41 protein-coding genes and 1 tRNA gene are annotated in these 42,802 nt (G+C 69.2%); 21 read left to right on the top strand and 21 right to left on the bottom strand.

All coding sequences use genetic code 11. The features are described from left to right. Positions 1 to 241 precede the first annotated feature (241 nt). From LQZ85_RS17190 to LQZ85_RS17165, 6 genes are all read left to right on the top strand, one after another. Positions 242 to 1,405, top strand: coding sequence for a Gfo/Idh/MocA family oxidoreductase (locus LQZ85_RS17190; protein ID WP_056279281.1), 1,164 nt, complete (start codon positions 242 to 244; stop codon positions 1,403 to 1,405). Between the two features lie 2 nt (positions 1,406 to 1,407). Continuing rightward, positions 1,408 to 2,580 (top strand): dihydrodipicolinate synthase family protein, encoded by a 1,173-nt coding sequence (locus LQZ85_RS17185; RefSeq protein WP_230101254.1) that lies wholly within the window; start codon positions 1,408 to 1,410, stop codon positions 2,578 to 2,580. Then, entirely contained in the window at positions 2,577 to 3,440 is an 864-nt protein-coding gene (locus LQZ85_RS17180) for a sugar phosphate isomerase/epimerase family protein (protein ID WP_056279285.1), read from the top strand. Before LQZ85_RS17185 ends, LQZ85_RS17180 begins: the two co-directional genes overlap by 4 nt. 569 nt (positions 3,441 to 4,009) lie before the next feature. Then, entirely contained in the window at positions 4,010 to 4,768 is a 759-nt protein-coding gene (locus tag LQZ85_RS17175; protein ID WP_056279287.1) for a sugar phosphate isomerase/epimerase, read from the top strand. A gap of 71 nt (positions 4,769 to 4,839) precedes the next feature. Continuing rightward, positions 4,840 to 5,898 (top strand): LacI family DNA-binding transcriptional regulator, encoded by a 1,059-nt coding sequence (locus tag LQZ85_RS17170; RefSeq protein ID WP_082586640.1) that lies wholly within the window; start codon positions 4,840 to 4,842, stop codon positions 5,896 to 5,898. Continuing rightward, entirely contained in the window at positions 5,895 to 6,995 is a 1,101-nt protein-coding gene (locus LQZ85_RS17165) for a glycerate kinase (protein WP_056279295.1), read from the top strand. Before LQZ85_RS17170 ends, LQZ85_RS17165 begins: the two co-directional genes overlap by 4 nt. 486 nt (positions 6,996 to 7,481) lie before the next feature. Here the strand turns inward: LQZ85_RS17165 and pgm are convergent, their stop codons facing one another. Next, on the bottom strand, positions 7,482 to 9,125 hold the full coding sequence (gene pgm / locus LQZ85_RS17160; RefSeq protein ID WP_056279296.1) for a phosphoglucomutase (alpha-D-glucose-1,6-bisphosphate-dependent): 1,644 nt from the start codon (positions 9,123 to 9,125) through the stop codon (positions 7,482 to 7,484). Positions 9,126 to 9,187: 62 nt separating this feature from the next. On the opposite strand from pgm, the gene pheA reads away from it, so the two are divergent. Next, entirely contained in the window at positions 9,188 to 10,138 is a 951-nt protein-coding gene (gene pheA / locus LQZ85_RS17155) for a prephenate dehydratase (RefSeq protein ID WP_056279298.1), read from the top strand. On the opposite strand, the gene LQZ85_RS17150 is transcribed toward pheA, so the two are convergent. From LQZ85_RS17150 to LQZ85_RS17105, 10 genes are all read right to left on the bottom strand, one after another. Then, positions 10,116 to 12,212 carry a molybdopterin oxidoreductase family protein gene (locus tag LQZ85_RS17150; protein WP_056279300.1) on the bottom strand — a complete coding sequence of 699 codons (2,097 nt, stop codon included), beginning with the start codon at positions 12,210 to 12,212 and terminating at the stop codon, positions 10,116 to 10,118. The genes pheA and LQZ85_RS17150 overlap by 23 nt on opposite strands. Continuing rightward, positions 12,209 to 13,753 carry an FAD-dependent oxidoreductase gene (locus LQZ85_RS17145; RefSeq protein WP_056279303.1) on the bottom strand — a complete coding sequence of 515 codons (1,545 nt, stop codon included), beginning with the start codon at positions 13,751 to 13,753 and terminating at the stop codon, positions 12,209 to 12,211. The genes LQZ85_RS17150 and LQZ85_RS17145 overlap by 4 nt, the downstream gene beginning before the upstream one ends. Positions 13,754 to 13,755: 2 nt before the next feature. Beyond that, a complete protein-coding gene (locus LQZ85_RS17140) occupies positions 13,756 to 15,147 on the bottom strand; it encodes an MFS transporter (protein ID WP_056279305.1) in 1,392 nt (463 codons plus the stop codon). A gap of 124 nt (positions 15,148 to 15,271) precedes the next feature. After that, positions 15,272 to 15,556: a DUF6457 domain-containing protein gene (locus tag LQZ85_RS17135; protein WP_056279307.1), complete on the bottom strand. Its 285-nt coding sequence runs from the start codon at positions 15,554 to 15,556 to the stop codon at positions 15,272 to 15,274. Then, a complete protein-coding gene (locus LQZ85_RS17130) occupies positions 15,553 to 16,290 on the bottom strand; it encodes an NTP transferase domain-containing protein (protein ID WP_230101253.1) in 738 nt (245 codons plus the stop codon). The genes LQZ85_RS17135 and LQZ85_RS17130 overlap by 4 nt, the downstream gene beginning before the upstream one ends. Beyond that, on the bottom strand, positions 16,287 to 17,519 hold the full coding sequence (gene glp, locus LQZ85_RS17125; protein ID WP_056279309.1) for a gephyrin-like molybdotransferase Glp: 1,233 nt from the start codon (positions 17,517 to 17,519) through the stop codon (positions 16,287 to 16,289). The genes LQZ85_RS17130 and glp overlap by 4 nt, the downstream gene beginning before the upstream one ends. Before the next feature lie 108 nt (positions 17,520 to 17,627). Beyond that, complete coding sequence (locus tag LQZ85_RS17120; protein ID WP_053099248.1) at positions 17,628 to 17,837, bottom strand: hypothetical protein; 210 nt, start codon at positions 17,835 to 17,837, stop codon at positions 17,628 to 17,630. A gap of 176 nt (positions 17,838 to 18,013) precedes the next feature. After that, positions 18,014 to 19,054 (bottom strand): LLM class flavin-dependent oxidoreductase, encoded by a 1,041-nt coding sequence (locus tag LQZ85_RS17115; protein WP_157538247.1) that lies wholly within the window; start codon positions 19,052 to 19,054, stop codon positions 18,014 to 18,016. 63 nt (positions 19,055 to 19,117) lie between these two features. After that, positions 19,118 to 19,354, bottom strand: coding sequence for a DUF2795 domain-containing protein (locus LQZ85_RS17110; protein WP_157538249.1), 237 nt, complete (start codon positions 19,352 to 19,354; stop codon positions 19,118 to 19,120). 65 nt (positions 19,355 to 19,419) lie between these two features. Next, positions 19,420 to 19,842 (bottom strand): Hsp20/alpha crystallin family protein, encoded by a 423-nt coding sequence (locus LQZ85_RS17105; protein ID WP_053097741.1) that lies wholly within the window; start codon positions 19,840 to 19,842, stop codon positions 19,420 to 19,422. Between the two features lie 123 nt (positions 19,843 to 19,965). Here LQZ85_RS17105 and LQZ85_RS17100 point away from each other — a divergent pair, with 123 nt between their 5' ends. Beyond that, the gene (locus tag LQZ85_RS17100; protein WP_053097740.1) at positions 19,966 to 20,250 is read left to right on the top strand and encodes a MerR family transcriptional regulator; all 285 of its coding nucleotides are present in this window, start codon (positions 19,966 to 19,968) and stop codon (positions 20,248 to 20,250) included. A 75-nt stretch (positions 20,251 to 20,325) separates the two neighbouring features. After that, the gene (locus tag LQZ85_RS17095) at positions 20,326 to 22,056 is read left to right on the top strand and encodes a sodium:proton antiporter (RefSeq protein WP_056279316.1); all 1,731 of its coding nucleotides are present in this window, start codon (positions 20,326 to 20,328) and stop codon (positions 22,054 to 22,056) included. A 63-nt stretch (positions 22,057 to 22,119) separates the two neighbouring features. On the opposite strand, the gene LQZ85_RS17090 is transcribed toward LQZ85_RS17095, so the two are convergent. From LQZ85_RS17090 to LQZ85_RS17070, 5 genes are all read right to left on the bottom strand, one after another. Further along, a complete protein-coding gene (locus tag LQZ85_RS17090) occupies positions 22,120 to 23,547 on the bottom strand; it encodes a dicarboxylate/amino acid:cation symporter (protein WP_056279319.1) in 1,428 nt (475 codons plus the stop codon). Between the two features lie 141 nt (positions 23,548 to 23,688). Next, positions 23,689 to 24,027: a hypothetical protein gene (locus tag LQZ85_RS17085; RefSeq protein ID WP_053097737.1), complete on the bottom strand. Its 339-nt coding sequence runs from the start codon at positions 24,025 to 24,027 to the stop codon at positions 23,689 to 23,691. 128 nt (positions 24,028 to 24,155) lie between these two features. Continuing rightward, a complete protein-coding gene (locus LQZ85_RS17080) occupies positions 24,156 to 24,386 on the bottom strand; it encodes a helix-turn-helix transcriptional regulator (protein ID WP_053097736.1) in 231 nt (76 codons plus the stop codon). Beyond that, a complete protein-coding gene (locus LQZ85_RS17075) occupies positions 24,383 to 25,018 on the bottom strand; it encodes a hypothetical protein (RefSeq protein ID WP_056279321.1) in 636 nt (211 codons plus the stop codon). Before LQZ85_RS17075 ends, LQZ85_RS17080 begins: the two co-directional genes overlap by 4 nt. A 2-nt stretch (positions 25,019 to 25,020) precedes the next feature. Then, complete coding sequence (locus LQZ85_RS17070) at positions 25,021 to 25,641, bottom strand: DUF2975 domain-containing protein (protein WP_056279323.1); 621 nt, start codon at positions 25,639 to 25,641, stop codon at positions 25,021 to 25,023. A 226-nt stretch (positions 25,642 to 25,867) separates the two neighbouring features. On the opposite strand from LQZ85_RS17070, the gene LQZ85_RS17065 reads away from it, so the two are divergent. The 4 genes from LQZ85_RS17065 (at position 25,868) to LQZ85_RS17050 (ending at position 30,380) form a co-directional block, all read left to right on the top strand. Further along, complete coding sequence (locus LQZ85_RS17065) at positions 25,868 to 28,393, top strand: ATP-dependent Clp protease ATP-binding subunit (protein ID WP_053097733.1); 2,526 nt, start codon at positions 25,868 to 25,870, stop codon at positions 28,391 to 28,393. Positions 28,394 to 28,517: 124 nt separating this feature from the next. After that, entirely contained in the window at positions 28,518 to 29,021 is a 504-nt protein-coding gene (locus LQZ85_RS17060) for an amino-acid N-acetyltransferase (RefSeq protein WP_042539928.1), read from the top strand. 9 nt (positions 29,022 to 29,030) lie between these two features. Continuing rightward, positions 29,031 to 29,690 carry a hypothetical protein gene (locus tag LQZ85_RS17055; RefSeq protein WP_056279324.1) on the top strand — a complete coding sequence of 220 codons (660 nt, stop codon included), beginning with the start codon at positions 29,031 to 29,033 and terminating at the stop codon, positions 29,688 to 29,690. Positions 29,691 to 29,969: 279 nt separating this feature from the next. Next, positions 29,970 to 30,380, top strand: a complete 411-nt coding sequence (locus LQZ85_RS17050) for a hypothetical protein (protein WP_053097730.1) — start codon at positions 29,970 to 29,972, stop codon at positions 30,378 to 30,380. Between the two features lie 313 nt (positions 30,381 to 30,693). Here LQZ85_RS17050 and radA read toward each other — a convergent pair whose 3' ends face one another. Next, positions 30,694 to 32,061, bottom strand: a complete 1,368-nt coding sequence (radA, locus tag LQZ85_RS17045; protein ID WP_056279326.1) for a DNA repair protein RadA — start codon at positions 32,059 to 32,061, stop codon at positions 30,694 to 30,696. A 100-nt stretch (positions 32,062 to 32,161) separates the two neighbouring features. Between radA and LQZ85_RS17040 the strand changes: the two genes are divergently transcribed. From LQZ85_RS17040 to cydC, 5 genes are all read left to right on the top strand, one after another. Beyond that, positions 32,162 to 32,842, top strand: a complete 681-nt coding sequence (locus LQZ85_RS17040) for an ArsR family transcriptional regulator (RefSeq protein WP_056279328.1) — start codon at positions 32,162 to 32,164, stop codon at positions 32,840 to 32,842. 93 nt (positions 32,843 to 32,935) lie between these two features. After that, positions 32,936 to 34,351, top strand: coding sequence for a cytochrome ubiquinol oxidase subunit I (locus LQZ85_RS17035; RefSeq protein WP_053097727.1), 1,416 nt, complete (start codon positions 32,936 to 32,938; stop codon positions 34,349 to 34,351). A 14-nt stretch (positions 34,352 to 34,365) separates the two neighbouring features. Then, complete coding sequence (gene cydB, locus LQZ85_RS17030) at positions 34,366 to 35,388, top strand: cytochrome d ubiquinol oxidase subunit II (protein WP_056279330.1); 1,023 nt, start codon at positions 34,366 to 34,368, stop codon at positions 35,386 to 35,388. Between the two features lie 106 nt (positions 35,389 to 35,494). After that, complete coding sequence (gene cydD / locus LQZ85_RS17025) at positions 35,495 to 37,162, top strand: thiol reductant ABC exporter subunit CydD (protein ID WP_056279332.1); 1,668 nt, start codon at positions 35,495 to 35,497, stop codon at positions 37,160 to 37,162. Next, positions 37,159 to 38,832, top strand: coding sequence for a thiol reductant ABC exporter subunit CydC (gene cydC, locus LQZ85_RS17020; protein ID WP_082586641.1), 1,674 nt, complete (start codon positions 37,159 to 37,161; stop codon positions 38,830 to 38,832). The genes cydD and cydC overlap by 4 nt, the downstream gene beginning before the upstream one ends. Positions 38,833 to 39,124: 292 nt before the next feature. Here the strand turns inward: cydC and LQZ85_RS17015 are convergent, their stop codons facing one another. Next, positions 39,125 to 39,901 carry a hypothetical protein gene (locus LQZ85_RS17015; protein WP_056279334.1) on the bottom strand — a complete coding sequence of 259 codons (777 nt, stop codon included), beginning with the start codon at positions 39,899 to 39,901 and terminating at the stop codon, positions 39,125 to 39,127. 147 nt (positions 39,902 to 40,048) lie between these two features. Here LQZ85_RS17015 and LQZ85_RS17010 point away from each other — a divergent pair. Continuing rightward, positions 40,049 to 40,138 (top strand) — tRNA-Ser (locus LQZ85_RS17010). A 76-nt stretch (positions 40,139 to 40,214) separates the two neighbouring features. Here the strand turns inward: LQZ85_RS17010 and LQZ85_RS17005 are convergent. The 3 genes from LQZ85_RS17005 to LQZ85_RS16995 form a co-directional block, all read right to left on the bottom strand. Next, the gene (locus LQZ85_RS17005; protein ID WP_230101252.1) at positions 40,215 to 40,592 is read right to left on the bottom strand and encodes an EthD family reductase; all 378 of its coding nucleotides are present in this window, start codon (positions 40,590 to 40,592) and stop codon (positions 40,215 to 40,217) included. A 78-nt stretch (positions 40,593 to 40,670) separates the two neighbouring features. Then, entirely contained in the window at positions 40,671 to 41,342 is a 672-nt protein-coding gene (locus tag LQZ85_RS17000; RefSeq protein ID WP_230101251.1) for an SDR family oxidoreductase, read from the bottom strand. After that, positions 41,314 to 41,628, bottom strand: a complete 315-nt coding sequence (locus LQZ85_RS16995; RefSeq protein ID WP_230101250.1) for a hypothetical protein — start codon at positions 41,626 to 41,628, stop codon at positions 41,314 to 41,316. Before LQZ85_RS16995 ends, LQZ85_RS17000 begins: the two co-directional genes overlap by 29 nt. A 225-nt stretch (positions 41,629 to 41,853) precedes the next feature. Here LQZ85_RS16995 and LQZ85_RS16990 point away from each other — a divergent pair, with 225 nt between their 5' ends. Next, a complete protein-coding gene (locus LQZ85_RS16990) occupies positions 41,854 to 42,567 on the top strand; it encodes a hypothetical protein (RefSeq protein WP_230101249.1) in 714 nt (237 codons plus the stop codon). Then, positions 42,545 to 42,802 (top strand): phage holin family protein (locus LQZ85_RS16985; protein WP_230101248.1); only part of this gene is annotated, 258 nt, incomplete at its 3' end. The genes LQZ85_RS16990 and LQZ85_RS16985, both read left to right, overlap by 23 nt.

Genomic DNA, 42,802 nt, shown 5'->3' with positions numbered 1-42,802 from the left:
ATTCAGGTGCGTTTCTGGCCCCGCCCCCTACGGTGCGTGGCCAGAAACGCACCTGAATCGCGCCTTTCGGATGCGTTTGTGACCACGCACGCGGCAGGGGCGGCCACGCCACCGCCCCGCGAACCCGGATAGCGGTTTCCACCCGCCGCTTGCGCGCCCGACGGAGTCGTGGCATGCTGACGGAAAGCGCTTACCCATATCGGGCGACCGGCGCACCGGCTTCCCACAGAACGGACCAGCAATGTCGCAGACGACAACCCGCGAGATCGGGATCATCATGAACGGCGTCTCCGGGCGCATGGGCTACCGGCAGCACCTCGTGCGGTCGATCCTCGCGATCCGCGACCAGGGCGGCATCGAGCTGCCCGACGGATCCCGCATCACGGTCAAGCCGCTGCTTGTCGGCCGCAACGAGGCCAAGCTCGCCGAGCTCGCCGCGAAGCACGGCATCGACGACTACACGACCGACCTCGACGCGGCTCTGGCCGACCCGAAGTGGGAGATCTACGCCGATTTCCTCGTGACCAAGGCCCGCGCCTCGGCCCTTCGCAAGGCGATCGCGGCCGGCAAGGCGATCTACACCGAGAAGCCGACCGCCGAGTCGCTCGACGAGGCTCTCGAGCTCGCGCGTCTCGCGGACGAGGCCGGCGTCAAGACCGGCGTCGTACACGACAAGCTCTACCTGCCGGGTCTGCAGAAGCTCAAGCGCCTCATCGACTCCGGTTTCTTCGGCCGCATCCTCTCGGTGCGCGGCGAGTTCGGCTACTGGGTCTTCGAGGGTGACTGGCAGCCCGCGCAGCGCCCCAGCTGGAACTACCGCACCGAAGACGGCGGCGGCATCATCGTCGACATGTTCCCGCACTGGAACTACGTGCTCGAGAACCTGTTCGGCGAGGTCAAGAGCGTCTACGCGCAGGCCGCCGTGCACATCGCGGACCGCTGGGACGAGAACGGCGAGCACTACACCGCCACCGCCGAGGACGCCGCGTACGGCATCTTCGAGATCGAGGGCGGCATCGTCGCCGAGATCAACTCCAGCTGGACGGTGCGCGTCAACCGCGACGAGCTCGTCGAGTTCCAGGTCGACGGCACCCACGGATCCGCGGTCGTCGGACTCTTCGGCGCGAAGATCCAGCCCCGCAACGCGACTCCGAAGCCGGTCTGGAACCCCGACCTCGAAGACAGCCACGACTACGACGCCGACTGGCAGAACGTCCCGACCAACGATGTGTTCCTCAACGGCTTCCGTCAGCAGTGGGAGGAATACCTGGTCTCGTTCGTCGAGGGCACGAAGTACCCGTTCGACCTGCTCTCGGGCGCCCGCGGCGTGCAGTTCGCCGAGGCGGGGCTGACCTCCAGCGCCGAAGGCCGCAAGGTCGCACTCACCCCGCTGACGCTGGGCTGAGCATGACCACTCTCCGACTTCTCGACGCCGCGGGCGCGGTGACGGATGCCGAGCTGCGCGAGGGCGGCGGGTATACGCGTCCGGCCTCTCCGCTGCAGAGCCGCGTCGCGTACGCCGCAGCCCACGTCGTGCCGAAGGTGCACGCCGACAACACCCCGGGGCAGCCCGCCGACATCGACTGGGACTCGACTCTGGCGTTCCGCCGCAACGTGTACTCGTGGGGTCTGGGCGTCGCCGACGCCATGGACACCGCTCAGCGGAACATGGGGCTGGATGCCGCGGCGACGCGCGAGCTCATCGCGCGCAGCGCCGAGGTCGCCCGCGAGGAGGGCGGCTCGGTCGTGGTCGGCGTCAACACCGATCACGTCGCCGAGTCGCACATCTCGCTCGACCAGGTGATCGACGCCTACAAGGAGCAGCTGCACTTCACCGAGGAGCAGGGGGCGGGCCCGGTGCTCATGGCCTCTCGCCACCTCGCCCGTGTCGCTGAGAACGCCGACGACTACCGTCGCGTCTATCGCGAGGTGCTCTCGGCGGCCACCGTCCCGGTCGTGCTGCACTGGCTCGGCACGGCTTTCGACCCCGAGCTCGCCGGGTACTTCGGAGCGGACGACTGGCAGACGGCATCCGCTGTGCTGCTCGACGTGATCGCCGAGAACCCCGACAAGGTCGCCGGCGTGAAGATGAGCCTCCTGAACGCCGAGTCGGAGATCTCGGTGCGCGAGCGACTGCCGCAGGGTGTGCGCATGTTCACCGGCGACGACTTCAACTACGTCGGCCTCATCGGCGGAGACACCGTGGGGCAGGGTGACGGGCGCTCCGACGCGCTGCTCGGCGCGTTCGCGGCCATCACTCCGGTCGCCTCCGCGGCGATCCAGGCGCTCGATGCCGGGGACCCCGAGCTCTACCTCGAGATCCTCGGCCCGACCGAAGAGCTCAGCCGCCAGGTGTTCGCCGCGCCGACCTTCTATTACAAGACCGGTGTCGCCTTCCTCGCCTGGCTCAACGGGCACCAGCCCGCGTTCCAGATGGTCGGCGGACTGCACTCGGCGCGCAGCCTTCCGCACCTCAGCCGCATCGTCGAGCTGGCGAACGCGTCGCTCGCCCTCGAGAATCCCGAACTCGCACGCGAGCGCTGGCACGGGATGCTCCGCCTGAACGGAGTGGACCTGTGACCGTCGACCCGCGCCTGTCGATCAACCAGGCCACGATCAAGCACGCAGACCTCGCGACGGCGCTGCGGGTGACGGCGGATGCCGGCATCCAGGCGATCGGCCTGTGGCGCGAGCCCGTGAACGAGGTCGGGCTCGACGTCGCCGCGCAGATGCTCGCCGATTCGGGGCTGCGCGTCACGACCCACTGCCGCGGTGGTTTCTTCACCCTTCCGGAGGGGCCGGATCGCATCGCTGCGCTCGACGACAACCGCCGAGCGATCGAGGAGACCGCGACCCTCGCCGCCGCGGGCGCCGACGGATCGACGGCCGTGCTCGTGCTCGTGGCCGGCGGCATCCCGGTGGGATCGCGCGATCTGATCGGCGCGCGCGAGCGTGTGCGCGACGCGATCGGCGTGCTCGCGTCCGACGCGAAGGCGGCGGGCGTGACGCTCGCGATCGAGCCCCTGCATCCGATGTACGCCTCCGACCGCGCGGTCGTCTCGACGCTCGGGCAGGCGCTCGACATCGCGGCCGATTTCGATGCCGACGTCGTGGGCGCGGCGGTGGACACGTTCCACATCTGGTGGGATCCGCAGGTGCTCGAGCAGATCACGCGCGCCGGCCGCGAAGGGCGCATCGCGACGTACCAGGTGTGCGACTGGAAGACCCCGCTCGCCGCCGATGTGCTGCTGTCGCGGCAGTACACGGGTGACGGCGTGATCGACTTCGGCTCGCTCACGCGGGCCGTGATCGACACCGGATACGACCGTGACATCGAGGTCGAGATCTTCAACGCCGACATCTGGGCGGACGCTCCCGAGCACGTCGTCCGTCGCACGGCCGAGACCTTCGGCACCGCGATCTCGCCGCATCTGCGCTGACGGCCGCCGGGATCCGGTCGGGGTCGGGTTTCGGTCGGGGCCGGCGAACCGGGTCGGGCACCGGGATCCGGTCGGGCACCGGCCGCGAACGTCCGCGAGTGGGCCACGCTTCCACCGTCTGCAGGACTCGAGCACGGATGCAGGGCCATGACACCGTTTCCGTCCTGCATCCGTGCCTGGGTCCTGCAGACGGGACGCGGTGCGGCGGTCTTCTCGTCGGACCGGACCGGACCGGACAAGACCGAACCGGACCGGCCGAGGGAACCGGAACCGGACCGGACCGTTCGCCGGAACCGGACCGGACCGTTCGCCGGAGCACGTGCAGGACCCGAGCACGGATGCAGGGCCGTAACACGGTTTCTGTCCTGCATCCGTGCCTGGGACCTGCAGATGGGACGGGGGACGGCGGTCTTCTCGTCCGACGGGACCGGACCGGACCGGACAAGACCGAACCGGTCCGGACGCCGCCGAAGACCGGATCCCCACCCGGGAACCGCCCACCTGTACGCGGCGGTCGCGCACGGCGCAAGCCCCGAGACACCCCGCCGAACGATTGAGAGGATGACGTCATGACGAAGATCCGCCCAGGACTCTGCTCGGTGACCTTCCGGTCGCTGAGCGCCGAACAGGTGGTCGACCTCGCTGCCGACGCTCGACTCGAGGTCATCGAGTGGGGAGCCGATTCGCACGTGCTGCCCGGCGACGTCGAGCAGGCCGCGAGGGTGGCGACGCTCACGACGGATGCCGGGCTCGTCGCGTGCTCCTACGGCTCGTACTTCCGTGCCGGTGCCGACGAGCCGATCACCCCCGTGCTCGACACCGCCGAGGCGCTCGGTGTCGATCGAGTGCGCGTCTGGGCAGGGCCGATCGGGTCCGACGAGGCGTCGCCGCAGGACTGGGCGTCGACGATCGCCCGACTGCAGGATGCTGTCGATGAGGCCGCCGCCCGGAGAATCTCGCTCGCGCTCGAGTTCCACTCCGGAACGCTCGCCGACACCGCCCCGACGACGCTGCGGGTGCTCGACGAGGTGGCTCGGCCGACGCTCAGCTCGTACTGGCAGCCGACGGTCGGTGCCACGGTCGATGCGGTGCTCGACGAGTACCGCGCGATCGCCGACCGGGTCAGCGCCGCGCACGTGTTCTCGTGGTGGCCGGATCACGAGAGGCTTCCGTTGCGGGCGAGGGATGCCCTGTGGACCCGCTTCTTCGCGGATGCGCTGTCCGCGACGACTCCGCCCCGAGATGCGCTGCTCGAGTTCGTACCCGGCGATGATCCGGCGCTACTGGGTGGCGAGGCGGCGACGCTGCGCGCCTACCTCTCCCTCTGAGCCATGCGCCCCCGCAGCCCGGTCGCCGGACCCTCCCCGGCATCGCCCTCACCGCGCAGTATGCTCAGGGCATGAGTCAGCAGGAAAGCCCTTCCCGCGTGCGTCAGCCGCGGCATTCGCGGGGCGCGGCCCCGACCCTGCATGACGTCGCCCGTGAGGCCGGGGTCTCGCTCGCCACGGCATCCCGTGTTCTCAATGGATCCGAGCGCAAGGTGGCCGAGTCTTTCCGCGAGCGCGTCGAGCAGGCGGCCGCCGAACTGGGCTACACGGCGAACGCATCGGCGCAGGCGACCGCCCGAGGAACCTCGCCCGTGATCGCACTCCTGGTCGCCGACATCGCCGACCCCTACTTCGGACTCATTGCAGCCGGTGTCGCCCGCGGAGCCGACGAACAGGGTCTGGTCGTGACGATCGCGATCACCGAACGAGATCCGGCACGCGAGGCGCGCATCGTGCGGGCCCTCCGTGGGCAGCGACCCCAGGGCCTGATCCTCGCCGCATCGCGCACGAACGAGCCGACGGACTCCGACACCTCACGCGAGCTCGCGGAGTACGCCCGCTTCGGTGGACGCGTGGTCACGTTCGGCGCCGGCAGCGCAGACAACCGCCACGTCGAGATCGACAACCGCGCCGGCGCCGAAGCGCTCGGTCGCCGCATGGCGTCTCTCGGATACCGCTCCGCCATCGCGATCGGCGCGGCCGAGGGAGTGCTGACGTCGGACGAGCGTCTCGCCGGATTCCGCGCCGGCTTCGAGACCGACGGCGGGGTGATCGAGCGGGTGATCCGCGGCGACTTCCGCCGCGAATCGGGTGCGCAGGCGATGACGGCGGCCCTCTCCGACGGCGTCGAACCCGGCACCCTCGTGTTCGGCATGAGCGACGTGGTCGCGATCGGAGCGATGGCGGCGATCCGCGAGGCCGGTCGTGAGGTCGGTGCCGACATCGCGGTCTGCGGCTTCGATGACGTGCCCTCGAGCAGCGATGTCACCCCGGCGCTCACCACCGTGCGCGTGCCGCTCAGCGAGGTCGGATATCAGGCCTTCCGTGCGACGGTCGACGCCGACTGGCAGCAGGCTTCGCTTCCGCTCGAGGTCATCGTGCGGGCGAGCACCCCCGGACTCACCCGATGACCCGCGTGGTGCTGGCGCCGGACAGCTTCAAGGGCACGATCACCGCGGCGGATGCGGCGGCATCCCTCGCCGAAGGCTGGTCATCGGTCGAGCCGACCGCGACGTTCGTGCACCGCCCCATGGCTGACGGCGGCGAGGGCACCGTCGCCGCGTTCGAGGCGGCCGTGCCGGGAGCGCGACGCATGCCGGTCGTCGTCGACGGACCCGCGGGGCTGGCGCTGGAGACTAGCTGGCTGCTGCTTCCCGTCTCGGGGGATTCTCCCGGGGGGACCGCCGTCGTCGACCTCGCGTCGACCTCGGGCATCGAACTGCTCGACGAACTGCGTCCGTGGGATGCCGACACCACCGGATTCGGCCAGGCGATCGCCGCCGCCCTCGACCACGGCGTCACGCGACTGGTCGTCGGCATCGGGTCGAGCGCGTCGACCGACGGCGGCACCGGGATGCTGACCGCCCTCGGCGCGCGATTCCTCGATGCCGCCGGTGAGCCGGTCGCACGAGGGGCCCGCGGTCTCGCCGACATCGCCTCCGTCGACCTGAGCGGCCTGCGCACGGCGCCGCGGGTGCGCGTGCTCACCGACGTCACGAATCCCCTCGTCGGCCCGCGGGGCGCCGCAGCCGTGTTCGGACCGCAGAAGGGTCTCGTCGGCCCGGAGCTCGCCGAAGTGGATGCCGGACTCGCGGGCCTCGCCGAACTGCTCGGCCTCGACTCCGCACTGCCGGGCACCGGAGCCGCCGGTGGCACGGGCGGTGCGCTGGTCGCCTGGGGTGCGACGCTCGCCCCGGGCGCCGCCGAGGTGGCGGACCTGATCGGCCTCGCCGACGCGATCGCCGACGCCGACCATGTCATCACAGGGGAGGGGTCGTACGACGGTCAGTCCGGAGACGGCAAGGTGCCCTCGTTCATCGCCGGCCTCGCGTCGACGACCGGTGCGACCGCCCTGCTCGCCGCCGGACGCATCACGGCCGACTCCGACACCGCGCTGTTCACGGCATCCGCGTCGCTCACCGAGATCGCCGGATCGTCGGATGCCGCGCTCGCCGACCCCGCCCGCTGGTTGCGCGAGGCCGGAGCCCTGCTCGCCCGCTCAGTCTGACGCATCGCCTCCGCGCGCGTCGGCCCGCGGTGGGGTTCGCTGTTGCGCAGCATCCGTCCGCATCCGTCCGCATCCTTCCGCCCGGTTGCCCCCGCCCCCCGCAGCATCCGCCCGCCAGCCAGTCGGGACCACTTTCGCAGCCGGCTCGCCAGCCGGGGCCACTTTCGCACCGGGGATGGCCGTTTCGGATGCGTAATTGACCCCGCACACGCAGGGGCGGCGAGATAGGGGACGCGAGGGCATTTTCGCCCGCCAGTCGGGGTCAGTTTCGCATCGCGGACGCCAGCCGGGGCCACTTTCGCATCGGGATCAGCCGTTTCGGGTGCGTAATTGACCCCGCACGCACACGGAGGGGATGCCGTGGGGCAGTCCGCCCCCGGATCCGCCACGCGGGCGTTCCGCCACGAAAGCGTTCCGCCCGGATGCACTTCTGCCCCCACACGGGCGACGTGCGGGGGCAGAAGAACAGCCCGAAGGACGCGGGGATCAGCCCCCGAGGGCGGCGGACACCACGGCTCGCGCCTCGGCCTGCACCTCGGCGAGGTGCTCCGGGCCGCGCAGGCTCTCGGCATACAGCTTGTAGACGTCTTCCGTGCCCGAGGGGCGGGCGGCGAACCAGGCGTGCTCGGTCTGCACCTTGAGGCCGCCGATCGCCGCACCGTTGCCGGGGGCGTGCGACAGCTTGGCGGTGATCTCCTCACCCGCGAGGGTCGTCGCCGAGACGGCATCCGGAGCGAGCTTGCCCAGCGTCGCCTTCTGCGCGGGCGTCGCCGGCGCGTCGACGCGCTGGTAGGCCGACGAGCCGAAGGCCTGCTCCAGCTCGGCATACCGCTCCGACGGCGTCTTGCCGGTGACCGCGATGATCTCGGCCGCGAGCAGGCACAGCAGGATGCCGTCCTTGTCGGTCGACCAGACCGTGCCGTCCTTGCGGAGGAACGATGCTCCGGCCGACTCCTCGCCGCCGAACGCGACCGAGCCGTCGAGCAGACCGGGCACGAACCACTTGAAGCCCACCGGCACCTCGAGGAGGCGGCGTCCGAGCGATTCGGCCACCCTGTCGATGATCATCGACGACACGAGGGTCTTGCCGATCGCGGCGTCGCGCGGCCACTCGGAGCGGTGCGAGAACAGGTAGTCGATCGCGACCGCGAGGTAGTGGTTCGGGTTCATGAGCCCGGCGTCGGGGGTGACGATGCCGTGGCGGTCGGCATCCGCGTCGTTGCCCGTCAGCACGTCGTAGTCGCCCTTCTTGGCGACGAGCGAGGCCATGGCCGACGGGGAGGACGGATCCATGCGGATCTTCTCGTCCCAGTCGAGTGTCATGAAGCGCCAGGTCGGGTCGACCTCGGGGTTCACGACGGTCAGGTCGAGGTCGTAGACCTCCTTGATGAGCGCCCAGTACTCGACGGATGCGCCACCGAGCGGGTCGGCGCCGATGCGCACGCCGGCGGTGCGGATGGCGTCGATGTCGATGATCGTCGCCAGGTCGCGCACGTAGGCGTCACGGAAGTCGTACCCCGGAAGCGCGTCCCAGTCGATGTCGGCGAACCGCTCGCGCTTGACGTCGACGAGACCGCCGGCGATCAGCTCGTTGGCGCGGTCGGCGATCCAGCCGGTCGCGTCGGTGTCGGCCGGTCCGCCGTGCGGCGGGTTGTACTTGAAGCCGCCGTCGCGGGGCGGGTTGTGCGACGGGGTGACGACGATGCCGTCGGCGCGGCCGGCGGCATCCGACGCGAGGTCGCGGTTGAAGGTGAGGATCGCGTGGCTGAGCGCGGGCGTCGGCACCCAGGCGTCGCGCGAGTCGACGCGGACGTCGACGCCGTTGGCCACGAGCACCTCGATGGCGCTGCGCTCGGCGGGCAGCGAGAGCGCGTGGGTGTCGCGGCCGAGGAACAGGGGACCGGTGATCCCCTGGCTCGCGCGGTAGTCGACGATCGCCTGGGTGGTCGCCAGGATGTGGTTCTCGTTGAAGCTCTTGGTCAGCGACGACCCGCGGTGACCGCTGGTGCCGAACGCGACCCGCTCGGCGGCGACCCCGGGGTCGGGCACGCGGTCGTAGTAAGCGGCGATCAGCTCGTCGACATCGATCAGATCAGATTCCTCGGCAGGGAGGCCGGCGCGGCTCGTCATGCAGACAGTCTGCCCCCATCTCGGCATCCGCGCATCTTCTGGGCGTGTGCCGGTGCCCTAAGGTGAAACGCGTGACTGAACGCCGCACCTACAGCTATCTCGGCCCCGCCGGAACATTCACCGAAGCGGCGCTCGAACAGGTCGCTGAAGCACGGGGTCAGGACTGGCGTGCCGTGCACAACGTCGGAGAAGCCCTCGCGGATGTGCTCGAGGGGCGCAGCGACGCCGCGATGATCGCGATCGAGAACTCGATCGAGGGCGGCGTCTCGACCACGCAGGATGCGCTGGCCACTCTGCCGGGCCTGCGGATCATCGGCGAGTACCTCGTGCCGGTGAACTTCGTGCTCGTGGCGCCTCGGGGCACGACCCTGGCGGACATCAGCGTGATCGCCGCGCACCCGGTCGCCTACGCCCAGTGCCACGGCTGGCTCGGGGAGCACCTGCCCCGGCACTCGCATGTGCCTGCGGCGAGCAACGTCGCGTCGGCGATCGGCATGCTCGACGGCGGCCTTCCCGCCCAGGCGGCCATCGCCGCCCCGGGCGTCGTGAAGCACCTCGACGTCGACGTGCTGGCCGAGGACATCGGCGACAACGCCCAGGCCGTCACCCGCTTCGTGCTCGTGACCCGCACCACGCCGGCGCCGGCGCCGACCGGGGCCGACAAGACCTCGCTGATCGTCGAGCTGCCGAACGATCACCCCGGATCCCTCCTCGAGATGCTCGAGCAGTTCTCGACCCGCGGCATCAACCTCTCGCTGATCCAGTCGCGTCCGATCGGCGACGAGCTCGGCCGCTACCGGTTCGTGATCGACGCCGACGGCCACATCGAGCACGAGCGCATGGCCGACGCCCTGCTCGGCATCCGCCGTTTCAGCCCGCGCGTGGTGTTCCTCGGGTCGTATCCGCGAGCCGACCGGCAGATCGTGCAGTATCCCGAGCGCTACTCCGACGACATCTTCGTCGAGGCGCGCGACTGGCTGCGCGGCATCCTCAGCGGCGAGCCGGACGACTGAGCGCCGCCTCCACGGCGCGGAGCTCGACCAGAGCCCGTTTGAACTCGGGCATCGCCGAGTGCGGATCGACCCGGTCGTCGGTGAGCAGATTGGCGCTCTCGGCATCCGCGTAGTGGAACGGCAGGAACACCGTGTCGGGCCTGATGTCGTGCGTCAGCTCGGCCCGCGCCCGCAGGGTGCCGCGGGAGTTCGAGAGACGGATGCCGTCGCCCTCGCCGATCCCATGACGACGCGCGGTCGCAGGGTGCAGCTGCGCGACGAGATCGGGCCGCTTCTCGGTGAGCTCGGGGATGCGGCGGGTCTGCGCTCCGCTCTGGTACTGCTCGAGCAGGCGCCCGGTGATCAGGGTGAGCCGGTCGGCGCTCGCCGTCCGATGCTCCCGAGCCCGCACGGCGACGAGCTTCGCGCGCCCGTCTGCGTGCGCGAAGCGGTCGGCGAACAGTCGAGGGGTGCCGAGGCTCCCGATCGGGAAGGGCCAGTGCGCCTCGATGCCGAGGTCGAGCAGTTCGTGGCTGAGGCCGGAGTAATCGGCGCGGCCGCCGGCGGAGGCGCGGGCCAGCTCGCCGAACACCTCCGACGGCACGAGGCTCCAGGTGCCGGGGGCGTCGAGGCGACGGGCGAGCTCGGCCATGATCCACAGCTCGCTGCGGGCGCCGGCGGGGGCGTCGACCGCTCGGCGGCGACGCAGCACGCGGCCCTCGAGGTTGGTCATCGTGCCCTCCTCCTCGGCCCACTGCAGCACGGGGAGCACGATGTCGGCGGCCTTCGCGGTCTCCGAGAGGAAGAAGTCCGAGACGACGAGCAGATCGAGCCGGCCCAGGGCCTCGCGCACGGTCGACACGTTCGGCGCCGACACGAACACGTTCGAGCCGTGCACGAGCAGCGCTCGCACGCCGCCCGGGAGTCCGGCGCTCTGCAGCAGCTCGACCGCGGGGATGCCGGGCCCGGGAAGGTCGTCGGGATCGACGCCCCACACGGCCGCGACCGAGGCGCGGGCGGCCGGGTCGCTGATCGACTGGTACCCCGGAAGCTGGTCGGCTTTCTGTCCGTGCTCGCGTCCGCCCTGGCCGTTGCCCTGCCCGGTCAGCGTGCCGTAGCCGCACCCCGGTGTCCCCGGAAGACCCAGGAGCAGTGCGAGGTTGATGGCGGCCGTCGCGGTGTCGGTGCCGTCGACATGCTGCTCGACGCCGCGGCCGGTGAGGATGTAGGTCGAGTCGGAGTCCGCCAGTCTGCGTGCCAGATCGCGGATGCTGCGCGCCGCCACCCCGGTGACGGTCTCGGCACGCTCGGGCCACCACGCCGACACCGACTGGCGGAGGGCGTCGAAGCCCGATGTGCGCTGGCGCACATAGCCGTCGTCGTAGAGCTCCTCGGCGATCACGACATGGATCACTGCGAGCAGCAGCGCGAGATCGGTGCCGGGCACCGGCTGCACGTGGATCCCGGCGCCGTCGGCGCTCAATCGTGCCGTCGAGCTGCGGCGAGGATCGACGACGATGAGACCGCCGCGGGCCCTGGCGCCCTGCAGATGCGAGACGAACGGCGGCATGGTGTCGCCGACGTTCGATCCCAGCAGCAGCACCGTCTCGGCGGTGTCGAGGTCGGTCAGCGGGAACGGCAGGCCGCGGTCGATTCCGAAGGAGCGGTTGGCGGCGGCCGCAGCGGATGACATGCAGAAGCGGCCGTTGTAGTCGATGCGCGACGTGCGCAGCGCGATGCGGGCGAACTTGCCCAACTGGTACGCCTTCTCGTTCGTGAGCCCGCCGCCGCCGAAGACGCCGACCGCATCGGGGCCGTCCTCCTCGGCGATCAGACGCAGCCGCGCGGCGATCAGATCGAGAGTCACGTCCCAGTCCGCCGGGTGCAGTTCGCCGTCGGTCCCGCGCACCAGGGGAGTGGTGAGGCGACCGGCGTCGGCGAGCAGCTCGGCCGAGGTCCACCCCTTCTTGCACAGCCCGCCGCGGTTCGTCGGGAAGTCGCGTCCGGCGACGGCGACCGGCAGCGGTGCGCCCACGGTCGGGGTCAGCGTCATCGCGCACTGCAGCGCGCAGTAGGGGCAGTGGGTGTCGGTCATGCGACGGCCCCCGCGTGGGCGTGCAGCATCTCGGTGATGCGGGCGCGGCATCCTCCGCATCCGGTGCCGGCGCGGGTGCACTCACCGACCGCAGCCACCGACGAGCAGCCGTCGTCGATCGCGTCCTCGATCTGGCCGACGGTGACGGCGTTGCAGATGCAGAGGGTCGCGTCACGACCGGCCGGTGCGATCGCATCAGCGTCAGGATCATCGAGACGCAGCAGCAGCGAGCGGTCGGCGGGCAGCTCGCCGCCGCGCAGGTACAGCACGCTCAGTTCGGCCGCGGCCCGCGGCATCCCGACCGCCACGAATCCGGTGAGGATGCCGTCGCGCGTCGCCATCTTCACGTAGGTGCCGTGCTCGGGGTCGGCCCAGACGGCGATGCCGGGGGCATCCTCACCGGCCGGGACAGGGGCGAAGGGGTCGGCCGAGACGTCGCCCGCGGATGCGATGTCGACCAGCTCGCCCTTGAGCACGACGACGCCGGGGTGCTCGTCGGCGAACTCGCCCGGGTGGTCGTCGGCACTGTCGAGCTCGGCGGCGATGGCCGCGGCGAGCCAGCTCGCCTGACGCCAGCCGGGGCCGACGAGGCCGTGCGGTCCGCCCGGCACCTGGCGGTCGTGCAGGAACTCGGCGGGGTCGGCGATGTGGGCGCAGTCCCCGATCGCATGGATGCGCGGATCCGACCACGAACGCAGTGCGCCGTCGACGAGCACGCCGTTGCCGACGCGGAGTCCCGCGGCCTCGGCGAGCTCGGTGCGCGCCCTGACGCCGCACGACAGCACGAGCAGATCGCCCTCGATGCGCTTGCCGTCGGAGCTCGCGAGTGCACGGAACCGGCGGATGCCGTCGTCGCCCTCGACCCCGATCACGCCCTCGGCACGGGTGTGCGGCACCAGCGTGACGCCGGCCGAGGCGAGAGCGGTCGAGAGGATGCTCGCCGATCCCCGGTCGAGTTGGCGGGGCATCGGCATCGGACCGAAGTGGGCCACGGAGGGCACGGCGCCGGCGTCAGCGAGCAGCATGGCGAGCTCGATCCCCAGCACGCCGGCTCCGAGCACCACGACCCGGCCGCCGCGTGCGACCACGGCGCGCACCTGCTCGGCATCCGACAGATCGCGGAGCACGCAGACCCCTGTGGTCAGACTGCTGTCGAGGCCGGTGGTGTCCGGACCGAGCGTCTCGAGGCCTTCGAGCGACGGGACGATCGATCGCGCGCCGGTCGCGAGCACCAGGCGGTCGTACCCGACGGTCGATCCGTCGACCAGCTCGACGACCCGCGCCTCCCGATCGATCCGCACCGCTCGCGCCCCCAGCCGCAGATCCACACCGGTGAGGCTCGCGGCAGTGGCGAGAGTGAGCTCGTCGGACGAGGCCTCGCCCACGGCGTATTCCGCGAGCAGCACCCGGTTGTACGGATCCGCCGTCTCGGCGCCCAGCACGGTGACCGTCGCCCGACCCCCTGCCACGAGCGGCAGGAGCTCTTCGGCGAAGCGGATGCCGACAGGCCCCGCGCCGATGACGACGATGCGCTCGGTCATGGTCAGATCCGGTGTCCGGCGAGCGAGGGCCGAGGCATCAGATAGACGAAGACCGTGATGAGGAGCAGCACGATGTAGGCGGCGACGAATCCGCCGAATGCCGGAGCGTACGAACCTGTGCCGCTCTTCGCCGCCGCGAGAACCTGCGGGATCACGAATCCGCCGTAGGCGCCGATGGCCGAGATCAGCCCCAGGGCGGCCGCACCCTTGCGCTGGGTGCTGACAGCGAGCGCGTCGCCCGCGGTCGCGGCACCGCGTGCGGCGAAGACGTTGGGGATCATCCGGTAGGTCGCGCCGTTGCCGACGCCCGCCGCGACGAACAGCAGCAGGAAGCATCCGAGGAAGAGCGCGAAGCTGTTCGCCTCGAGAGTGACGAGCAGCGACAGGGCGCCGACGATCATGAGCGAGAACGCGGCGATCGTCATCCGTGCTCCGCCGAAGCGGTCGGCGAGCTTTCCTCCGTAGGGGCGGGCGAGCGAGCCGACGAGGGCTCCGAGGAAGGCCAGCGACAGCGAGGCGCTGCCGATCTGGAACGTCGAGAACTCGGGGAAGGTGTCGGCGATGAGCTTCGGGAAGACGCTCGAGAAGCCGATGAACGATCCGAACGTGCCGATGTACAGCAGCGACAGCACCCACAGGTGCGGTTCGCGCAGTGCGGCGGCGGCCCCGGCGAAGTCCGCCTTGGCCGACGACAGGTTGTCCATGTGGCGCCATGCGCCCCACACGGCCACGAGGATCAGCGGCACCCACATCCAGCCGGCGAACGACAGGCTGAAGGTCGACGCGGCGGTGATCGACACGACGATCGGCACGGCGAGCTGGGCGACCGAGGTGCCGAGGTTGCCGCCGGCGGCGTTGAGTCCGAGCGCCCAGCCCTTCTCCTTCTGCGGAAAGAAGTAGGTGATGTTCGCCATGGAGCTGGCGAAGTTGCCGCCGCCGAAACCGGCGAGAGCCGCGACGGCGAGCAGCACGCCGAACGGGGTCGCGGGATCCTGCACGACGATGCCGAGCAGGATGGCGGGGATCAGCAGCAGCAGCGCCGAGACGATGGTCCAGTTGCGTCCGCCGAAGCGGGCGACGAGGAACGTGTACGGAAACCGCAGCGTCGCGCCGACGAGGCTCGGCAGCGAGATCAGCCAGAACGACTCGGTGGTGCTCAGGGTGAACCCGGCGGCGGGGAGCAGCACGACGACGATGCTCCAGAGCTGCCAGATGATGAACCCGAGGAACTCGGCGAAGATCGACCAGCCGAGGTTGCGGCGGGCGATCGCCTTGCCCTCGGTGGCCCAGAAGGCCGAATCCTCGGGGTTCCAGCCGTCGATCCACCGGCCGGGGCGGCGCGTGAGGGTCACGGCGGGGGTGTCGAGGCTGCTTCTTCCGGTGATCTGGGACATCGCGGCTCCTGCGTTCGAGAGGTGAATGCTCTGAACGTAGGCGGCGGATGTTGCAGGGCCGCACGAGTGCGATTACCGGACGATTACTTCTCGATCACATCGAGGAGGCGGCGATGAGAGAACTTCAGGAATCCTGGTCGTCGGCGCGCCATTCCCCGGCCAGCTCGGTGATGGTGGCGACCGCCGCAGCGGTGTCCTCGCGGCTGCCGCCGGCGCGACCTGCGGCGAGGCCGGCGAGGTAGGCGCTGAGCGGTGCGGCCGGGCGCGCGACGCCGTGCGCGACATCCCGGGCGAGATCCAGGAGCAGGGCGACATCGACGGACTCGCGATCGATCCCGAGCGCGCTGCAGACCGCCGTGGTCCAGTCGTCCAGGGCTTCGACCGGAAGGTGTTGCGGCTTGTCGGTCATGTCGTCTCCTCGTCTGGTGCTCCGTCGCGCGGGGGCATCGGTGCCGCGGCGCGGGCCCGTTCGAGATCGTCCCACGTGTCGACATCCGTCGCCAGGTCTCCCGCCGGAATCGCGCTGATGCGCAGGCGCGCCAGCAGCGATCGCAACGACGCGTCGCGGCCGCCGTCGGGGAGAGCCGCGGCGGCGGATCGCAGGGCATCGGTGCGGTAGCGGCCGACGAGCCACTGCATCCGTCCCGACGCGTCGATCAGGCAGACGCCGTCGATGCCGTGCGCACCATTCGTGCTGGCGGCGTCGGCCTTGCCGTCCTTGCCGTCGGCGTCGGCCTTGCCGATTTTGCCGTCGGCGTCGGCGGAGAGGGGCGGATGCCGGTGCAGCAGCGCCACGGCGCCTTCGGCGTTCGGCAGGTCGGCCGCCAGTAGCACGATGTCGGCGGTGTCGACGAGAGCGAGGCCGGCGGCGATGCCGGCGACCGGTCCGCCGAACTCCGGCGTCTCCCGGGTCCATACGACGCGAACACGGGTCGGCGCCGGCGGACCAACGACCACGATGGGGTCGCAGCCGTCGACGGCGGCGATGGCGCGGTCGAGCAGGGTGCGGCCGCCGACCTCGAGCAACGGCTTGGCAGTCCCGTCGAGTCGTGAGGCCCGCCCGCCGGCGAGGATGATCGCGGCAGTCGGCCCGGACGCCGGTGTCGCGGCGTCCGGTGTCTCGGTCGTTCGCGTCCCGGTCACGAGAGCAGCATCACATCGACCAGGTCGCCTGCTGCGACGGCTGATACGTCGGCGGGCACGACGGCATAGGCATCCGCTCTGGCGAGTCCTGCCGCCAGATGCGCGCCCGACGACCCGTCGGCGGCCGCCGGGCGCACCGACCAGGCGGCCGGGTCGGATCGGTCGAGGGCGACGGGCACGTACTGCTGTCGTCCCACCGGGCTGCGCCACGCTGCGGTGCTGGCGAGGCGGAGCATCGGGCGCTGCAGGCCTGCGCGACCCTGGAGAGCGAGCAGCGCCGGCCGCACGAAGGCCTCGAACGACGCGGCGACGCTCGCCGGATTGCCGGGCAGTCCGAACACCAGCGCGTCGCCAAGGCGCCCGAAGGCCTGAGGTCTGCCCGGCTGCATGGCGACCGCCACGAACTCGATGCGATCGCGCAGCACGTTCTTCACGACCTCGTGGGCTCCGGCGCTGACTCCGCCGGACGTGACCACGACATCGACGCGCGCATCGACGAGCGCGCGATCGAGGAGTGCGGTGAAGGCGGCATCCTCGTCTGTCACCGTGTCGACCGAGACGACGTCAGCGCCCGTCTCCGCGCACAGCGCAGCGAGCAGCACCGAGTTCGACTCGGGGATCTGCCCGCGGGCGAGGTCGGCGCCGGGGTCGGCGAGCTCGCTGCCGGTCGAAATGACCGCGACGCGAGGACGACGATGCACCGGCACAGTGTCGATGCCGGTGGCCGCGATGGCCGTGAGCTGGAGCGGGCCGAGGGTGGTGCCGGCTGTCGCGACGACAGCTCCGGCGCGCAGCTCCTCGCCGCGGCGGCGGATGTTGGCACCCGCGCGAGTCGGCGCGGTGACCACGATCGCAGGAGCGTCCCACGCCTGCAGGCCGTCGCGGGTGTGCTCGAAGGGCACGACGACGGTCGCCGTCTGTGGCACAGGCGCGCCGGTCATGATGCGTGCGGCTCGTCCCTCACGCAGCTCGGGTTCGTCGGCCGACCCCGCCGGGAGGTCGGCGACCACCGCGAGCTCGACGGGGTGCTCGGCCGTGGCCGACTCGACGTCGGTGAACAGGACCGCGTATCCGTCCATCGCCGAGTTGTCGAACAGCGGCACATCGACCCGAGCGTGCACGGTCGCGGCGAGGATGCGGCCCGCCGCCTGCGCGAGCGGCACCGATTCGGCATCCAGCGGTCGGGTGGCGGCGATCACCTTCGCCCGCTGCTCCTCGACCGTCAGCATGCCGGAGGAGCGAGGGGAGTGGTGATTCGCATGCAGTCAGCGTACGACGGTCGCGGGGATGCCCCGCGACCGCGCCGCCCCTCTGCCCCTTGTTTCCCCGTTCGAAAGTCAGTGCTCGCGGAACATCGGCCAACCGCTGCCCGGCAGCATGTGCGAATGCAACGCGCCCTTCGCCGATTCCAAGGTCGGGTACGTGCCTGTCGCCGCATCGGATCCGGCCATGACGACGGTGTATCCCTCGTCGTCATGTCGGATGCTGCCGACGACGCCGTTCGTGCCGTACGCCACCCAGAGGGCCAGGGTCTTGGTAGTGCTCATCATCGAACCCCTTCCGTTGCGGGTGACCCTACGCCCCGGCGCACCGGAATACCAGCCCCTGACGCGGAGTCTTGGCGGCATTCGCCACATGGCCCCGCCGGGACGCCGGATGCGGCGCTCGCGCGCGCGCGCGGTGACCAGCGCGCGGCGACCAGCGCGAGCGGCGCCCGCGGCGCCTACAGGGCGGCGGCGATGAGCTCGAGCGTCTGGGCGCGGCCAGCGGCGGCGTCACGAGGCTCGGACTCGTATGCACCGGCGACGGGCGACAGCATGACCTCGTCGACGCCGTACTTCTCGGCGAACGCGCGCACCTCGGCGGCGACCGACTCGCCGGTGCCGACGAACCAGCGCGAGCGGGCGGCTTCGACGACCTGGTCGGTCGCGGCATCCGATTCTGCGGCGAGGGCCTCTTCGACGGTCTCGAGTGCGATGAGCGGCTTGTTGAGGCGCAGGCGCGACATCATGCGCAGCTGCGGAAGGGCGCGCGCCTCGGCCTCTTCCTGCGTCGGCGCGGCGACGACGTTGACCGTGAGGAACGTCCGCGGCTCGGGGTGCTCTTCGCTCGGCTGGTAGCCGGTGCGGTAGAGGTCGAGCGCGCGCTCGAGGCCCTGTCCCGAGAAGTGGTTGGCGAAGACGTAGGGCAGGCCGTGGGATGCCGCGAGCTGCGCCGAGTAGTCGCTCGATCCGAGCAGCCACACCTCGGGGCTTCCGGTGGCGGCCGGGGTCGCGTGCACCGTGTACTCGCCACCCGAGGTGAAGCGCACGGTGGCGCCCTCGCCCGAGATGAGTGCGGCGATGTCCTGCACGTTGCGCGGGAACTGCTCGACGTCGCTGGTCGTGCCCGATCCACGCAGCAGCTGGGTGATGACGGGGTCGCTGCCGGGGGCGCGACCGAGGCCGAGGTCGATGCGTCCGGGCGCGATGGCCTCGAGGGCGGCGAACTGCTCGGCGACGATGAGCGGTGCATGGTTGGGGAGCATCACTCCGCCGGATCCGAGACGGATCTGCGTCGTGCGCATCGCGGCGGCGGCGATCAGCACCGGAGGAGTGGTGGATGCCACGGCCGGCATGTTGTGGTGCTCGGCGAACCAGTAGCGGCGGTAGCCGAGCCGGTCGGCGGTCGCGGCGAGATCGAGGGAGGAGGAGATCGCCTCGGCACTGGTCTGGCCGGTGCGAACCGGTACGAGGTCGAGGACGGAGAGCGCGGTGGAAGTCATCCCCGAATGCAACGGCGGGGGCGGGCGGGGCATTCCCGTCCGCCCCATCGTCGCCGGTGCGTCTCAGACAGCGACGAGACCTGCGGATGCCGAGGGCGTGAACTCCTCGGTGAGCGCGCGTCGCGTGAGGTGATAGCGGATGTGCCAGGCGGCGCTGAAGCTCTGCTCGGGAAGCTGGGCGAGGGCCGTTCGGTCATCGGGGCCGAGGCCGTCGCGGGCTGCTTCGCGGAGCAGGTCGTCTCGTGTCGCCGGGTACTCCATGCTGCGGAGGAACCGGTCGAGAGTAGAAGAGGGGCGCATGGGATCGTCCTTTCCGAAGGGAGAGCGGGGTGGGCCGGGGTGTGCGCCCCCGGCCCACCGAAGGGTCAGGCGGTGATCGACTGTCGGTTGTCGCTCGACTCGACCTCGATCTTGCGGGGCTTCGCGCGCTCGCTGACGGGGATGATCACCGAGAGCACGCCGCTCTCGTACGAGGCGCTGATCGCGTCGAGGTCGACGCCGTCCCCGAGCGAGAACTGGCGGAGGAACGAGCCCGCCCCGCGTTCGCGTGCGAGCCAGCGGACGCCTTCGCGACCGTCGGCCGTGCGCTGCGCGCGGATCGTGAGCTGTCCGCCGTCGAGGTCGACGTCGATCGAGCCCGGATCGATGCCGGGGAGGTCGGCGTGCAGGATGTACCTGTCGCCGTCGCGGTAGAGGTCCACCGGCATGAGACGCGGTGCGCGGACGGAGTCCAGCACGCTCGCAGCGAAGCGGTCGAGCTGACTGAACGGATCGAAGGACATGGCCATGAGTGTCTCCTTTCGTGTGGCCCGAGCGGGCGTTCTCCGGTGCAGATTATCTGCAACCGTTGCTATAGATTTTTTATAGAACAACGCGAGATAGAATGCAAGTGCGTCGAGAGGGAGGTGCCCATGGGTGATCGTGATCCGAGCATGCCGGTCTACGGCATCGCCGTCGCCGCGCAGCTCAGCGGGGTCCCCGAGGCCAGCCTCCGACTCTTCGAGGCGAAGGGGCTGGTCACGCCCGCGCGCAGCGAGGGCGGCACGCGCCGCTACAGCGATGACGACCTCGAGCGCATCCGCCGGGTGACCGGGCTCCGCGTCGAGGGCATCAACATCGTCGGCATCCGTCGCGTGCTCGATCTGGAGGATGAGAACGCCGGCCTCCGCGACGAGCTCGCCGACGATCGCCCCTGATCCGCGGCCCGCTGCGCCCCGTGACCGACGCGGCTGCGCCCCGCGACCGACGCGGGAGGGCAGTACTTTAGGGGCATGGATGCCGAGATCTTCTACGTGCTCGTCGGTGCTGTCGTGGTGGCCGCGATCGCCCGATGGCGCGGCTGGCCGGCGCCGCTCCTCGTCACTGTCGTGGCGCTCGCGGCATCCTTCCTGCCCTTCGTGCCGGATGTCGAGATCGACGGCCATCTGCTGCTGAACCTCGTGCTGCCGCCGCTGCTCTATTCGGCGGCCCTGGACGTCTCGTTCGTCGGCTTCAAGCGCAGCCTCCCGCAGATCCGCCGGCTAGGCATCTGGCTCGTGCTGCTCACGGCGCTCGCGGTGGGGTTCGTGGCCTGGTGGATCATGCCGTCGCTGACCCTGCCGGGCGCCCTGCTGCTCGGCGCGATCGTGGCGCCGCCGGATGCGGTGTCGGCCGCTGCGATCGGCCGCAAGCTCGGTCTGCCGCGCCGCATCATGACCGTGCTCTCGGGCGAGAGTCTGATCAACGATGCGACCTCGCTGACGCTGTACCGCGTGTTCGCGGCGATCCTCGCGGGCGCGACCGTGTCGGTGTGGGGCGGCGTGGGACAGTTCCTGCTGGCCGTCGCCGTGGGTGTCGCGATCGGACTCGTCTTCGGCATCCTGCTGCATCAGCTCCGCATGCGGATCAACGATGCGGTCGTGATCGGGACCTTCGGCCTGCTCGCACCGTTCGGCGCCTATGCGATCGCCGAGCACCTGCTGGGTTCCGGAGTGCTCGCGGTCGTCGCGATGGGCCTGTACGTCGGATACAACTCGCCTCGCACCGACTACACGACCCGCCAGCAGGAGAAGCCGCTCTGGCTGTCGGCCGATCTGCTGCTCGAGAGCTTCGTGTTCGCGTACATCGGTCTGCAGTTCCCCCGGGTGCTCCGCGACCTCGGCGGTGAGTCCGTCGAGCAGATCCTCGTGCTGTCGGGCATCGTGCTGCTGGTCGTGCTCGTGGTGCGTCCGCTGTACATCTATCCGACGAGCGCGTGGGCGAACTTCCAGGACCGCAAGCGCCTTCAGCGCTGGGATCGCGGCGTCGAGAACGGGGAGTTCGAGAAACGTCACGAGAAGTCCCGGCGGTGGGGGCAGTTCACGGCCGACGAGCTGCGCACGCACATCGTGCGCGACCAGATGGCCGGGCTGCAGCTGACCTGGAAGGACAGCGCGGTGATCTCATGGGCCGGTATGCGCGGCGTCGTGACGCTCGCGATCGCTCTCGCGGCCGCCGATCTCGCGACGCTCGACGAAGAGGCCTCGCACGCGATCGTCGTGGTGGCGTTCGTGGTGACCGTGGGCACGCTGCTGCTGCAGGGGCTCACGCTGCCGATGCTGATCCGCCGCCTCGGGATCGAGGGAGACGTCGATCACGACGACGATCAGCGTGCGCTCGCCGCGGTGCGGGAGAAGAGCCGAGAGGCCGGCAAGGCGTTCCTGGCCGAGAAGCGCGTCGAGTGGGAGGCCAAGTACGGCGAGGTCGACCTGGGAGTGTTCGATGCGTTCACGAAGCGCATGACCCGCGTCGAGAAGGACACCGACGACGCGCAGCAGGTCGAGGATGCCGCAGCTCGCCCGTCCTTCGACGACCTGGCTGCCCTGAGCCGGGGATGGCTGCAGGTGCGCCGCGACATCCTTCTCGCGGAGAGGGACGCGGGCAACCTCGATGAAGAGCTCATGCGCGAGCTGATGACGGCGATGGATGCCGAGGAGCTCGCGCTCGACACCCGCGGTGCCACCCGCCAGCAGGGTCGCGCATAGCGGGAGACGGACGAGCGCCCCGCCCCGGAAGGGACGAGGCGCTCGGGCGGTGACGCAGAGAGGTCAGCGGGTGCTGGCCGGCTCGGTCTCGGATGCCGCGGCATCCGCCTCGGGTGCGTCGTCGTCGGCCGAGTCGTCGGCGAACGGCAGGCCCTCGCGGGGCGCGTTGTAGAGCTCCTCGTCGAGGATCCCCTCGCGCTTGGCGACGATGGTGGGCACGAGCGCCTGGCCCGCGACGTTGACCGCGGTGCGGCCCATGTCGAGGATCGGGTCGATCGCGAGCAGCAGGCCGACGCCCTCGAGCGGCAGGCCGAGCGTCGACAGCGTCAGGGTGAGCATCACGGTCGCGCCCGTGGTGCCCGCGGTGGCTGCCGAGCCGACGACTGAGACGAGCACGATCAGCAGGTACTGCACGAGGGTGAGTTCGATGCCGAAGAACTGCGCGACGAAGATCGCGGCGATGGCCGGATAGATGGCGGCGCAGCCGTCCATCTTTGTGGTCGCGCCGAACGGCACGGCGAAGGAGGCGTACGAGCGGGGAACGCCGAGGTTGCGCTCGGTCACGCGCTCGGTGAGGGGCAGGGTGCCGATCGACGAGCGGCTGACGAACGCCAGCTGCACGGCGGGCCAGACGCCCGAGAAGTACTGCCTGATCGACAGGCCGTTGGTCTTCACGAGCACCGGGTAGACGACGAAGAGCACCAGAGCGAGACCGATGTACACGGCGATCGCGAACCAGCCGAGCGAGGCGAGCTTCTCCCAGCCGTACTCGACGACTGCGGCGCCGATCAGGCCGAAGGTGCCGATGGGGGCGATGCGGATGATCCACCACAGCACGCGCTGAATGACCTTGAGCAGCGACTCCGTGAACTCGAGGAAGGGCTCGGCCTTCTTGCCGGCCTTGAGCGCCGCGATGCCGACGGCGACCGCGATCACGATGACCTGCAGGATGTTGAAGTTGACGCTCGAGGAGAACGTGCCCTCGGTCGCGCCGGGGTTGGTGCTGACGCTGAGGCCGAGGAAGTTCTGCGGGATCAGACCGAGCAGGAAGTTCCACCAGGTGCCCACGGTGTAGGGCGCGCTCGGGGCGAGGTCGTCGCCGGCGCGCGACCCGGGCTGGATCACGAGTCCGAGCACGATGCCGATGCTCACGGCGATGAACGCGGTGATCGCGAACCACAGCAGCGTCTGACCGGCCAGGCGTGCGGCGTTCTGCACGCGCCGCAGGTTCGAGATGCTCGCCACGATCGCGGTGAAGATCAGCGGCACGACGGCCGTGCGCAGCAGCGTGACGTACGAACTGCCGATCGTGTCGAGGGTGGCCGAGAGGCCGTTCGGCTCGTCGCCGGTCGCTCCGAGCTGACGGGCGATCAGGCCGGCGGCGATGCCGAGGACGAGTGCGGCGAGGATCTGGAAGCCGAACGACGTCAGCAGCTTCCGGACTGGACCGCGGGTGTCTGGCGCCTTCGTGGCGCGGACGGTGGTGCTCATTGGATCGGGGACTCCAGAATCGGTGCGCGCCGTGTGCGCGCTATCCGTCCACGCTAGGAGCCGCGCCCGCGACCGGAGGCGGAGATGACGAAGGATGACGGATGCCGCAGCATCCGTCATCCTTCGTGGTCGGCCCGGGGGTCAGCCCGCGCACTTCTCCAGGTTGTCGGTGAGGATCTGCGTGGTGAGTGCCTTGTCCTCTTCGCTGGACTGCTTGTCCTCGCCGTTGGCGATGTAGGTGAGGGTCTCGTTGCTCAGGTCGGAGTCGACGAGGGCGTCGGCGAAGCAGGTCGCGACGTCGTCCGTCACGACATCACCGAGTCCCTGCTCTTCGTAGACCTTCTGGATGCCGTCGGCGACGTCGTCGACCGCGGGGCGGGACGTTCCCCCGCAGGCGGCCAGCGAGAAGGCGAGTGCGGCGATGGGCAGAGCCATGAGGATGCGGGAGGGTGTGCGCAGGTTCCGGTCGTTGAGCTTCATGCGGTCAACGCTATCGACCCACAGGAGATTCATAGAAGGGGTTGCGCTGAGCATGCCGTCCGTGATGCTGTCCCGCGGCCGTCACCCGAGGGCGGTCATCGAAACAGGAGCCCCCATCGCGGTCCCCCCTACGCGAGCACCAGCAGGTCGCCGACCTCGCAGTCGAGCGCGTCGCAGATCGCGCGCAGGGTCGAGTACCGGATCGCCCGCGCGCGGTCGTTCTTGAGCACCGACAGGTTGACGATGCTCACCCCGACGCGTGCGCTCAGCTCGGTCAGCGTCATCCCTCGCTCGGCGAGCAGCTCGTCGAGTCGGCAGTGGATGCCGGTGAGCTCGTCGTCGTTCTCCGCCGGGCTCATACGAGACCCCGAGTCTCATCCTCGAGGGCCGCGTTCGTGCGCTGCAGGCGGATGCCCTGACGGAACGCTGCTGCGATGAGGCCCACCGCGACGCCGGTCGCGAAGATCGGGACGATGGACCAGAAGTCGATCGGATGCACCGGCTCGCCCGTGCCGATGCCCACCGCAGCGGACACCCCCTTCAGCCCCAGTTTCTCGAGCAGCACTCCGAACATCGGAGCGAGCACGAGGGTCCAGCCGATCGCGTCGAAGGCCCGTGCGTTGCTCCGCACGAAGAAGCGTCCGCGGAGGAAGTTCCAGGCGACGAGCATCACGCCGACGATGACGATCAGCGGGGCGAGCGCCCAGAGGACGAGAGAGCCGATGATCGCTGCGGTCGAAGCGGCGTCCACCCCGGTGGCGAACACCATCGCCTCCCGAGCGATCCCCTCGACCGACGCGGATCCTGAGCCGACGGTCGCGTCGATCGGCTGCTCGTCGATCGGAATGGACCACGCGATACCTTGATCTCGGAAGGTTCCAAGCACGCGGAGGACGGTGCTGATCGCGGTCACGACCAGAGCGGCTGCGCCGAAGAGGATCACGGTGATCGCATCCGCGGTCTGCGAACGTGTCGCGGTGGTTGTGCTCATCATCAGACGAGCCCGTCCGTGTCGCGCTGCAGCCGGTCGCCGATCACGAAGACCGTGCTGATGAGGGCGAGGACGAAGGCCCCGAGGACGAACGTGAACGGCTCGACGCTGATCACGGCGTTGTCCACCCCGTTGTCGGTGATCCTGGCGACCGTCGCGTTGGCCAGCATGTTGTCGAAGAAGCGCACGGTGGCGAACCCGACCAGGCCGGCGATCCCGGCGGTCGCGACGAGAGCGGTGTTGCGGCGGCTGAAGACGCGGCCGGTCAGCACGCTCCGCGCCAGCAGGATCAGGCATCCGATGACGAGGACGATCGTGAGGATCTGCGCGACCTGCCCGATGATGCCGGGCACGGCGGCGATCGCCGGAAGCTGCGGGGCGGTGATGATCGCACTGTCGAGACCGACCGTGATGGAGTCGCCGGTGCTGAGGGGCAGCTCGACAGGCGCCGTCGAGCCGACGAACTCGACCAGCACGGGCACGTCGACCCCGCGAGCCAGTTCGATGATGCGGATGATCGAGAACACCGTGATGTAGGCGGCGATCAGTGCTCCTGCGATGCAGAAGCCGATCAGGGCTCCGGAATCGCCGCGAGAGATCGTGCGGTCCTTCGTCGAGGTCATCGTCCACTCCTTATCGAGAGTCGTCATTACCGATAATCGTTAACATAACGACTGTCGATAAGTCCGTCAACCCCGGTGGTCCAGGAGACGCGTCACCGGCGGTCACGGCACTATGCCGACGGCGAACACGGGCATACTGCCTGCGCACGGTGGTTACTCTCGATGTACAAGCGCTTCACGCGTCTTCGCCAGTGTCGAACAACACGTGCGAATAAGGAGTCACAGCATGTTCGAGAGATTCACGGACCGAGCCCGTCGAGTGGTCGTCCTCGCCCAAGAAGAGGCGAAGATGCTCAACCACAACTACATCGGCACTGAGCACATCCTGCTCGGCCTCATCCACGAGGGTGAGGGTGTCGCAGCCAAGGCGCTCGAAAGCCTCGGCATCTCCCTTGACGCCGTCCGCGAGCAGGTGCAGGACATCATCGGTCAGGGCCAGCAGCAGCCCACCGGTCACATCCCGTTCACGCCGCGCGCCAAGAAGGTGCTCGAGCTCAGCCTCCGCGAGGCCCTGCAGCTCGGTCACAACTACATCGGAACCGAGCACATCCTGCTCGGCCTCATCCGCGAGGGCGAGGGTGTCGCAGCCCAGGTCCTCGTCAAGCTCGGCGCCGACCTGAACAAGGTCCGCCAGCAGGTCATCCAGCTGCTCTCGGGTGCCCCCGGACGCGAGCCGGCAGCCGTCGGCGCGCAGTCGAACGACACCCCGAGCGCCCAGGGCGGCTCGCAGGTGCTCGACCAGTTCGGCCGCAACCTCACGCAGGCCGCGCGCGACAACAAGCTCGACCCGGTCATCGGGCGCGAGAAGGAGATCGAGCGGGTCATGCAGATCCTGTCTCGCCGCTCCAAGAACAACCCCGTCCTGATCGGCGAGCCCGGCGTCGGCAAGACCGCCGTCGTCGAGGGCCTCGCCCAGGCGATCGTCAAGGGCGATGTGCCCGAGACGCTGAAGGACAAGCAGCTCTACTCGCTCGACCTCGGCTCGCTCATCGCCGGTTCCCGCTACCGCGGTGACTTCGAAGAGCGTCTCAAGAAGGTCACCAAGGAGATCCGCACGCGCGGCGACATCATCGTCTTCATCGACGAGATCCACACCCTCGTGGGTGCGGGTGCCGCCGAGGGCGCGATCGACGCGGCCAGCATCCTCAAGCCGCTCCTCGCACGTGGCGAGCTCCAGACCATCGGCGCCACCACCCTCGACGAGTACCGCAAGCACTTCGAGAAGGATGCCGCTCTCGAGCGCCGCTTCCAGTCGATCCAGGTGAACGAGCCGAGCCTCCCTCACACGATCAACATCCTCAAGGGGTTGCGCGACCGGTACGAGGCGCACCACAAGGTGCAGATCACCGACGGCGCGATCGTCGCGGCATCGAACCTCGCCGACCGCTACGTGTCGGACCGCTTCCTGCCCGACAAGGCCATCGACCTGATCGACGAGGCCGGCGCACGCCTGCGCCTCAGCATCCTGTCGAGCCCGCCCGAGCTGCGCGAATTCGACGAGAAGATCGCCAAGGTCCGCGAGCAGAAGGAAGTCGCGTCCGAGGACCAGGACTTCGAGAAGGCCGCATCGCTGCGCGACGAGGAGAAGAGCCTCCTCGCCGAGCGCCTGCGCCTCGAGAAGCAGTGGCGTTCGGGTGACGTCGCGACCGCTGCGGTCGTCGACGAGGGCCTGATCGCCGAGGTGCTCGCACAGGCCACCGGCATCCCGGTCTTCAAGCTGACGGAAGAGGAGTCCTCGCGACTCGTCTTCATGGAGAAGGCGCTGCACCAGCGCGTCATCGGTCAGGAAGAGGCCATCGCGGCGCTCTCCAAGACGATCCGCCGTCAGCGCGCCGGCCTCAAGGACCCGAAGCGTCCCTCGGGCTCGTTCATCTTCGCCGGCCCCACGGGTGTCGGAAAGACCGAGCTCGCCAAGGCGCTCGCCGAGTTCCTGTTCGACGACGAAGCGGCTCTTATCTCGCTCGACATGAGCGAGTTCGGTGAGAAGCACACCGTCTCGCGTCTGTTCGGTGCCCCTCCCGGATTCGTCGGATTCGAAGAGGGCGGCCAGCTCACCGAGAAGGTGCGCCGCAAGCCGTTCAGCGTGGTGCTGTTCGACGAGATCGAGAAGGCCCACCCGGACATCTTCAACTCGCTGCTGCAGATCCTCGAAGAGGGTCGCCTGACCGATGGTCAGGGCCGCGTGATCGACTTCAAGAACACCGTCATCATCATGACCACCAACCTCGGTGCGCGTGACATCGCCGGTGGTCCGGTCGGATTCCAGATCGAGGGCGTCAACTCGACGAACTACGAGCGGATGAAGGGCAAGGTCAACGAAGAGCTCAAGCGCAACTTCAAGCCCGAGTTCCTCAACCGTGTCGACGACATCATCGTGTTCCCGCAGCTGTCGAAGGAAGAGCTGGTGCAGATCGTCGATCTGTTCACGAAGCGCCTCGGCGAGCGTCTGCTCGACCGCGACATGACGATCGAGCTCTCGCAGGCCGCCAAGGAGCGTCTCATCGAGATCGGGTTCGACCCGGCGCTCGGTGCCCGTCCGCTGCGTCGCGCGATGCAGCACGAGGTCGAGGACCGTCTGTCCGAGAAGATCCTGCACGGCGAGCTGAACCCCGGCGACCACGTGAAGGTCGACGCGAAGGACGGCGAGTTCCTCTTCGAGCACGGTCCCCGTGGCGAGAAGGTCGCGGTCGGCGTCAACACCGGTGGAGCGATCTCCGGCACCCCCGACCTGGCGGTCGCCAGCGGGGAGTGACCTGATCACAGAAGGGGCGGATGCTGTGGCATCCGCCCCTTCTGCATGTCCGGGGGACTCCAGCACTCCGGCATTCCGGGCTCGCTCAGGGTCTGGGGAGGTGACGGGTTCTAGGCTTGACGGTGTGAGCGAGTACATCGTCCGGCCTGCGCGCAGCGCCGACATCATCGGCATCCGGAACCTCCTGCAGCCGATGGTCGAGCAGCGCATCCTGCTCGGCAAGGATCTCGCTGTGCTCTACGGCGCCGTGCAGGAGTTCGTCGTGGCCGAAGCCGACGGCGAGCTGATCGGATGCGGTGCGCTGCACGTCTTCTGGGAGGACCTCGGCGAGGTGCGCACCCTCATGGTCCGCGGGGACTGGCTGCACCACGGCGTCGGCGGCGCGATCGTCGGCGCGCTCGAGGAGCAGGCTCGCGAGCTCGGGCTCAGCCGACTGTTCTGCCTGACCTTCGAGGTCGACTTCTTCGGTCGCCGCGGATACTCGATCATCGGCGAACAGGTCGTCGACCCCGACGTCTACTCTCAGCTGCTGCGCAGCGGCGACGCGGGTGTCGAGGAGTTCCTCGATCTCGCGCATGTCAAGCCGAACACGCTCGGCAACACCAGGATGCTGAAGAGCCTCAACTAACCTGAATCAATGCCTCGCCACTCCGCCGCCGTCTATCGTCGCCGACGATTGGTGACCCTCGTCGCGGCGATCCTGCTCGTCGCCGTCATCGGCGCCGCGGTGTGGCTGCTCCTGGCACGCCCGTGGGCCAGCGCCGCCGAGGCGACGCCCTCGCCGAGCGCCTCGGCCCCGGGATCCCCGTCGCCGGATGCCACGACCTCCGAGCCACCCGCAGCCGAGTCGCCGTCGCCTGAGCCGTCGGCCGATGAGACGCCCGGGATCGTCGCGTGCGAGGCCAAGGACGTCGAGGTGGCTGCCGTGACGGATGCCGATTCGTACGATCCCGGCGTGCTGCCGCAGCTGTCGATCTCGCTGACGAACCGCGGGTCGACCGACTGCGCGATCGACGTGGGGTCGACGACTCAGCGGATGACGGTGTCGAGCGGCACCGATGTCTGGTGGACGTCGACCGACTGCCAGGAGAACCCGAGCAGCATGGTCGCCACGCTCACCGCCGGCGCGACCGTGACGAGCAAGGTGCCGGTCACCTGGGACCGCACGCGGTCGAGCGTCGAGACCTGCGCGGACGAGAATCGGCCGCGAGCTCCCGGCGGCGGAGCGTCGTATCACGTCGCTGTCGAGATCGGCGGCTTCAAGGGCACGACGACGAAGCAGATCCTCCTGTATTGAGGCAAAAACTAGCCAAAGGTCTTGAATACAGTCCTGCACTCAGTTTCGGGTGACACTGCTGTTTCTTTGGGATACCATTGGAGTGACCCTCGCAGACTTGCGGCGCATGCCATCCCCAGTGGCGTCGAGCACAGCGTCCCCAGCGCTTCGACATGCCGCCCGAGGGTCCGTGGGCCCTCTCGAGTACCCCAGTCCCCAATGGATGACTCGAGAGGGCCCCTTTCTTCTCCCGGCTCGGTTTCGGACCGCGCTGCGGCATCCGCTGAATATGCTGGATGCATGGCAGCGAAGAAGTCGAAATCCGCGAAGAGCAAGCCCGCACCTGAGGATTTCCGGTCGGATGCCCTCGCCCAGGCGTTGGAGAAGCAGGACATCGCCGCGGTCGCTCTCGCACTGCGCCACGGCACCACGGTCGTGCCGCTCGTGAAGCCCGGCGCCCGCGACAACCCTCTCGACAGTGGCGAGGTCTGGACCTATCGCGACCCCAACTCGGGCGATCTGGCGCTGCTGCTGTTCAGCGATGCCAAGAACAAGCCGGCGAACCTCCCGCCAGGGGTCGGCATCTACAGCGCTGAGTGGCTGCGGAAGTTCCTCGGCGCGCACCCGATCACCACGGTATTCCTCGACATCGCGGGACCGCACCCGATGCAAGCCTCGCCCGAAGAGCTGCTCAAGGCCCTCGACGCCTGAGTAGCGGCGCGAGCTCGCTCGCCCAGGCGACCGGCGCAGGCCCCGCGGCCCGTGCCGGGTCACTTTCGCACCGGATGGTCTGTGCGGGGTCAGTTTCGCATCCCGATCGCCCGTTTGGGGTGTGGAAGTGGCCCCGCTTGACGGTGCGGTGCGGAAGTGGCCCCGCATGGCGCTGCGGTGCGGTGCGGAAGTGGCCCCGCATGGCGCTGCGGTGCGGTGCGGAAGTGGCCCCGCGTGCGGTGCGGTGCGGAAGTGGCCCGCTTGACGGTGTTCGACCCGGCTGAGCGCGGGACAGGCGCTCATCGCCGCGAGCTCAGAACGGCGGGATGTCGGCTTCGCTGCGCCTGCTCGTGTTCCGCGCACGCACGTCGTTGAGCGCCGCACGCAGCGTCTTCGAGCGGTCGTCGACCACCTGGTCGTAGCCCAGCCGCGACGCCTCGGACCGACGCTGCGCCGACTGGGTGACGGGGCGGATCTCGCCGGCGAGGCTGAGCTCTCCGACGGCGGCGACCGTGCGAGGCACCGAGATCTGCTGGATCGACCCCGCCACAGCGATCGCGATCGCGAGGTCGGCCGCAGGCTCGGTGAAACGCACCCCGCCGACGGTCGAGACGTAGACGTCGAGGTTGCTCGTCTTGATGCCGGCGCGGCGTTCGAGGATCGCGAGCACCATCGCCACACGCGACGAGTCGAGTCCGTGCACCACCCGACGGGGATTCGGCGCGGTGGTGGTGATCGTCAGCGCCTGCACCTCGACCGGCAGCGCCCTGCGGCCCTCGAGCGAGATCGCGACGCAGGTTCCCGGCTCGGTGGCACCCTGTGAGAGGAAGAGACCGGACGGGTCGGGCACCTCGGAGATGCCCGCACCCGTCATCTCGAAGCAGCCGACCTCGTCGGTCGGACCGAAGCGATTCTTCAGCGCGCGGATGAAACGCAGCGACGTCTGACGGTCGCCCTCGAAGTGGCAGACGACGTCGACGAGATGCTCGAGCACGCGCGGCCCGGCGACGGTGCCGTCTTTCGTCACGTGCCCGACGAGGATGACGGGCAGCCCGCGGTCCTTCGCGACGCGGATCAGCGTGGCCGCCACTTCTCGGACCTGGCTCGGCTGACCGGCCGCGCCGTCGATGAGCGACGACGACACGGTCTGCACCGAGTCGACGATCACGAGCTGCGGGGCGACCTCGTCGATGTGGCCGAGGATCGTCGCGAGGTCGGTCTCGCTCGCCAGGTAGAGCTCGTCGTGCAGCGCGCCTGTGCGCTCGGCGCGCAGGCGCACCTGTGCCGGAGACTCCTCGGCGCTCGCATAGAGCACCCGACGGCCGGAGCGGGCGGCTTGAGCGGCGACCTCGAGCAGCAGCGTCGACTTGCCCACACCCGGCTCTCCGCTGAGCAAAATCGCCGCGCCGGGAACGATGCCCCCGCCGAGCACGCGGTCGAACTCGCCGACCCCGCTCGTGCGACGTGGAGCGTCTTCGGTGGTGATCTGCGTGATGGGTCGCGCGGCCTTCGCCGCGGTCGGCGCGAGCGGCGTGATCCGGCTCAGGATGCCCGTCTGGGTGCCCTGCTCCTGCACGGTTCCCCACTGCTGGCACTCGGCGCAGCGACCCACCCACTTGGCGGTCGTCCACCCGCATTCGGTGCAGATGTACGCAGGAGCAGCGGGTTTTCGGGTGGCCATGCAGCCAGGCTATCGCCGAGATCAGACATCCCTATCGCCTGGGGCATTATTCACGGCCGAACCACCCCATGGCGCCGAGCCCCCGCGGGATACTGGATCCATGGCCAACGGCGGGCCCGTCTGCGGGCCGATCTCGACCTTCTCGCGAGTGCAGATCCTGCACGCGCTGTTCGAAGGCGGCCCCCGCATCGATGGCGACGCCGAGCACGACGGCGGACCCGTGCGGACCCGCGGGGAGCGCACGATCGGCGAGCTGTGCGAGGCCACCGGCCTGCATCCCAACACTGTTCGCGAGCACCTGCAGCGCCTCATCGAAGGCGGCTACGTCATCCAGGCCAGTGAGCGCCGCACCACTCGCGGCCGTCCGCGCACGCTGTACAGCGCAGTGACCGGTGCAGCGGATGCCTCGAGTCCCATCGCCCGCAACAAGGCGAAGGCGGCCGCCGTCCGCGGCGATCTGCTGCGTCGGGTCCTGCCTGCGTCGGCATCCTCTCTCGGTCGCGATGCGACCTACCAGCTGGACGCCCTGATCGAACACTTGGAGGAGAGCGGCTTCGAGCCCGTCGTCGATGACGAGCAGCTCACCGTCGATCTCAGCCCGTGCCCGCATGCCGCGGGTCGCGCCGAAGACCGTCCGATGCTGTGCTCCGTGCACCTCGGCCTCATGCAGGGGGTGCTCACCGAAGCCGGTGGGCCGCTCGCCGCCGAGGCCGTTCGCACCTCCGCCCTGCCGGCGGACTGCACCGTGCAGCTGCGTCTGACGGAGATGTCCGCCGCCTAGGCGCGCATCTGCCTTATTCACGGTCGGCGGCCCATCGGGGGCGGCAGGCCCGTCGTTAGCGTGGCACCCAGGGCACGGAAGAAGGAGTGGCTCATGGAATGGTTGGACCCGCTGGTCCTGTCTCGATGGCAGTTCGGTCTCACGACCGTCTATCACTACCTGTTCGTGCCGCTGACGATCGGCATGGCGCTCGTCGCCGCGATCTTCCAGACCGCGTGGGTGCGCACCGGCAAGGTGCAGTACCTGCACCTCACCCGGTTCTTCGGCAAGATCTTCCTCATCAACTTCGCCATGGGCGTCGTGACGGGCATCGTGCAGGAGTTCCAGTTCGGCATGAACTGGTCGGACTACTCGCGCTTCGTCGGCGACGTCTTCGGCGCCCCGCTCGCGTTCGAGGGGCTGCTCGCCTTCTTCTTCGAGGCCACGTTCATCGGCCTCTGGATCTTCGGATGGGACAAGCTGCCGCAGAAGCTGCACCTCGCCACGATCTGGTGCGTCTCGATCGGCAGCATCCTCTCGGCGTACTTCATCATCGCCGCGAACGCCTTCATGCAGAACCCGGTCGGGTACGTCTTCAACCCCGAGACCAACCGCGCCGAGCTCACCGACTTCTGGGCGCTGCTGACCAACCCGGTCGCGCTCGCCGCCTTCCCGCACACCATCTTCGGCGCGCTGATGTTCGCCGCCGGCGTCGTGATCTCGGTCTCGGCCTGGCACCTGGCACGCGGACAGCACTTCGACACCATGCGCATCTCGCTGAAGTTCGGCCTGTGGGCGATGATCTTCTCGACCGCCGGGGTCGTGCTCACGGGTGATCAGCTGGGCCTCGCGATGTATGCGGCTCAGCCGATGAAGATGGCGGCCGCCGAGGCGACCTTCAACACGGTGTGCGGCCCGGATGCCTCTTTCAGCCTCTTCACGCTGGGCACCCCCGACGGCAGCTCCGAGCTGTTCTCGATCCGCGTGCCGTACCTGCTGTCGCTGCTGTCGACCCACACGTTCGACGCGTGCGTGCACGGCATCAACGACCTCAACGCCGAGTACGCCACCACCTTCGCCGACACCGGACTCACCGAGTTCGCTCCGATCCTCTGGGTCACGTACTGGGCGTTCCGCTGGATGATCGGCCTCGGCATGGCCGCCGCCCTCGTCGCCGTGGTCGGCCTCTGGGTCACCCGCAAGGGCGCAAAGAACCCGCCGGCGCCGTGGATGTGGAAGCTCGCGATCTGGTCGTTCCCGCTCGCGCTCGTCGCCAACATCATGGGCTGGGTCTTCACCGAGATGGGCAGGCAGCCCTGGATCGTCTTCGGACTCATGACCACGCAGGACGGCGTCTCGCCGGGCGTCAGCGGCGTCGAGGTGCTGATCTCGCTGATCGCCTTCACCGCGATCTACGCCGCGCTCGCCGTGGTCGAGATCCGCCTCATCATCCGTGCGGCCCAGAAGGGTCCGGACACCGAAGAGCAGCCCCACGAGGAGACGGCCCAGCTGCCGTCCGTCGTGTACTGAGAAAGGGATCAGTCATGGAATACATGTGGTTCTGGATCGTCGCCTTCCTCTTCGTCGGCTACTTCGTGCTCGACGGGTTCGACTTCGGCGTGGGCATGTCGCTGCCGTTCCTCGGTAAGAACGACGTCTCGCGTCGCCAGGTCATCAACACGATCGGCCCCATCTGGGATCTCAACGAGACCTGGGTGATCGTCGCCGGCGCCTGCCTGTTCGCGTCGTTCCCCGAGTGGTACGCGACGCTGTTCAGCGGGTTCTACCTGCCGCTGCTGCTGATCCTGCTCGCGCTGATCCTGCGCGGGGTGTCGTTCGAGTACCGGCACCAGCGTGAGGGCGCTCAGTGGAAGCGCGGCTTCGACCGGATGATCGTGATCGGCTCGGCCGTGCCCGCGCTGCTGTGGGGTGTCGCGTTCGGCAACATCGTGCAGGGCGTGGCGATCGACGAGAACCACATCTACGTGGGCGGGTTCTTCGCACTGCTGAACCCGTATTCGCTGCTCGTCGGCATCACGACGCTGCTGCTGTTCTTCCTGCACGGCGTGCTGTTCGTCTCGCTCAAGACCGACGGCCAGGTGCACGCGGACGCTCGTCGTCTGGTCAAGCTCGCCGCCGGGCCGACGGTGCTCGCCGCCGCTGGCACCGTGCTCTGGACGATCGGCATCGCCTGGGATCGTGAGTCTCCGCTCATGCTGATGGTCATCGGATGCGGTCTCGTCGCCGCGCTCGCCCTGATCGCGTCGGTGCTCTTCTCGATGCGCGGACGTGACGGACGGGCCTTCACGGCGGGCGCCGTCACCGTGGCATCCGCTGTCGTGATGCTGTTCGCGGCGCTGTTCCCCTACGTGATGCCGTCGACGATCGACCCGGCCTTCAGCCTCACGATCGAGAACGCCTCGAGCACGCCGTATACGCTGACGATCATGAGCTGGACCGCCCTGATCGCCCTGCCGCTGGTGCTCGCGTACCAGACCTGGACGTACTGGATCTTCCGCAAGCGCGTCACCCGCAGCTCGATCGAGGGGGCTCCGGCGCACGCGTGAGACACGACTTCTGCTCCGGTCGCAGTTCGTGCCGCCTCTCTGATCGGGGAGCGGCACGAACTGCGACCGGAGCGACCTGTCGGGCCCTCGCTGCGGAGATGGCGCGATGAAGCCCGTCGACCCTCGACTGCTGCGGTATGCCGCCGCGGCGCGCGGATTCCTGCTGGCTTCGGCCCTGATCGGTGTCGCTCAGACGGCGGTGACGATCGCGTTCGCCTGGATGCTGACGGATGCCGTCACCGGCGCGCTCGCCGGCCGCGACGTCACGGCATCGCTGCTGTGGCTGCTCGGGCTCGCGGCACTGCGTGGGGTGCTGATCGCGGCCTCGGATGCCGCCGGGACCCGCGCCGCGGCGAAGACGGGGATGCAGTTGCGCGCCGCGTTGATCGGCGCCGTCGGTCGCCTCGGGCCGAGCTGGCTCGCGCAGCGCAATCAGGCGGAGCTCGCCGTCACCGCGGGACACGGGCTCGAAGCTCTCGACTCGTACTTCGCCCGGTACATCCCGCAGCTGGTGCTGACGGTCATCGCGACGCCGGTTCTGGTGGCCGTGATGTGGTGGCAGGACTGGCCGAGCGGGCTGACCGCGGTCATCACGCTGCCGCTCATCCCGCTGTTCCTGATCCTCATCGGCATCGCCACCCGCACGGTGCAGCGCAAGCAGTGGCAGACGCTGCAGCGGCTCGCCGCGCGGTTCGCCGACACCGTGCAGGGCCTCTCGACGCTGCGCCTCTTCGGACGTGAGCGCCGCGCCGCTGCGCAGATCGAGCAGACGGCCGAGGACTACCGCCGCGAGACCATGAAGGTGCTGCGGTTCTCGTTCCTGTCGGGCTTCGCGATGGAGCTGCTGGCCTCGCTCGCGGTGGCGCTCATCGCCGTGGCGGTGGGCTTCCGGCTGCTGTCGGGTGACCTGTCGCTCGAGGTCGGACTGTTCGTGCTGCTGCTCGCGCCCGAGGCGTTCCTGCCGATCCGCCAGGTCGGAGTGCAGTTCCATGCGGCAGCCGAGGGGGTTGCGGCGACCGAGGATGTGTTCGAGGTGCTCGACGCGGCCGGGGCTCGGGAGGTCGGCGTTCACAATTCAGCACGGAACCGTGGCACGGTGTCGGGAGAAGAGCTGCGCGCTGATTTTGGCCGTGTTCATGCTGAATTGCGAACGGGCGACGCGCGAGACCTCGTCGTCTCCGGTCTGCGCGTGCGCGATCTGCCGCCGGTCTCGTTCACAGCCGAGCCGGGAACCATCACGCTGATCGAGGGGCCGAGCGGCGCAGGCAAGTCGAGTCTGCTCGCGGCTCTGCGCGGTGCCGTCGAGTTCGAAGGCTCGGCTGCGGTCGCCGGAGTCGATGTGCGAGGTCGCGCGCCGTCGGAGTGGCTGGCCTGGAGCGGACAGCGCCCTCAGCTGAGTCGCGGCACGATCGCCGCGAATGTGGCGCTGGGGGATCCGGCACCGGATGCCGACGGCATCCGCCGTGCCCTGGATGAGGCGTGCGCGAACGACCTCGACCCTGCGCTCGAGCTGGGTGTGCAGGGCAGCGGGCTCTCGGGCGGACAGGCGCAGCGGGTCGCGGTCGCGCGGGCGCTGTATCGCCAGGCGCAGCGCCCCGACGCCGTGCTGGCGCTCGATGAACCGTCCAGTGCCTTGGACCCGGAGACCGAGCAGCGTCTGTGGAACTCACTGCGTGCGAGGGCGGATGCCGGGGCGACGGTGCTGCTCGTCTCGCACCGCCGGTCGGCACGGGACGTGGCCGATCAGGTCGTCGAACTGGGGGTGGGCGTGTGAGCGGCGCCAGCTCCGCCGCGCGTGTGCGCGGCATCCTGCGTCTCGCGCAACCGCCGCTTCGTCGCTTCCTCCCGGGCGCGATCTGGGGCTTCCTGTCGGCGGGGGCCGCGGTGAGCCTGCTCGCAGTGAGCGGCTGGCTCATCGTCAGCGCCTCGATCGTCGACTCGCTCGTGCCGCTGTCGATCGCCGTGGTGGGCGTGCGGTTCTTCGCGGTCTCGCGCGCCGTCACCCGGTATCTCGAGCGGCTGAGCGGACACGACGCGGCGCTGCGGCAGCTCGCGTCGACCCGCGCCGACATGGTGCGGCGGCTGACTCCGCTGTCGCCTGCCGGACTCGGACGCACCGACCGCGGGCGGGTGCTGTCGGCTCTGGTCGACGACGTCGAGAATCTGCAGAACCTGCCGCTGCGCGTGGTTCAGCCGCTCGCGGTGGCGGGGCTCGTGGCGCTCGGTGCAGTGGGGTTCCTCGCGTTCGTGTCGCTACCGGCTGCCCTGACCCTGGCCGCCTGTCTGGTGATCGCCGCAGCCGCGGCGATCGGACTCGGGTGGCTGTTCGGGTCGCGCGCCGAGGCCGCTGTCTCGCGTCGTCGAGGCGACCTGTCGGCGGCGCTCACCGACTACTTCGGCTCGCTCGACGTGCTGCTCACCTACGGAGCAGAGCCGCAGGCCCGCGAGCGGGTGCGGCAGGCGGATGCCGAGCTCCGCCGCGCCGTCGGCACAGCGTCGCTGGCACAGGCGATCGCGGCGGGGGCCGTCTCTGCGGTGGCGGGCGCCGCATCGGTCTGGGCGCTGGCTGTCGCGGCGCCGGGCCTGCAGACCGGCGCGATCGACGGCCCGTGGCTGGCCGTCGCCGTGCTGGTGCCCATGGTCGTGTTCGAGGTGTTCGGCGCCGTGCCGATCGCCGCGGCATCCTGGCGCAGTGTGCGGTCGAGCGCCGAGCGCATCGACGACGTGCTTCCTTCCGAGGTGCCCTCCGAGTTGCGGTCCGACGATGGTGACGATGCCGAGATCGACGGCGTTCCCGCGCTGCGGCTGCGAGGCGTACGGGCGTGGTGGCCGGGCGGGGCGCCCGCGCTGCGCGGAGTCGATCTCGATCTGCATCCGGGCGAGCGTGTGCTCGTGTCGGGACCGAGCGGTGCGGGGAAGAGCTCGCTGGCCGCAGCGCTCGTCGGATTCCTGCGGGTCGAGGGTGAGTATTCCGTCGGCGGCATGGATGCATCGGCGCTCTCGGGTCCTGCGCTACGCCGCACGATCGGGCTGTGCGAGCAGAGTCCGCAGCTGTTCGACGAGGACATCCGGCAGAATCTGCTGTTCGCCCGTGACTCGGCGACCGACGACGAGCTGCTCGCCGTGCTCGACAGAGTCGGACTCGGCTCGTGGGTGCGCGAGCGTGGGGGACTGGATGCGCGAGTCGGCGACCGTGGTGGCCTCGTGTCGGGCGGTCAGGCGCAGCGCATCGCCCTGGCTCGAGCTCTGCTGCGCGGCTTCCCGGTGCTCGTGCTCGACGAGCCGACGGCGGGAGTCGACCCGGACGCATCCGATGCTCTGCTGCGTGATCTGCTGCAGGCGGCGGGGGAGCAGTCGGTACTGCTGATCTCGCATGTCGCTCCACCTGCGGGAACCGTTGACCGGGTCGTCAGGTTGGAAGACGGGCGCGCGGTTTCGGGGTGAGTCAGGGGGCCGTCGTCCCCGTCCGTGGGTCTGGCGTGCTGGCACAAGTTCGGATGATGGGGGCGCCGCGCCGTGGCATCCGTCGTCCCGTCCGGTGTGTCGGTCTCGGGGTCCGAAGGTGTGCTCGCTGCGGCGGCGAAGTTCTCCGTGCATAGCGTCCGTTTGCTGGACCTGGGCATGGATGCCGGGTCGAGAACCGGGCTCTGGTCCTGCAGACGTGCTTCGGCCCTGCAGACGGTCAGTCGACGGAGTGGGCGGACGCTACCGGGGCGGGGCGCTCCGGGATCGCGAATCAGACGTTGAGGTCTGCGCGCGGCTCCATCACGATGCCCTGGGCCTCGAAGACGCGGCGGCGCTCCTCGATGCGTCGGTGCAGTTCGATCTGCGCGTCGTCGACGAGCTGCGGCTCGAGCGCGACGGTGGCCGGGCGCGGGTCGCCGTGGTTGGCCTCGATGTAGGCGTCGAGCTCGGGGCCCGAGGTCCACGACGTGATGAGGGCGTAGCGCGGGGCGGTGCCCCGGTGCCAGACCGCGTGCCAGAAGCGCTGGGTGTCGACGATGATGCGGGAGCCCTCGCGCAGCGGCAGGCGGATCTCGGTCGCGGGGTCGAACCGGTCGGAGCGCAGCAGGAGCAGCGAGTCGGTGTCGTCGGAGAGGTTGTAGTAGCCGCGCACGACCCAGCCGGTGCCGTCTTCGTTGAGGCGGTTGTTGTCGTCCTGGTGCAGGTTGTAGACGGCATCCGCGTACTCGTTGGGCTGCAGCTCGATGACGCGGCATCGGCCCACTCCGGCACCTGGTTCGAGGGCGCGCCGCTGCAGGGTCGGGGCGATCGCGACCTGCGATTCGATCCAGACGCCGTCCTTGTCGGTGCGGGGCGGGGTGTGGTTCCAGAAGCCGTTGCACTCGATCGCGCCGGCATAGCTCGCGAGCGGCGCGAAGCGGGTGACGCCGGATGAGCGCCAGCCGATGTACTCGAGATCAAGCCACTCGGCAGGGTCGGACGCCTGGTCGTGGTCGTCGAGCACCACGTAGCCAGTCTCAGCCAGCGCCTCTGATGTGATGAAGCCCATTGCGTCCCCTCCGTGCCCGGTGCCTTAGGCCATCCTAACCAGGCGGCTCGATGGCCGACGGGGAGCGCAACCGGACAAAAGCCCGCGCCGGTACTCGCCTGACTGCTCGATTCGCGCCGTGGCGCGGGTTGTCGTAAGCTAGTCCGCGGTGACGTGTCCGAGCGGCCGAAGGTGCAACACTCGAAATGTTGTGTAGGTTAATCCCTACCGTGGGTTCAAATCCCACCGTCACCGCCATGGAAACCCCCGAGAAATCGGGGGTTTTTCCGTATCTGGAGTGGGGCGTGGTGCATTTTTGGTGCATATTTCGCGCCTACGCGCTCCGAAGCACCGACTGCGCCGGGGGAATCGGAGCATGAGGCGCGAGCTCGACATCGCTCGGAGTGCCTAGAGCACTCTGGATCGTCATACCGAACCTGCCGATGATGTAGCCGGCATCCTCATTCAGATCTGCCCACTCCTGTGTCTCGGTCGCCTCGAGGAACTCCTCAGCGCTCGAGAAATAGAGCTCAGCGACGCGGTAGAACGCCGGAGTCACGCCGGCGATCTCGTTTGTCGTGAGCGTGCTCTCGAACCGGATAAGCCCCGGAACGCGAGCGGCGAGCGGGGTGTGAACGCTCAGGTAGTAGTCCTCGAAGGCCGCCTGGTCTGCTGGCTGCGGCGCGGACCAGATGGAGATGGTCTTGAACATTGCGTGTTCCTGCCCTTGATGGGGGTTCGGTTCGGGGCTCGCTCTGAGATGAGGGGCCCCGAACCGAGCCGAGCTGTCTCAGAGGGTGCCTGCGTAGATCTGGGTCTGTCCGCCGTCCACGGTCAGCTCGGTGCCGTTGACGAACGTGGCTTCGTCCGAGGCCAGGAATACGACCGCATTTCCGATGTCTTCAGGCTGGCCGATACGGCCCGAGGGGATCTGAGCCGCGACCCGCCGGATGTAGTCGGCTGCGCCTTCGGTGCCCATCATCTTCTCGAGGATGTCGGTCTGGATGTTGCCGGGGGAGATGGCGTTGACGCGAATGTTCTTGTCGCGGAGTTCGTTGGACCACGTGCGGACGAGGCTCCGGAGTCCTGCCTTTGCTGCGGCGTAGACACCGATCCCCGGCACGCCCATGTCTTGCGTGATGGACGTGTTCACGAGGATTGCCCCGCCGGAGGTCAGCAGCCCGAGCGATGCCTGCACCGTGAAGATGGTGCCCTTGAGGTCTACTTCGAGTCCCTTGTCGAGGTTCTCCTCCGAGAGCGCGTCGATCGTGTCCTGCCAGACGGCGCCCGCGTTCGCGAACACCACGTCAAGGCGTCCGCATTCTGCGCGGATCTCGTCGATGACGGCGGTCATGTCCGTGAGTTTCGTGGCGTCGGCGCGGAGCGCTCGCGCGTTCGCGCCGAGTTCAGCGACGCTGTCAGGCTCTAGCTGGTCACTCTTCCGGAGTCTCAAGTACCTCATCGACGAGCGTGATGCCCCCGGAGCTGTTGGCCGAGTGCATAAGTGCTTCGACCCACTTCACGTTCAGGCGCGGAGCTTCCGGCTCGTCGAACGTAAATCGCATCGGAATCGATGGGTGGAGCCAGATCGTGCTGCGACCCTCAGGATCGCCCTCTGGGTGTCGCCACGACAGCGTGAAGGACTCCTGACGGCGCAGTTTCGTCGCGATGACGACTTTCAGGTGCGCAAGAGCGCGTTCCTCGATGTGGATGGGATCGTCGGATCCGCCGTAGTGAAGTGTGCCCATCTTGCAGGAGGTCCTTTGCTCGTTGAGCCGTACTGCGCGCGGCGCTCGCGCGGCTCGGCGTCGGGCCGTGATGTGTGCGACGGGTTGGAGGTCAGCATCGTCGGACCGCGGGGGAGAGGTTTACACCGTAAGCCTAGCGGTGGCAAGGCCCCTCGTGAGCCCATCGTTGCGGCCTATAACGGTTGCCACCGGTCCGCTTGGATCGGTCCGCGAAAAGGAGCACTCATGTCGGACAGTTTTGAGACGACCAGCCCTAGCGGCTCGGACGTGCCACCCCAGGGCTCGTCGGGAAAGGTCGATGCGGCGAAGCATGAAGCCGCTGACCTGAAAAACGTTGCGACCGGCCAGGCGAAGGATGTTCTGGGCGCAGCGAAGGAGGAGGCGGTCAGCGTCGCGACAGAGGCGAAGGCGCAGGCCAAAGACCTGTTCGCGCAGACACAGCGAGAGTTGAGCGAGCAGGCTCACACCCAGCAACAGCGCCTCGCCGGAGGGCTGCGCTCCGTCAGCGACGAGCTCGACACGATGGCCGCGAACTCTGATGGATCAGGGATCGCTGGCGATCTCGTACAGCAGGTGTCCGGGCGTCTGTCCGCTGCAGCTGCCTGGCTGGGAGACCGCGACCCCGGCTCTGTACTGACTGAGGTCAAGCGCTTCGCGCGCCGCAAGCCCGGCACATTCATCCTGGCTGCTGCCGTCGCAGGAATCGTGGTCGGCAGGCTCACCCGCGCTCTTGCCGCGAACGCCTCCGACGATAAGGACTCGACTTCAACCTCGACCCCAGCTCCCGCACCGAGAGAGGTGCATCCTGACCCCTCGATTCCGGTTCCGGTGGGTTCGATGACAAGTGACGTCAGTGCGACCCCGCTGTACGCCCAGACCGCGTCGACCCGGCCGAACATCCTGGGGGAGGGCGATTATGACCGATCCCACACCGTCTGAAGCGAAGGCGGCCTCGACGTCGCTCGGAGAGTTGCTCGGTGAGGTGTCGCGCGACATCTCGACCCTCATGCGACAGGAGATGGCGCTCGCGAAAGCCGAGCTGAAGGATTCCGCAACGAAATCCGCCAAGGGTGCCAGCCTCATGGGCGCGGCAGGTTACGGCGCGTTGATGGCGGTGTTCTTTCTGTCCGTCGCGCTCTGGTGGGCGCTGGGCACGCTGATGGGCCTGTCTCTT

The sequence above is a fragment of the Microbacterium sp. Bi98 genome, from assembly GCF_918698045.1.
GTDB lineage: Bacteria > Actinomycetota > Actinomycetes > Actinomycetales > Microbacteriaceae > Microbacterium.
This window is presented reverse-complemented; position numbering and strand designations above follow the sequence as displayed.

Coding starts and splice junctions, on each gene's coding strand:
- LQZ85_RS17080 (WP_053097736.1), bottom strand. CDS start 24,386: ATGAGCCCGGCGGAGAACGACGACGAGCTCACCGGCATCCACTGCCGA.
- LQZ85_RS17165 (WP_056279295.1), top strand. CDS start 5,895: ATGACCCGCGTGGTGCTGGCGCCGGACAGCTTCAAGGGCACGATCACC.
- LQZ85_RS17170 (WP_082586640.1), top strand. CDS start 4,840: ATGAGTCAGCAGGAAAGCCCTTCCCGCGTGCGTCAGCCGCGGCATTCG.
- LQZ85_RS17145 (WP_056279303.1), bottom strand. CDS start 13,753: ATGACCGAGCGCATCGTCGTCATCGGCGCGGGGCCTGTCGGCATCCGC.
- cydD (WP_056279332.1), top strand. CDS start 35,495: ATGAAGCCCGTCGACCCTCGACTGCTGCGGTATGCCGCCGCGGCGCGC.
- LQZ85_RS17070 (WP_056279323.1), bottom strand. CDS start 25,641: ATGACCTCGACGAAGGACCGCACGATCTCTCGCGGCGATTCCGGAGCC.
- LQZ85_RS17110 (WP_157538249.1), bottom strand. CDS start 19,354: ATGCGCCCCTCTTCTACTCTCGACCGGTTCCTCCGCAGCATGGAGTAC.
- LQZ85_RS17175 (WP_056279287.1), top strand. CDS start 4,010: ATGACGAAGATCCGCCCAGGACTCTGCTCGGTGACCTTCCGGTCGCTG.
- LQZ85_RS17095 (WP_056279316.1), top strand. CDS start 20,326: ATGGATGCCGAGATCTTCTACGTGCTCGTCGGTGCTGTCGTGGTGGCC.
- LQZ85_RS17055 (WP_056279324.1), top strand. CDS start 29,031: ATGCCTCGCCACTCCGCCGCCGTCTATCGTCGCCGACGATTGGTGACC.
- LQZ85_RS17000 (WP_230101251.1), bottom strand. CDS start 41,342: ATGAGGTACTTGAGACTCCGGAAGAGTGACCAGCTAGAGCCTGACAGC.
- LQZ85_RS17185 (WP_230101254.1), top strand. CDS start 1,408: ATGACCACTCTCCGACTTCTCGACGCCGCGGGCGCGGTGACGGATGCC.
- glp (WP_056279309.1), bottom strand. CDS start 17,519: ATGCTGACGGTCGAGGAGCAGCGGGCGAAGGTGATCGCCGCCACCCGA.
- LQZ85_RS17190 (WP_056279281.1), top strand. CDS start 242: ATGTCGCAGACGACAACCCGCGAGATCGGGATCATCATGAACGGCGTC.
- LQZ85_RS17035 (WP_053097727.1), top strand. CDS start 32,936: ATGGAATGGTTGGACCCGCTGGTCCTGTCTCGATGGCAGTTCGGTCTC.
- LQZ85_RS17065 (WP_053097733.1), top strand. CDS start 25,868: ATGTTCGAGAGATTCACGGACCGAGCCCGTCGAGTGGTCGTCCTCGCC.
- LQZ85_RS16990 (WP_230101249.1), top strand. CDS start 41,854: ATGTCGGACAGTTTTGAGACGACCAGCCCTAGCGGCTCGGACGTGCCA.
- LQZ85_RS17040 (WP_056279328.1), top strand. CDS start 32,162: ATGGCCAACGGCGGGCCCGTCTGCGGGCCGATCTCGACCTTCTCGCGA.
- cydB (WP_056279330.1), top strand. CDS start 34,366: ATGGAATACATGTGGTTCTGGATCGTCGCCTTCCTCTTCGTCGGCTAC.
- LQZ85_RS17120 (WP_053099248.1), bottom strand. CDS start 17,837: ATGAGCACTACCAAGACCCTGGCCCTCTGGGTGGCGTACGGCACGAAC.
- LQZ85_RS17050 (WP_053097730.1), top strand. CDS start 29,970: ATGGCAGCGAAGAAGTCGAAATCCGCGAAGAGCAAGCCCGCACCTGAG.
- LQZ85_RS17135 (WP_056279307.1), bottom strand. CDS start 15,556: ATGACCGACAAGCCGCAACACCTTCCGGTCGAAGCCCTGGACGACTGG.
- LQZ85_RS17150 (WP_056279300.1), bottom strand. CDS start 12,212: ATGACCGACACCCACTGCCCCTACTGCGCGCTGCAGTGCGCGATGACG.
- LQZ85_RS17115 (WP_157538247.1), bottom strand. CDS start 19,054: ATGACTTCCACCGCGCTCTCCGTCCTCGACCTCGTACCGGTTCGCACC.
- LQZ85_RS17140 (WP_056279305.1), bottom strand. CDS start 15,147: ATGTCCCAGATCACCGGAAGAAGCAGCCTCGACACCCCCGCCGTGACC.
- LQZ85_RS17085 (WP_053097737.1), bottom strand. CDS start 24,027: ATGAAGCTCAACGACCGGAACCTGCGCACACCCTCCCGCATCCTCATG.
- LQZ85_RS17005 (WP_230101252.1), bottom strand. CDS start 40,592: ATGTTCAAGACCATCTCCATCTGGTCCGCGCCGCAGCCAGCAGACCAG.
- LQZ85_RS16995 (WP_230101250.1), bottom strand. CDS start 41,628: ATGGGCACACTTCACTACGGCGGATCCGACGATCCCATCCACATCGAG.
- LQZ85_RS17105 (WP_053097741.1), bottom strand. CDS start 19,842: ATGGCCATGTCCTTCGATCCGTTCAGTCAGCTCGACCGCTTCGCTGCG.
- LQZ85_RS17015 (WP_056279334.1), bottom strand. CDS start 39,901: ATGGGCTTCATCACATCAGAGGCGCTGGCTGAGACTGGCTACGTGGTG.
- LQZ85_RS17100 (WP_053097740.1), top strand. CDS start 19,966: ATGGGTGATCGTGATCCGAGCATGCCGGTCTACGGCATCGCCGTCGCC.
- radA (WP_056279326.1), bottom strand. CDS start 32,061: ATGGCCACCCGAAAACCCGCTGCTCCTGCGTACATCTGCACCGAATGC.
- pgm (WP_056279296.1), bottom strand. CDS start 9,125: ATGACGAGCCGCGCCGGCCTCCCTGCCGAGGAATCTGATCTGATCGAT.
- LQZ85_RS17090 (WP_056279319.1), bottom strand. CDS start 23,547: ATGAGCACCACCGTCCGCGCCACGAAGGCGCCAGACACCCGCGGTCCA.
- LQZ85_RS17075 (WP_056279321.1), bottom strand. CDS start 25,018: ATGAGCACAACCACCGCGACACGTTCGCAGACCGCGGATGCGATCACC.